Genomic DNA, 51,386 nt, shown 5'->3' on the forward strand with positions numbered 1-51,386 from the left:
TAACTCTTTACCATGCTGTTCAAAAAACACTCACGAAAGATCAACACGCCCTAGGCGTTTATAAATTTACTGAGGCTTCAGTTCGATAAGTTAGGTAGAGCCAGTAGCTAAACGCGACAATGAACGCGAAAGAGGCAGGGAAAGCCAGTGCCAAAATTTCAAAGCGCTGGAACAGGCAAGCACCACTTAAACCACCAAACAGAAAGCCAACAACGATGAACATAAGAAGTTTGGCTTTACGGCGGTCAAAAGGCATCCCCTTTAAGCGTGCGCCAATCATGATCCCAAGGTCTGTGATGATCCCGCTCATGTGTGTGGTGCGAATGATCGCCCCGCTATAGGTGGTGATCATTGCGTTCTGCAACCCACACGCGGCTGAAGCGAAATACTGGCCTGAAGTGTAGCCTTGTAACAGTGCCCAAAGCGCCAAGAACAGCAATCCACCCTCAATACATAGCGCAACACCGTAACGGCGTCCTAACTTCAATGCTTGATTTTCGATAAAGAATCCGCTGAACGCGGCACCTAGCATAAAGCTCATAATGATTAGCAGGAGGTGCATAGAAGTTGAAGTCGGCGTGAGCAGGCTGCTGCCAAGTAAAGACATGGTGCCTGAAATATGGGAGATAGCTTGATGTTGGAAGCCGAGTAAACCAATAGCATTAACGCTGCCAGCAAGGCCCGCTAACAGTAAGGCGCCGTATTCAACCCAGCGAGGTAGTTTAGAAATCATGTGGTTCACCCTGGGTTAAAAAGAGGAGCAGATTATAACGCTAGCGAAAAGATACGCTAGCGTTGTAGAACGTTGATATTTGATCTTAGGCAACAGTCTTGCAGTTTGTTCCAATACTGTTGCTTTATAGAGAAAATGGTCAGTAACAGGCTAGTTGTAGTGACTCATCTGGTGGTCAAATTTGACCCATCCGTGTTTGCGTTCTTCGTAGACTGAAAAGCTTGGTAGCGGAAAGTCTTGCTCTTTAAATAGTCCGAGCGGGACGACATAAAAATCGGCGGCGGCAACCGACTGCAATAGCATGGTAGTGCCACATTTAGGGCAAAACTGGTAGGTGACTTCATTGCCCGTGTCACTGATACGTGAAAAGGAGGTGACCTCTCCGTTGAGTGTCACTTGTTCTATGGGAAATCGAGCCTGAACCCCGAACACACTTCCGGTGCGCTTCTGACATTCATAACAATGGCATACGGAGGTGCGTTGAGGCTCGCCTCTGCAGACTAAATTGACGGCTCCACAGCGGCATTCGCAACTTCTGATATTCTTCTCTTTAATATGATTGATATCCATCCATGCTCCACTTCTGGTTAACCCTGTATTGATAATTATACTAAAGCCCTTTATGGTCTGCACAACTGGATGAAAACAAAAGAATATAATTGCTCATGAAAAAGAAAATCTTACCTATACCTCTGATTTTACTGATTCCTATTATCATGCTGGTTGTGGTGATACTGGCGGGTATTTATCGCTTTAGCTTAAGTGACGAAGAGATCTTGGCGAAGTTTCCTTCTTCTCAAGTCAGTTATGACCCTGTTGCTGAAACCGTTTTTGATTTGAAGACGACTAACCCATGGACAATCAAAGTTCCTGAAACCAACGCGTACGCCTTTATTAATGAAGTCGATGGACCAAGATCAATCGCGTTTGGGCGGTATGACTCCGGTGTTGAGCGTGGTGTGGTCACCGTAGACACCAACAACCTTTCAAGTGTCACGTTAGGCAAGGCGAGTTTCTTTGTTGCACCTATGTGGGTATCTAACCAAGGCAGTGGCGTTTTCTATTATCTTGGCCTGTTTAAACATGACCAGCATCGAAGCCGCGTCGTGTTAGTTGACCAATTCTTTCTTGGTGACCGGGTGAGAATCCAAACTTTAGAGATTACTCAGCTGCTCGATTCACAAAGCAAACTCTCTGGGGAAGGTTTTATCGGCTTTACTCGACATTCTGCGGAACAATCTTTTCCAGAATTGCAATCTGAAAAGGTGTTAATGAGTTTTTCTTTCAATACGCAATCAATTGATGAGCAATGACGTTTTTGTTAGAGCAAGGAACTGTTGTTTATGTGAGCTAAATTACATATTATCTTAAGTAGATGAATGAAATTTAGACACACTTAGCTTTGTGTCTGCTTACTTTACAAATGGAGCTTGCGAATGATTAATAAACGTTTTTTTAAGACGAAAGATGAAGTTGAAGTGACTTTCGAGCTAGAAGCTCAAGAAGCTAATTCTGTATCAATCGTTGCTGACTTTCTGGATTGGAAAGCGACGCCAATGAAAAAACTGGCGAAAGGGAAGGTTTACAAGTTTAAAACTCGTCTTCCGAAAGATGGCGAGTTTCAATTTCGCTACTTAGTTGATGATCAACAATGGGTGAACGATGCGAATGCTGATCGTTATATCCCGAATGAATTTGGTGAAGATAATTGCTTGGTATCGACAGTTAACGTTTAATTGAAATAGCACGACTTAATTGAAATAGTATGAATTAATTAAAAAGCAGGAGCTAGATGTTTCTGCTTTTTAATGTCTAAATCGTTCGTTCATTAAATTTTTGAGTTGTGCCTATTTCATTAACGGTAACTCAATGACTTAGCCGAGATTGCGCAGATTCACATCATATTATGACAATGCAATGATGATTTATACGCCTGAAAAGCATATCCTGTGCTTTTATATCGTAGAAAGACCTGTTTACCGTGTATTCAAAAATATTTTCCTCTCCGTTTGCTGAGCTTTCACCTGTAAAAAAAGCAGCAATTTTAGGACTGCCACTTATTGCAGCGATTAGTGTTGCTTTGCAATATTCACAATCAAATCTGACGAAAACGATCGATCTTGATTTGCCAGACTCAACCGTTATTGAGTCAATTCTGTCACCTCCTTCTGCTACCGTTATTGAGCCACCGACGTTTGAATATCAAATTCAATCAGGCGATAACTTAAGTAGCATCTTCACTCAGCTTGGGTTTTCTTATAACTCGATGATGAGCGTGATGGAAACCGATTTGAACTTCCTTGCGTTAGACACGCTTCGTCCGGGTAATACATTACGTTTTTGGCGTGACGAAGCGACGGGCAACCTTTCAAAAATGGAACTTCAATTTAGTGTCGCGGACAAAGTGGTTTATCGACTGCTTGATGACGGCACCTACGAATTCGAAGACATTTCTATTCCGGGTGAATGGAAGCAAAAGCCTTTAGTGGGCGATATCCATGGCAGTTTCTCGATGTCAGCGAACAAAGTTGGCCTGAACAGTATTGAGATTGACCATATTGTGACTCTTCTTAAAGATAAGCTGAATTTCAGCCGAGACTTACGTGCGGGTGATCAGTTTGAAGTGCTTCAAAAAGCGCAATTCGTTGATGGTGTTGCAACCGGGAAACGTGAAATCGAAGCGATCAAGATCATGAACCGTAACCGTGTTGTTTCAGCGTACTTACACACTGACGGACAATATTACGATGCCAATGGCGATAGCTTACAACGCGCTTTCCAACGTTACCCTGTGAGCCGTGGTTGGCGTCAAAGTTCTCAGTTTAATCCTAAGCGCTTACACCCTGTGACTGGGCGAGTCTCTCCGCATAACGGCACAGATTTCGCGACGCCAATTGGCACACCCGTTCAAGCAACAGGTGATGGTAAAGTGATCATGACTCGTAAGCACCCATATGCTGGTAACTATGTGGTGATTCAGCATGGCAGCACATACAAAACACGCTACCTACACTTGAGTAAGATCCTCGTTCGTAAAGGACAAACGGTATCTCGTGGTCAGCGTATTGGCTTATCAGGTAAAACGGGCCGAGTGACGGGGGCGCACTTACATTACGAATTGATCGAACGTGGTCGTCCTGTCAATGCAATGAAAGCGAATATTCCTATGGCCGATTCCGTACCTAAAAAGGAAAAAGCGACATTCGTAGCCGCTAGAGATGAAGCCGACAAGCTATTAAAGAAAGCTTTGGAAAAACAATCGAATAATAGCTAGCAGCTGACTATATGTCGTCAAGGTAACCGTTAGCTAGATGGTTGCGAGTAATGATGTAGCCTTTAAAGCCGTGAGTGCAGAACTAAATACTTTAATGTTTAGTGATACGCTCGCGGCTTTTTGATTTTAGGTTGAGGTAGTGAACGGCGTTTAGGATAGAGGTTCTGAGTGAGTGACGTAGCTAACGATAGCTTCTGGTCGCATAGGTGGAGAGTAGAGGTATCCTTGAATTTTGTCACACCCCATTGCGTGCAGCTTTTCTAATTGCTCAAGCTTCTCAACGCCTTCCGCAACCAATGACACATTGAGTCTGTGTGCCAGTTGAACAATCAACCACACAACACTTTCGGATGTTGAGTTTGTCAGCAAGTTTCGAATAAAGGTGGCATCAATCTTAATACAATCGATAGGGTAGCTATGAATGTAATTTAAGCTTGAGTAACCAGTACCGAAATCATCTAGAGCGATCGTGAACCCTTGTCCCCTTAGAAAGTCGAGTGCTGACTTTGTTTCTTGAGTTGGAGATAACAGCACGGTTTCGGTTAGCTCAATGACAAACTCGTTTGCTTTAAAGTGATGCTGTTCAATCGTTCGAGTGAGATAGGAAATATAACGCTTAGAATCGGTAAGCTCGTGAGCGGAGCAGTTTATTCCAAGCTTAACTTTGTAGCCTAAGCCTCGCTCCAATGTTGTTTTAGCGCGGCATACCAATTCGATGATCCGTTCACCCAGTTCCACAATCAACCCCGATTCTTCCGCTACCTGAATGAACTCCACTGGCGAGATGTCGCCATGTCTTGTGGTTTTCCAACGAGTTAACACCTCGAAGTAATCCCATCGTGTATCAATGTGATCAACGATTGGTTGTACAACCACGTACATTCCATTGTCATTAGGTGCCTGACTGTCTGATATGGTGCTATCAAGCTCACTTCGTAAGGCGGCGATTAACTCGGCTTTCCTTTGGTAACGAACCCTTAGGTGAGTGTCGTAACATTGAATATGAGTATCTTGACTATGCTGGCACTCTTTTAGCGCCAAACTGGTGTTGAAGATGATTTGCTCTACGTCTTTATTGTCTCCATCTGACCGGGCAATGCCGATGCTGACGTCGAAATCGATTTTGATATCAATACTAGTGTAACCTTGCTTTATCTTATCCAGTATTTGTTTGCAAACCGCTATTGGGTCTGAATGATAGGTAATGAATGCGAACTCATTGCCAGCCGTCCGGAACGTCAGGTTGTTGTCGGGCAAGGTTCGGCGCAAGGTCTCTGCAACGAACTGAAGCACCTTATCGCCAATATAATTACCGTGCATATCATTAATGGCTTTGAAGCTATTGATGTCGAGCAGAGCGAGCGTGAAGGGAGTGACACTCTGCTGAGTGATCGATTCCAAGGTGTCTGATAAGCAGCTACGGTTTAATAGCCCAGTTAGGCTATCGTGTGATACTTCGTAACTGAGTTGATTAACCAGTTGCTCAGAACGGTCGTTGAACCACATTTCACGCAAGGTGTGAATGATGATATCTGCGAACAACTGGTGGTGTTTTATCACGTCTTGTTGCTGATCTGTACTCATAGGCGAACTAAAGGTTGAGAAAAGCACACCCATGACTTCGCCACTTTGACTGCGTGCTGGGATAGCGATTGAGTTTTGTGAGGTGATTTCTTGCCTAAATGCTGATGTTGGGAGTGACTGAACGATATACTGAGCAAATGAGCAATCGGGGTGTTTTTGATTAACGGCTTGTTGGTATATGTGACCATGGCGTGCGTTTATTTTGTCATGCAGTACATGGTCAGAATGGGCAATGACCAAAGGAACCATTTGATCGGGAAAGTGCTTTTTCTCAATGATGCTTGTGTATTGAGTACCGAAGGTTTGATGCAAAGTAAGCACGGCAGACTCTAAAAGGTCGATACCTTCCAATTTGAGTAAGCGCCCAATGCGCTCTGTGTCTATCATGCTATTGCGTGTATGTTGAGTCATAGTCACCATCCGTAGCCAACCAGAATCGTGTGTAAGCTGTATGTGTATGATCTTGTGTATACGATCTTGTAGCTGCACTGTCTTAAATATTAACAATGCAACTTGTATTAATAATCTTGATATGCGTCTAGTTTATTATTGGTCGTGTTGTGTGATTTTTCAAATTTAGTGCGATATATTTCACAAAACTTGACTATTTCTTTCTTTGTCTAGCCTATCTTTTAGGTGGTCTAAAAATAGCTTGGTTCGTGTATGCGAGTAGTCAAGCTTAGGGTAGTACGCGTAAACCATCACTTCGTCGGCTGTTATATTTGGTAATACTGGAACCAGTGTCCCTTGTTTAAGATCCTCTTTGATCATTGCTTTGATGGTTAACAGTACGCCCATTCCTCGCTTCGCGGCATGAAACAAAGCCTCAGGGTTGGTGGTCGCAAAGTTACCGTTCAGAGTGATGCGTTGTCCTTTAGTTAGCGTGACTTCACGAATAGGACGCTCTCCCCATATTAAGGAGTTGTGCTGTTCTAAGTCTTGCTCGTTGATGGGATAACCATGTTTAGCCAAGTAACTGGGAGCGGCATAAAAGCTGGCTTTGTGTTCAAATAGTGGTGTTTTCTTGAAGCTTAACGAGTTGAGTTGTTCCAGTTCACGACTGATCACCAGGTCCAAGCCAAGCTCAGGTAATTGACCTGGCGTGGTGGTGATAAGCTGTACTTTAATGTCTGGATACTTTTCTAAGAAGTCGTCCATGTATTGCACGAGAAACTTAGAACCAACAGCAATGGTTGCGCCAATCTTTAGCAGGCCCGCAGGCGTTTGGTTAACCGATCGGGTTTCATCAATAATCGATTGCCAATTATCGAGCTGATCCTTGGCTCGCAGATAAAAGAGAGCCCCCGCTTCGGTTTGGCTGATTGAGCGCGTGGTACGCTTTAATAGTTGAGTGCCAATACGTTCTTCTAACCAGTTCACTCTTTTGCTGATCGCTGAGCTGGTGGTATTGAGTTTACGCGCTGCGCCATTGAAGCTGCCTTCTTCCACCACTTTTACATAACTTTTTACGTTAAGAATCCAATCCATACTATTTCCTGTTGGGACTTAATTAAATTCCAATTTAGCTAATTATCAATTATTGGTTTTGAATGTAAACTCATCTGATGAACAAATAACAAACGAATAGGGAATTTTTTGAGCCAATCGACCTTTAAAAAAACACCGCTACTCTTAGCCATGATGATCATAGCTACAGGACAGGTAGGGGTGAGTATCTATTTACCATCATTGCCGCTAATTGCTTCAGACTTAAGTGTGACTCAGGTCGATGTACAGCTGCTCGTTACGCTGTTTCTTGTGGGTTTTGGCTTGTCTCAGCTATTTTACGGGCCGATGTCCGATGCCGTGGGGAGAAGACCTATCTTCTTGTTAGGTCAGGGTGTTTATTTGATTGGTACTGTTGTTTGTGTTGTTTTTTCCGACAACATGACGGCGTTAGAGGTTGGTCGCTTGTTGCAAGGTCTAGGGGCGGGTAGTGCCTCGGTTCTTGGGCGAAGTGTGCTGCGCGACAGCTATGATGGCCTTCAACTGACCAAAGCACTGTCTTATATTTCGGTCACCGCTTCGATCATGCCGATTATTGCGCCCGTGTTTGGTGGTTGGATCTCATTCCACCTCGGTTGGCAGGCGGTGTTCCTGTTTGTTCTTGTGTATTTACTGGCGATATTCACTCTCGGCTATTTTGTTCTTCATGAAACTTTGCCATACGGGAAGAGCCGCTTTGAAGTCAGTCAAGTGGTCAAGAACTATGGCCGTTTGTTGACGAATCGCCAAGTGTTGACCAGTGCCAGTTATAATTGGATGAGTTACATGGCGAGTTTGGTGTCGCTATCGCTGTTTCCATTCTTAATGCAAGAGCAATTGGGGCTGACAGCCGCTGAATACGGATCGTTGATGATAGTCCCTTCGGCTGGCTTACTGATTGGTAGCGTGGCTTTGAACTTGCTCAATCGTAGGTTTAGTACACCACAATTGATGAGTCTTGCGATTTTGATCATTTTAGCTTCAGGGACTTGGTTACTTACTCATGAGTTATCCATCTTTAACTTAGTGTGGGCATTTACGTGGTTAGCTATCGCTCAAGGTATCTCCTTCCCTCTATCGATCAGTATGCTATTAGAACCTCATAAGAAGAAAGCGGGCGCGGTGTCGGCACTGTCAGGTTCAATTCAGATGTGTTTGGCGGGTTTACTTGGTGGATATCTAGTCGAGAGTTGGGTGACGACTCACCTACAGCTCGGCGTGTTTTATCTGATTATTGGTGCTTGCATGGCTACAGTACTTTGGTCTTCAACGAGAATGAATAAGAAAGCCACAGCTACCGAAGTTGAATACAGTTAAGCAGCTGAAGTACAGACCAGTTAAACAGCTAGCTCGCTATAGTTCAGCATACAGTCGTTAATACGTTGTATTTGTATGGATGGTTTTCTACAATACCTGCGTCCATTTAATAGGTAATAAACATGCAGCAAAATGAATTTGAAGTACTGGTAAAAGCTATCTGCGCACTAGATGGCCTGCCTCAAGCACTTGAGTTATTGAAATCCAATGAGGATACAGAAGTCGCTGAGGCTGCTGGATCACTAACAGGTCAATTTGCGCTAGCTGAAGTTGAAGGCGAAAAGCGTATTTACCACGTGACGCTTCAAGAAAATGAACAAGGCGAAGAGCAAGAGTACATCGAACATGTGATGAATGAAGGCGATGACTTAATCAAATTTGCAGCTTGGTTCTTTGAAACTATGTTCGAATTAAAGCAAAAAGACACATACCAAATTGCAGGTAAAACTTACAGACAGCCAAAGCGTAGCTAGTTTTATTAACTGTTTGTTTTCTAAGCTATTCCTTCATGTTAGCTGATTTCTAAGCAATTAGGTTTCTAAAAAAACTATTTTTAAAGCAGCTCTCTTGAGCTGCTTTTTTTATGGATGTTTAAATGAAAATTTTAATTGTAACTTAATGGTGAGATTACATTAAAAGTGTGATTTAGATCTTGTTTTTGAGCGCTTTAAGTGTAGAATCCGCGCATAAGAAAATCGATTATGTGCGGAGATAAGCATGAATTACGAATTAGGCCACGCATACCTTGGTCAAATGGTAGCAAAAAACATGATGCACGAAGCATTGTATGACAAGCCAAAGCCAAGAAAAGCATCATTCATTAAGCGAATGATGAAGAAAATGGCGAAATAAGCATTTTCAAAAACGGATTTTAAAAAGGCCTTAAACTTACTGGTGTCCAACTATTGGGGTTAGTTCAGTTTAAGGCCTTTTGCGTTTTAGCGATTAATGAAGGTCATCGCTCGTTTTGTTGTGGATGGACACAAAAAAACACTGATAAAGCTTCTGACTAATGACTGTTACTGAATTCAGCCTGTTGATTGGTTGGATAGGTCGACAACATTATTCGGGATGGTATCTAAACCGTTCTCTTTCATCCACGCTTCTAAGTTGTCAGCTCCACCAATGTATTTACCATCAAGCCAAATCTGAGGAACTGTTACTGGTGTTTTCTCACCAATGTGCGCTTTTACCTCTGGAATCATACGATACAAAGCTGCGCTGTCTTTTACGACATCGTGGTATTGGTATTCAACACCCGCTTCATCAAGCATTTTCTTGGCCTTAACGCAGAATGGGCAGGTCGCTTTTCCGTAAACAATGTTGCCTTTTAGGCTGTCTCGTTTAGTCCACTCTTTAATCACAGATTGAACCAAAACACCGCGATTAAGCGCTTCACCTTGGCTGACTACCTTGCCTTCAACAACAAGAATAGGAGCATGCCAAGAACCCAGTTTTAGCGGCTCCCACCAGTGAGATAACCAATCTTTCACTTCCAGTTCAACATCGACATCTGATAACTCATTCTCAAAAGTATCCTTAAGAATGTCTTTGGTAAGGGTGCATTCTCCACATGGGATGTTAACTTTAAATGGACCCCAGCTGCCTGCCCAACGGTATAGTGTAATCTTGACTGGTTTCTTCATGCTTACGGCCTCGTTTGAATTCTCTTATCCATATAGAACGGACAGTCGAACTATTTATTTCATCGATCCTAAACTTTCTTTATTTTCGCCGGTTTTTTCGTTTCCCAATGGGTAATAAATGCAACTGACGCAATAATAATAGCAGCCCCTAGCCATAAACGACCCGGTGGAACCCAACTAAATACAATCCAACCCGCTAGAACATTTAACGGTAATTTCGCGTGGTCAAAAGGTTGCACAAACGAAGCATCAGCAACAGAATAGGCTTTTACAATTGCCCATTGAGCGAGTGCCGTCATAACACCGATAACAATCAAGATAGCCCAAATTGTACCGCCGCTTGGAGTCTGCCAATCTGGCGCGGCAAGCAGGATGTTAAATGGTGTGATTAATAGCAGCAAGTACACCACCATGGTTGAAGGACTGTCTTGCGAAGAGAGTTTTTTCACCATGAGTGAGTAGCATGCCCAGAAGAAAGCCGCGCCAACCGGTAACAGTGTTGCCCAGTTAAAGTCTTCTGCCCACGGCTCTAGAATCACCATAGCACCAGCGAAGCCGGCTAAGGTCGCGCCCCAGCGAGCTGCCCCAACTTTCTCTTTGAGGAAAAGTCCTGAGCCTATGGTTGCAAACAATGGCGACGTCATGAGAAGGGCAATGCCTTGCCAAATAGGTACTGGGTAAGCCAATGCCCATATCCAAAGTTGAATACCAATAACAGACAAGAAGACACGGAATACGTGCAACTTTAGGTTGTCGGTTTTTAGCGCGCGGCGAATGCCCAGCGTTTTCAGATAAGGAAGAATAGCGAACAACGCGATGGCGTATTGAATGACGGCAACGGTGGTAGAAGTAAGTCCGAAATGAATGCTAGCGACTTGAGTTAGGCTATTAATAACGGCAAAGGCTAGGCCTGCGGTTAGCATCCAGCTAGCGCCTTGGATCGGATGGTGTTGTGACATGATGCTTCTAATTATTTGATGTGGTTCACCTATGATACGGATTTAGCACCACTTAACCAGAAAAAGCATTGATGAAGTTGGTCAGAATATTTGAATATGAAAAAAGGTTGAGCAACCGCCCAACCTTTCTAGTCTCTATCTAAAGTCGATTTAGATTAGAAATCGTAGCGGACACCTAGGCGAAGTGTGTCTTCACCAGCTGTCACGATACCTTTTGCATTTTTAACTTCGTCTAAACCGTTAACGTAGTAAGAAAGGTATGTGCGGAAATTGCTGTTTAGTTTGTAGTAACCAGCTAATTCAATACCGTCGACAGCGTCTACTTTTGCTCCGCTGTTGATTTCATCTTCTTGGTAAGTATATACGACTGCAGCAGATACTTGCTTGGTGAATTTGTATTGCGCTGCAAATTCCATAGCAGTGAATGACTTAGCATCGGTACCTGTCGCTTTATCATCTAGGTCGCCTGTTGAATAAGTTGCAGCTAAGTACAGGTTGTCTAGAGAATACGCTAGGCCGGCAAGGATTTGGTCTGCGCTACCTTTATTTTCCCCTAGGTCTTCACCTGAGTAGGCTAGGCCAAGATCTAAGCCCATTGGCAGTGAGTAAACACCAGAAATGCCGTAGCCGTCAGAGTCTTTTTTGCTGTTGGTTTGGTAAGTGGCTTCTAGTTGCAGGGCATCAAAGCCGCCACGGTATGCAAATACACCATCTTCTTTATCAGAAGCTGCACCGAATGCTTGCTGCACACCAGAAAACTCAGTGATATCTGTAAAGTCAGATACGATAACTGAAGCCATATCTTGGCGACCGACAGAAACGGCTTGGCCGTCAAAATCAACACCTGCGTACATGTAACGGTTTTCAAACTTATCAGAACCTGTGTCTTGCTCTGCTTCGTAGAAACCGAATGCCGTTGCAGTATCTGTAAGTTCTGTTTTACCACCAAGGTTTAAACGGAAACGAGTTTTATCTTTCATTGAACCTTCAACTTCAGCACCACCAGAACCAATGAAATCACCACGGAATTCTGCACGACCGCCAATTTTAAGTTCTGTACCATCAGAGCTGTAAACCGTTGCTGCTAACGATGAACCTGAAACTAGTGCCGCTACCACTGCAGAAGCTAGAACTGCCTTTTTCATAATCACTTACCTTGTATTTTAAAATCCGTGAGCAATGCGCTCTCCGTTTCGATATGAAACTAATCTAGAGCAGCTAAATTAAGCTTTCATTTCTGTAAAATTACATTTTCGTGAATAGGGAACTTTTTAAGTGTTGATTTTATTGCACTTTTATTTCAGGAAATTGAGTGGTTTGTGAATGGATATACCACTCGTATTTCCTTATTCGGTTACTTTTTCAAGTTTCTATTTGGGCGAGGTGATAATGATATGGGTGAACCTTATGGTGAGGTTAGAGCTTCTTCATCTTATTAACTGTTTGTACTGATTAAGATATCCTCTATGATGCCAAAACTTAGAAAAGAATAAATTTTGCTCAACAAGATGGAGACGTTGGATGAAAACAGAGTACTTAGGCGATGTTTTACAAGGTAGGCAGGTTATTGGCGCCTTAAATGTTGAAGACTTACCGATTGGAGAGCATCAGTTTTGGTTTCAAGTAACCAGTGATGGGTTAGGGCAACCTAAAAACATGCCGGTTTCTGTTTTCAAAGGCAGTCAAGACGGCCCGAAGTTGCTGATCACTGCCGGGATTCATGGTGATGAGCTAAACGGTGTGTTGGCTGCACAGCAAATTATCCGAGATTTAGTAGGCAACACATTAAAAGGCACGGTGACAGTTGTACCAACTGTGAATTTGTCTGGCTTGCTTAACCACAGCCGCGATTTTATCTCTTCGGATCCGGGGTCTTGCCCTGCCAACCTTAATCGACTCTTTCCGGGGGATGCACACGGCTTAGCCGCGGAGCGATTCGTCGCATCTCTGTGGGATCGCTTACTCAAACACAACGCGACATTTGCTGTTGATCTGCATACCCAAACTCGTGGTGCCGTGTATCCACTTTATGTGTTTGCTGATTACCGAGTAGAGCAATGTTTGGAGATGGCGAGGTTAATGCAGCCCGATTGTGTTCTTAATGATCCCGGCGATCCGGGTATTCTTGAAACGGTCTGGAATCGAAGTGGAATTCCGAGCATTACAGTGGAAGTCGGGATGGGGAAATTTACTCAACCTGACATGATTCAACGAGCCGTAGATGGTGTTTTTAATATTCTTTCTTACTACGAGATGCTTGATGCTGAAGGTTTACGAGACAAAAAGCCACTGCCAAGTATAGATTGGATAGAGGGCAATAATGTGGTGTCTATCCGCGCTGATATTGGTGGATTTGTGTTGCCTCAGGTCGAGCTTTTACAAAGCGTAGAGCAAGATGATCTTTTGGCGATTCAATACGACGCTTTTGGTAACGAATGTCGTCGTTATCATGCGCCGTCTGCTGGACGTGTACTTAGCTATAACGTGGATGCATTAAGGGAGCCAGGGGCTCTTGTCTGTCGATTATTGAGTTGAGCTGCTTTTAGGTGAGAAGCTCGCAGTTGGTAAGTTCTGAGTTGAAAAGCTCTTAATTGGTAAGTACTGAGTTGAAAAACTCTTTGGCGGGTGTCTCTTTGTTCATCTGGTGCATCGTCATTTGAAACGTGTAAAAAAAAGACCGAGCAGGGCTCGGTCTGATAGCTTTTCTCTGGAGTAACAGCTTTTAGCGTAACTAGTATCGCTTTAAGATCTCGATGATCTCTTGCTCTGTTTCCGCTGCGATAATGGCATCAATGTCATCATCATTTTGGAACAACTCTGATAGCGCCATAATAGTATGGATATGGCTATCTGAGTCCATCGCTGCCAGAGTGATTGAAAGGTAAACGTCACCGTTGTCTTCCGACTCTAAATCAACACCCTTTTTGAATACTGTCACCTGCAGTGATGCTTCGTTCACACCATCTTCAGGACGAGCATGAGGCATCGCAATCTTTGGTGCTAGAACATAGTACGCGCCGATGTCTTTGTGCTTTTGCTTGATAGCTTCAACATAGCTTGCTTCAATTTTCTTGCTTGCTAACAGTGTTGAACAGGTTAAATCAATCGCAGCATCAACCGTTAGGTTCTCTTCAGAGTTGATGATAACGCCTTGGTTACCGATTAAATCGAATAGGCTCATGAAACAATCCATCCTAGAATCAGACCAACAACACCGAAGTCGAAGTCAGCAAATGTTGTTGCTTCAAGCCCAAGACCACCCAGTACTGGAAGTAGTAGCATTGGTAGGGAAGAGATACACAGACCTTGCGTGAATGAACCTAGAATTGCACCACGTAGACCGCCAGTCGCGTTACCGTAAACACCTGCCGCACCACCTACGAAGAAGTGTGGAACCACACCCGCTACAATGATTGTCCAACCAAGTGCACCTTGAACTGCCATTGCTAGTAGGCCAGCCGCGAAAGAACAAAGGAAACCGATTAGTACCGCGTTTGGTGCTACTGGGAATACCATAGGGCAGTCTAGAGCAGGTTTTGCTCCTGGTACTAGTTTGTCAGAGATACCTTTAAATGCAGGAACGATTTCAGCAATTAGCATCTTCACACCTTGCAATACGATGTAAACACCACCAGCAAAGATTAGAGATTGCATGAAGGTAAATACAACCCAGTTTTGACCGCTTGATACTGTTTCTACAAACTCGCCGCCCGCAATAATAGACGCAAGCATGAAGAAGATAGCCATTGTTGTTGCTACGGCTACTGGCGTATCACGCAGGAACATTAAGCTTTTAGGAACTTGGATGTCTTCTGTTGATTTTGATGTGTCACCGAATTTGCTACCAATGAAGCCAGACACGATGTAAGACAGTGTCGAGAAGTGACCAATAGCCAGTTGATCAGTACCCATCACTTTTTCAGTGTACTTTTGGCCTAGCGCTGGCATCACAACCATTAATGTACCCACAATGATAGAGCCGATTGCGACTAGAACTGTGCCTTCAATGTTTGCTGTAGACAGAATTACCGCTACTAGCATAGACATGAACATTGTGTGGTGACCCGTTAAGAAAATATATTTTAAAGGAGTAATACGAGCCAATAAAATATTCACAACGAATGCGAAGAACATAATTAGAGCCATTTCATAACCGAATGCTTCTTGTGCTAATGCAACAATTGCTTCGTTATTTGGAATAACACCACTTACGCCGAATGCTTCAGTAAATACAAATGAGAAGTTATTTAGTGCGCCAACAAGAGCGCCAGCACCAAAACCTAAAATTAGGAAACCCATTACGGTTTTAATTGTGCCTTTTAGAATGGTGGAAATATCAGCTTTCTGTGCAACAAGGCCAATGAAAGCAATTAAGCCTACCATGATTGCTGGCTCTTTTAATAAGCCGAGCATGAATTCGAAAAAGTTCTGCATAATTTTGACCTTACATGAAAGTTTTTAGTTGTTCTTCGATTGATGCTTTGTCAAAAATATTTTTAAGGCTGATTATGTTCTCTTTTCCGCCTTCTTTCAGTTGGTTTGCAACGTCTGTCGCTGCTACCCAAATATCCGCGTTGCTTGATGCAGCTGATGACAGATCTTCGTGATCAACTTCCGCTTCGAAACCGATTTTTTTAGCCACTTCTTTCACTGCCATTTCCATCATTAGTGAAGTACCAAGGCCGTTACCGCAAACTACAAGAATCTTTTTCATAATATTTGTCTCAATTGGATTTTAGGGGTTGAGAAACTGCGTTCTCTTATTGTGTGGGAGCATAGTAATGGAAATATTGAGATTTCAATAAGATCTCCATCACAAAGCTAAAATGAGATTGTGACGTAGGTCTCTCTTGTGTGTGGTAAAAATCCAGAGTGAGACTTTGATCAAATTTAACTTTTCACACGAATATGCAACGTATCTATTGAGAAAGGTTGGGGGGAATGTATTTGTCTATTGGAATGTATATATATAGAGGGTCTGTTGAAGAAAATAGAGAATTAATCGTATCGACCGTAGTCGGTAAGCATTTTCTTAAGCATGCTATTAACGTCTTTGGTCTTTTTATTTCTTTTAGTTAGTTGGCTAAGAGAAGTCGGTTTTGGCGAGGTAACATTTTCACCATCTATTTCTTCGGTTTTATCTTTCATTTTCTGTACGGCAGGCAATAACATTCTAATTTCTTCATTATTGATATTGGTCAGAACCACAATATTTTCAGATTCAACTTGGGTAATCGTTAATATTCCATGCTTAACGGATTCAACCTTTTCACCAATCATAATTGATTCAGGTGCGACAGAGCGATCGGTTAACTGACCTGTACGTAATTTCGCCGCACTGATAGCGCGGATATTTCCGGTGTTTTCAAACGCGACAATAACGGTATAGGTATTATAATACTCAACTACTGTCACATAGCCGTGTCTATTTGTTTTGAATCTAGCTCCATTGTTCATGTCGTGCGGAGCTTCCATTTTCTTCACGTGTTTCCTCTCTTAGTCTCAATGGCTGTTATATCTAATCAGCTCTTCTCGTTTTATAGATAATGAATGGGTGAGATAATACAAAGTATATACGCATCTAAACTTAAGATGAATCTTGAAGTCATAGTAAATGAGGGAGAACACAGAAAAGTGGTAATAATCACACAGAATTAACCGAGAGGTTACGCTCATACGCTTAAGGACTTAACATTCCAAATTCAACCTTATACAGATTGTTTACAGTTTTTGAAGAACGAAAATGACGATAAACACTGCGTTTTGTTTAATCCTTGACCGCGCGATCGTTTGCGTTGAAAAATGTGATGAAAGTCTCACTTAACTGTTTATACTTCTTTTCCGGTTTTAAGCCGGTGCTTAGCCAATACAAGCCGTCACATGGATATGTGAATGACCCCACGGACCGGACCAGCTACGTTCCACTGCTTGTATAAGGTGATTTTTACATGAACAACTCGTTGTTACATTCGCTAACCCTGTTAGCTCCTTCATCGCGTAGCGTTTTGCTTGCGGTTCTTTGTCCTATTCCTTTGATGTCATTCGTTTGGCTCATGTTCACTCTTTAAGGATTACTAGGACACATTATGAATATTCTATTTGGTTTTGTCGGTGTTCTTGCACTGATTGCTTGTGCGTACCTGCTATCTGAAAGTCGTTCTTCGATTAACTGGAAAACAGTCTCTCGTGCACTATTACTTCAAATCGGCTTCGCGGCTTTGGTGTTATATTTCCCATGGGGACAATTGGCGCTAACGAGCCTAAGTAATGGCGTTTCTAGCCTGCTTGGTTTTGCAGACGCTGGTATCGCATTCCTTTTCGGCGACCTTGCAACTGAAGGTTTCATTTTCGCGATACGCGTACTTCCAATAATTATCTTCTTCAGTGCTCTGATTTCGGCACTTTACTACCTCGGTATCATGCAAAAAGTGATTCAAATCTTGGGCGGAGCGGTGCAAAAACTGCTGGGCACCAGTAAAGCTGAATCCTTGGTAGCGACAGGTAATATCTTTCTTTCTCAGGGTGAGTCTCCTCTTCTTATTCGTCCGTTTTTAAAGTCTATGACTCGTTCGGAACTGTTTGCTGTAATGGCAGGTGGTATGGCGTCGGTAGCGGGTAGTGTGCTTGGTGGTTATGCTGGTTTAGGTGTTGAACTTAAATACCTTATCGCAGCAAGTTTCATGGCAGCTCCGGGTAGTCTGTTAATGGCGAAGATCATCGTTCCTGAGCGCAGCACACCAAGTGACTACGACCATATCGAACTCGATAAAGCTGACCAAAGCAACGTGATCGATGCACTGGCAAGCGGCGCGATGAACGGTATGAAAGTCGCGGTGGCTGTCGGTACTATGTTGATTGCATTCGTGAGTGTAATTGCGATGGTGAACACTGGCCTAGAAAGCTTAGGTGAGACGTTCGGTTTTGCGGGTATTACGCTGCAAGCTATCTTCGGTTACTTGTTCTCGCCTTTAGCATGGCTGATTGGTATCCCGAGTGATGAAGTCTTAATGGCGGGTTCTTACATTGGTCAGAAGATCGTAATGAACGAGTTTGTTGCTTTCATCGATTTCGTTGAGAACAAAGCGCTGTTATCTGAACATAGCCAAGTCATCGTGACGTTTGCTCTATGTGGCTTTGCTAACATTGGCTCTATCGCTATTCAGCTAGGTTCGATCGGTGTTATGGCACCAGAGCGTCGTGCTGAAGTGGCAAACTTAGGCTTGAAAGCAGTCGCTGCTGGTACGCTTGCAAACCTAATGAGTGCGTGTTTAGCGGGTATCTTCATCCTGCTTTAAGCGAGATTCAGTTAAAGCGCCTAAATTCAGTTGAAGCGGGCACCTTTCTTGCGGATTTAACGTGAGAAGGGTGCCCGCTTTTTTGTACCTGCTCGTTAAGTTGATTCAGATTTTGAACCACCACTTTTATTGCTATGCGGTGTATAAGGCTCACTCGGAAGAGTAATAGAGCAAGCCTGTTTTATCCGATATACTTGAATATCATTAGGTTGCGATTAATAGCATTCGGCTTCAATTAAGAAAATCCGGTTTCTATTAAGAACACTCGGCTCCGAATAAGAATATTCCGTTCCGACTAAGAATACGGCAACCAAGCTCAAATTTATCAAGGGTCTCTCTATGAACATGCGCGTTCTCATCGGTCTTATTGCTACCTTCATTGGCTTGTTTGCGATGGTTTATCTTATTGCTGGTGGTACTCAGTTTCCTATCTATCAGTGGCCGCAAGAAGCGTATCTCGGTTTGGTGTTTAGCGTAGTATGGGGCACTGGCGTCGCTGCATCGGTGGCTTATGTCTTCTCAGCTTTGGTGTTTGTGACTGTCGCCGTGGTTTGCTATGCGATCGGTTATAAAATCGGTGGGCTCTTTTCTTCAAATTCCGACGTCTAAGTTTATTGAGGCGTACTTATGTTCATTGAAGTGAGATTTGTTTGAATGCACTGGCTCGATCGTTGGAAAGTGTATCGCTATCATCGCAAACAGGCTAACCGAGCGAATGGCAATAAGGCTAAAGCTTTAGGGTGGACCAGCGAAGAGAGCCAATTATGTCGCTTTGAAGTGATTGCTCGTTCGGCTGACTTTGAAAAGAAGAGTATTTTAGATTTGGGTTGTGGCTATGGCGAGCTGTTTGAGTTGCTCGCCAGCATCTATCGCATTCAATCTTACACCGGCGTTGACCAACACGCAGGCTTTTTAAAGAAGGCGAAACAGAGCTATACAGAAGATCGTTGTCGGTTTTTGTCGGGTGATATGAGCCAAATGAGCCTTGAGGTACACGATGTAGTTATAGCCAGTGGCTCATTGAATTACATCTCTCGCGACTCGGATTATCTGACTAACATGATTACTCGTATGTTTGGACTAGCGAATCAGACGGTGATTTTTAATCTGCTCAATTCAAGCCAATATCCTTCACGCAATACCTTGATGAGTTATCACCCTCAAGGCGTATATCGATTCTGTAAAACACTCTGTGATGATGTCTCCTTGATAGAAGGTTACGCTGAAGGGGATTTCACGATAGTGATGAACAAAGCCGTATCCTGAGCCTGAATCAAGTGTTGGTGTGGTAAGAGTTAAAAATGCCGCAGACCTTGAGAGGTTTGCGGCTTTTTGGGTTCTAAAATCAACTTAAGTATTACTGCTAGTGCTTCAGCGGTTGATTTTCAACTAGTCCGTAAGGGATGTTAGTAAACACTTTAGGGTTACCTTCATAAGTTGGTGCTTCGTTCACTTGCTGCCAATCGAGTAGCATGATCGCGAGTACGTTGCGGTGCTCTCCATATTTGAGATCAAAATCACCGGTGACCGAAGGGATCATGCCTTTTGTCTTATCGATAGATGCCTGGATTGCGTGCCTAGTTTTCTCTACAACCGGGTCACTCTCTAGACCGGCTAATAAGAAAGTCAACCCAACCTCAGCAATCACATCCTCTTTAGCTCGTAACAGGATCGTATCGATGTTTTCTCTGAAGTAATCGTAGATCCATTGGTGTTCTTGCTCGCTTACTTGGTGCTGGTAATACTCAGAATCTCCAAAAATCACATGTGTCATACCATAGATTTTATTGCCGTATTGCTGGCTTGAAAGCTTCTTGTCTTTATCGTCTGGGTAGGCTTTTTTGAAGGTATCGACAAATTCATCAACGACATCTTGTTCACCCAATTGGCGTAGCCAGTAAACTTGATTAGCGAGTTGGGCTGCCCACGCTTTCACCATATCTTCATTGGTCACGTATCGTGAAAAGTCATAACGACGAATGATTTCACGCAGTTTGGCATCGTTCTTGTGTTCTAAACCGTACTCATTGGCGCGCGCCATAGAGCCGAGAAGGTCAACACCAAGATATAGATATTCTGGCATGTGCTTGGTGATGTTGTAGCGTCGAACACTACGTTCATCGCTGTCGCCAACATAGGAAGCAACACGCTTTTCTGAGTACAGTACGATTTGTTCCATGGTGTGAACATCATTCGACAAGCGGCTGAGCTTACTTGCTACACGTGCCATGTCACTCCATACCGCGGCAGAATATTTGTCGTCTAATGTTTGTCGATACATACGCAAACCATAGTGACCCTCTTTGAATGCAGGCAGAGTGTAAAGTTGGCTTTCGTAGGTTGTGCGAATCAGATCGGCGGATTGTTTAAAAGATTGCTCTTGAGAGTCGAGAACACCAGCTTGTAATTGAATACTTGGTACGCTTGTTGCTTGTATGTTAACAGGCTCTTGTATAGTAACAGTCTGTTGTGTGTCAAAAGCCGTTAGCGTATCTGAAGTAGCTTGTGCGTGAACCGCAACCGCAACTGAGATTGATAACAATGTGCACAGAGTTAGCGTTTTTAGCTTCATGTTCGTAAAGTACCAAGCTGATTAATTGTGAACATAAAATAACACTCATGAATCTTTCAATGTAAGGTTTTGGTCAATACATTGTAATCTTTAATAAGATTGATTCGATATTTGGTTCAGTAATCAATGTGTCTAATGGACTTTAAGTGATGAATGACTCAATAATGAAATGAGCACTAGGCTAAGTGTATGTATTTAAATAGCTTAACGGCATACTTAAAGAGTTAGTCTGATATGAGCAAATTTAAGAACAAAAAGGTTTAGGGGGTCTGAATGCCAAGTGGTTCTAGCAAGCAATGGCCTGCCAAATTATTATCTTTACTGTTTTTTTTAGTGGTAATGAGTGCTATCGAGTTTTTTCACTCTAAAGAGTTATCCTACCTGAAAGATGAATCCTACTCTGAGGCAAAAAAGCAGCTATCGATCATTCGTTCTCGAATCGAAGCCGCGATCGTGTCAGATATGTATATCCTCAATAATTTTTCGACCTTAGTGACCATAAACCCTGATGGTGAGGTGAAAAATTGGGACAAGATTGCTGAAAGTATTATTAAAGATGGTTTCCATATTCGTCTTATTGGGCTAGCCAAAGACGACATTCTAAACTTTGTTTACCCTATGGAAGGCAATGAGCAGATTCTCGGTATTAATTATCGTGATTATCCAGACCAATGGGAGTCTGTTGAGATAGCCCGTAATCTTGGCAACACCTTTATTGCTGGTCCTTTTGAGCTGTTTCAAGGTGGCCAAGCTATCATTACGCGAACTCCGATCTTTCGAGACCCGCCTTTTAACGAAGACTATTGGGGTGTATCCAGTGCCGTTATTAGTTTAGATGAGCTGTTTGAAGATGTCGGAATTGAGATACTCGAAAACAAGTATAAACTCGCGATTCGCGGTGCAAACAGTTCGGGTAAAGATGGCGCGGTCTTTTATGGCTCTCAGGACGTATTTGATAATGCTTTTGTGACTGAACAGGTGAGCTTTCCATACGGTGGTTGGTACCTTGCTCTCTCTGGTAATGAGCATGTGTTGATGGATGTGCAGTGGTATCGAATTCAAGCAGTAAGGTTGGTGGGTTACACCATAATGTTAGTGCTGGCGTTTGCCTTCTTTACTATTTATCGCCTGTACCGAATTGCAGATAGTCGCTCTATGCATGATGAACTCACCATGCTACCTAATCGTCGATACTTTATGTACAGCCTAAAGCAGGCGTTCAAAGTCACCCAAAAGCAGAGAGCAAGAACCTTTGCTGTGGTAAATATCGATCTTGATGGCTTTAAAGCGATCAATGATACTTTTGGGCATGCGGCTGGCGATCAGGTGCTTATTGAGTGTGCTAATCGCATTAAGAGCGAGTTACGTGGTTCAGATATCGTTGCGAGAATCGGTGGTGATGAGTTCTTAGTTTTGTTACCACGTATTATTGATGATCAACATGTATCGTCGATTGTAGCTAAACTTCGAAGAGCGATATGTAGCACACCTGTTGTTTATGATACGCACTCGATTTATCTTCGAATTAGCGTTGGTTGGGTAATTCATAGCAATAACTACAGTGATGTCGATGCACTACTCAAAGCAGCTGATGAAAAAATGTACGAACAGAAACGACAAATTTTATAGGTTGGATTGGATCTGTTATTAGAATTTAGTTGCTGAATGTGGGGAAAAGCCTCAGAATACCGCGCTTTGCTCTTTATCAATCCTATTGATGAGCGAAAGCTGTAGCAACGACTTCTTTCTGCGCGTTGCTCATACTAAATGTTATTCAACTGAGAAAATAATCTATGAGTTTTACCTCCCTTGGCCTTTCTGAACCGATCCTTAAAGCTATTGAAGCACAAGGTTACGATAAGCCATCACCAATCCAAGAGAAAGCCGTACCAGCTGTCCTAACGGGCAAAGATGTAATGGCCGCTGCTCAAACAGGTACAGGTAAAACTGCTGGCTTCACGCTACCTATTCTTGAAATGTTATCAAAAGGCCCTCGCGTACGTCAGAACCAAGTTCGTGCACTAGTGCTAACACCGACCCGTGAACTTGCTGCGCAAGTGAATGGCAGCGTAGTTAAATACGGTATTAACTTACCGCTTACTTCTACGGTCGTGTTTGGTGGCGTGAAAATTAACCCTCAGATGCAAAAACTTCGTAAAGGCAGTGATGTGTTGGTGGCAACACCGGGTCGTCTACTTGACCTATACAACCAAAATGCAGTGCGTTTTGATCAGCTAGAGATTCTAGTATTAGATGAAGCTGATCGCATGTTAGACATGGGTTTCATCCGCGACATCCGTAAGATCTTGGCTTTCCTACCGAAGAAGCGTCAGAACTTACTGTTCTCTGCAACGTTCTCTGATGATATTCGTAGCTTGGCTAAAGGCTTAGTAAATAACCCAGTTGAAATCTCGGTAAGCCCTGCAAACTCAACAGCACCCACTGTTGAACAAAGTATTTATCCAGTAGATAAAAAGAAAAAAGCGCCAATGCTAGCTAAGCTGATCAAAGATAATGATTGGCGACAAGTGTTGGTGTTCAGCAAAACAAAACACGGTGCAAACAAGCTTGCTCGTTTCCTTGAAGAACAAGACATCACTTCTGCTCCTATCCATGGTAACAAGAGCCAAGGCGCGCGTACTAAAGCCTTAGAGAACTTTAAAACCGGTAAGGTACGAGTACTCGTAGCGACCGATATCGCTGCTCGTGGTATTGATATCCCACAACTTCCTCAAGTGGTTAACTTCGACCTTCCAAACGTATCAGAAGATTACGTTCACCGTATTGGTCGTACTGGCCGTGCTGGTGAAGTGGGTAAAGCAATTTCATTGGTTTGTGCTGATGAAGTGGGTGAGCTATTCGGTATTGAACGCCTTATTCAACAAGTACTGGAGCGTCGTGAACTTGAAGGTTTTGCACCCGTAAACAAGTTACCAGAATCTCGCTTGGATTCGCGTCCGATTAAGCCTAAGAAACCGAAAAAGACACGCGAACACTCGGATGGCCAACGTTCTGGTGAGAATGCTCGCGGCCATAAGCCAGCAGGTAAGAACAAGCGTCATGTAGCAGGTAATGGATCTGCTCCAAAGCGTAAGCCTAACTCAGGCAACAAAGCTTCAGACAGCAACTCTGCAGCTGCTGGTGATGATAAGTCTTTAAGAAATAATGGCAGCAACTATAAGCGCGGTAATAAGCCTTCTACGAATAGTTCTGGCAAGCCAGGTGGTGCAGGTAAACCTAAAAAGTCAGGTTTCGGTGGAAGTAATGGTTCGAGCAAACCGTCTAACAAGTCAGCAGGTAATAAGCCTACAGGTAACAAACCTTCGCCATCTAGAAGCCGTTCTAAGCCTGCATCTCAGAAATAGTAGCTCTTTGGTAGACAGAACGTTGAGCAGATAGCTTTGCAAAGATTATGTAACGAGATCGCTTCGTAAGAGGGTTCTCGTTCATTGACGATTTCCTGCTATCGAACTCGAACAAGCGCGAATATTGAATTTCAATGTTCGCGTTTTTTTATGGGTGTAATTAGGGCGTGTTGACCTTTCGCGGTTAAATTTTGTTCGAGCTAAAAGTGTTTTAATCGCGGCGAGGGGGAAGTCGCCTAGTCATTCTAAGCAAATCTCCCTCAACAAAGAGTAAAACGCTTTTAGCTGAACCCTTTGGGCAGCGTTTGCTGGTCATTTCTACTACGTTATCGGCTTCTCATGTAGGCTAGCTACACATCGAAACCTCTGCCTTGTATAAATACCCAGCAACTCGCTGCAAAAATCAGCTCGAAAGATCAACACGCCCTAAGCAAACAAGAAGAGGTTTCTTCAGAGTTGAAGCTATCGAATTTATTGAAAAGTAGGTATTTATAGGAAGAGAAATTAATCTTTAATGATCTATTAATAACAACATAATCACTAGCGATTTGTTGGGTTTTGCAATTTGCAATTTCAGTTTGCAAAACAAACAGGCATTTATGGCGAATACGTGTTCAGATGCGTAGTAAATACGTATATTTAAAGTTGGCACGCATAGTGCATTAGTAATAGTGACCCTTCTTAAGCCGAGGGTCACCTAGCCAACTGACGTTGTTAGTGAACCCATATTGTTCACACAAAATATATGACCAATCACCCTTTTGTGATTGGTTTTTTTTTGCCTGAATTTTGAGTTCTACTTGTTGGTATTACTTTTTATTAATTGTTATTACTACACTTATTATTAAGTGCAGTTAGCTAAAGCAAAACAAGCAGAGCACGACAATTTACTAATCATGCTCATACCATTCTTGCGCTAACACTCACCACACTTTGAGTAACAGCTTGGTTGGCGCGGGCATTCTCCACCTCGGGAGCAGATAAGCCTAGCCTCTGTCTCAATCCCACGTTCAATCCAATTTATATTTAGAATCTTGGCTATTGTCGTGAGATCTTTCTTGATGTTACGCGGGATTACCACAGAGCCACCATTGTTAACGCATGATGCTTTAAGTTGCTCTGCAATGTCTCTTGAATTACCGCCTTGTGCATCAATTGCAGGGTTAAGGTCTATGCCAGCACACAATACGCGATTGTTACCTGCAGGATCCGTCATATTGATGGATTCACAACAGTAGATTCTTGGTTCATCACCCACATTTAAAATAGATATTTGAGCCGAACTCCCTGCGCGAGGTTCTGACAATCGACGAAACATAGCCCAATGTTGACATGGGTCGGCAACAGTTCTCATATTTCCCCAAGGCAGTGGAATCCCGTTCCCGCGGTACACCGCCTTGAGTTTCCCTGGCCCATAAGCATCAAAGTAGTGCCAGTGAGGGTAGGGCGATACTACCGTCATTCGACGCATAGCAACAGAGGGGGAAACCCCCGCTCTTTTGTGAACGTCGATTTCGTAACCAGTGCGGTCAAGCAACTGTCTAAATGGAACTTTCGGGCAAAGAAGTGCGCCAGCAAAGAAGCTAGATTCAAAGTCTCGCCATGCTTGAAGAATATCTTGAGAATTAAGTTGCGAAGAGCCTGAAACCTGGTTGTCGTCCCATGTGTTGTTGTTGCCGACCGACAACACACTCTTTAAGCCTTCTTTGCTATGCAGAATACAATGGCCAATATAGACCGATAAATCGTATTTCAGACGAGTGGGGTACTCTTTCAGGATTTCATTTAAGAAGATTGTGCTAGGAGGTTCAAAGAACGAAGTGACTAGCTGTTTGGCATTAATTCCGAGTTCATCAACAACGTCTTTCGGTGTGCGTGTTACCCAACGGATGTTAATTCCTAGGCTTCTAGCGATGTCTATAAGGTCTTCTACGCTGAGGTTAAGACGTTTCAAGCCAACTTCTTCCGCTGCGCGCTCAAGGTCAGGGAAGTGGTTTTGATTGCTTTCTTGGTGTGCTCGAATCAAGAGGTGTGCAAACTGGCGGCCTGAGATCCCCGTTTGCGATAGCATCTCTGGAATTGCAATTTGCAGGATGTCGTTGGAGAAAAGAAAGCTAGGCTCGAGTGCCATGCCACTTATCCCACCACGATTCCCTTTATCAGGAGCAATGGCTTGTTGTTCAGATTCGTCGTCAAGGAACCAGGTTGGGTTCTTCTGAAAGACCTGCGCGATTACTTCTAGCATATCGATGCTTGGGACGCGCTTTCCACGTTCAATCATTGAAAGGTAAGAAACGGAAGGTGCGTATTCTGGGTTGATTCTAATACAACGCGCAGACAGATCTTCCATCGTTAAATGGTTACGTTTTCTTAGGTTACGTATTTTCGTACCTAGGAAATGAGACTGACGAACTAAACTTTTTGACAAGGCCATATTTGTAAAATTCACATTGTAAAATTTTTGTTGTGAAATTGTAGGCAAAAAAGCGCTAGTCTACAAACGAAGCAATTCACAAAATGACAAATAAGTTAAACGTTAGTTTGGAATAATTGCTCTAGGACACATTTTTGCTATAAAAATCGGTGAATGTTCACCGGGTTGGTCAAGAGGGAAAGACTATGAATATGCTGACATTCGATAAAACAGAAATCCAAAAACAAACAAAACCATTTATCGCTGAAGCTGTCTTTGCCGTGGAGACTATCAGTGCCAAACAGCAAACTGAGAAGCAACTCAAAGCGAAGCAACTGCTAGACAGATTGTTTCCATTAGAGAACGGCTCACATCAAGATGTAACGAGCTATGTAGTTGATTACCTTCATATCATGGCTTATTTCAAAGATGGCCAACACAGTGGTCTAAAGCATCCTAAGCAGTTTGTAGCTTACATGGGTGAGAAGTGTGACCCAGACTCAATCTTGTTCCGAGATAGCAGTGGAAGCCATTTAGAAGTGATGTTTGGTTGTCATAAAGGGACGGGGTGTATTGAATTGGTCGATATCGATGATATTCAGTTAGAGTCGTGCACCACGTTTGGTCAGTCGCCAATGGAAACGGTACAAACGAATACGGAGCGTCAAGGCATCACTACAGCAATACGTCACTGGATCAGCCTAGTTCAAGGTGATGAGAAGGGTAAACCAAAAGCATGCAGCGAAGACAAAGAGTTCCGAGCTAAGAGCGGTGAGGATTACTGTCTTAACTATTGCTACGCCCTTTAATGTCACAGCTACATCTTTGGTATTTATGAAAGATGTAGAGCTAGACGTATTTAGCAATTAAACACTGACGACTATGCATAAACGACAAAGCCCCAACGATTAACCTACTGGTTATTGATTGGGGCTTTTTGCTTTCGATGTCAATTACGAGTCTATTTTTGTGCCTAGAGCCTAGAGCCTAGAGCCTAGAGCTTAGAGCTTAGAGCTTAGAGCTTAGAGCTTAGAGCTTAGAGCTTAGAGCTTAGTAAGTACGCCGTTAAACTGTAAATTTGTTTAGATGATTGTAGACTACAGCGGCATCACTCTATTTCGACCAAGTGACTTCGCTTCGTAAAGTAGCTTATCAGCGCGTTCGATCAGTGATTGTGCCGATTCACCGGGTTCAAGCTCAGCAACACCAAACGATGCGGTGATGCTACCTACCTGTTGCCCGCTACGACGATCTTTAATCGATAGCTTTTCTAGAGAGCGGCGGTTGGTGTCTGCAAGCTGACGTGCAATGCGTAATGATTTGTTTGGCACGATTATCGCGAACTCTTCACCACCAAATCGGTAAGCAGAAATACCTTCACGGCACATTTGTTTTAATTTGCGCGCAATGCCTTTAAGAACCATGTCGCCAAATAGGTGGCCATAAGTGTCGTTGAAGTTTTTAAAATGATCGATATCGAGAAGAATTAAACACAGAGGTTGTTTCGCTTCACATAAGGTTTCTATATCACGGTCGAAAGAGCGACGGTTATAGAGTGTCGTTGTGCTGTCAAAGAGTGCATCTTTCTGCACTTCTACCAGCTGAGATTTTAGCTTAGTGATTTCTGATGTTGCAGAATTTAACTGAGAATTTAAAAATTGAGTAGAGTGACGAATATGACGAGATTCCGAAACTAACTGACGAACTAAAGACATGACTTCATCGATCGATAAATTTTCATTGTCAACGCGGGCCAAATCCTCGAAGCTTTTATCAATCATCTCAGAAAAAGCAGAGGTATCGGTCAGTGTGTCATTCATCGAATTCGAAACTTCCGAGACCAACAATTCTAAATTAGCGCGGAGGTCATTGATATTGGTTTCAGACTTGCTAGCAACATAATTATTGTAAAGCTGCTCACCAACGGCTGGAGGACAAATGCCATAGTATTCCAAGATACCATCCATGTCTTTAGTCAGCTGTGGGATAGCATTGTCAATATAGGTGTACCAAAGTGCATAATTTGCAGGTGTCGTAGACACCCGGTTCTTCATCATAAGAGGCACCGCTTTTTTTAGATTTGCGGTGGATTTTTGAAATTCGTCTTTTTTCATGATTTTTACTGCAGATACCAAACTAACTAAGCCACTGCGACCAAGATTAGCGGATTTTACCGATCTTTGCTTTAAAAATTATATAATTAATGGATGAGGATTGGGTAAACAACTCATTTTCATTATGGAAATCGATTGCATATTTATATCGAATAATAAATAGGGTGTTATTTGACCAAAGAGGAGAGATCCGGTTTAGGGGTTGATACGGCTGTTGGTGAGGGTTGGCTGCAATACCAATCGCGGTCAATAATGGGTTAGCTAAGCTAGTTCAAACACTCTACCGAAAAATGGGTAGTACGGGTGAGTGTGGAAGCGATAGTAACTCAGTGGAAGTTTTATTTCAGGCATAAAAAAGCGCCGATAAAAATCAGCGCTTTAAAATTCTTTTTAGCTAAAAGCTAATTATTGAGCAACAACGTTTGCTGCTTGTAGGCCTTTTTGACCATTTTCAACTTCGAAAGAAACCTTTTGGCCTTCTTTCAGAGTTTTGAAACCTTCAGAAGCGATAGCACGGAAGTGTACGAATACGTCAGCGCCGCCGTTGTCTTGAGAAATGAAACCGAAACCTTTCTCTTCGTTAAACCATTTTACAGTGCCAGTATTTGTGTTAGACATAATTTGTCCCTTATTCATAAATTTTCTAAATTGTTGATTGCATTACTGCAATGCGCTGATAATTGAATTATTTAATATTGCTAAGAAATAAGGAAAAACTACTTACAAAAACGGGTAACGATTTTACATGTCATTTTTTACTATTCATCTAACTTAAATAACTCCGGCTAACAGAGCGAGTGCATGTTAACACAGTCTTTCGGGTTGTACACTCATTGATTGATAAATCAGCGAGTTTTTTTGTCATGTTGCGCTCGTTAACAAAAGCTACCTACAACAGCTGATAGGTTTATAAAGTTACACGCCATGACAAAGTAAAAAGGAAGCCTAAGCCTCCTTTTCTTCGTTAGTATAGACGATATTATCGTTTGAAGTTGATATCTTCAGTCTTATCTAAATTAATTTTAGTCTTAGCTGGTTGAGTCTCTGCGATTATTTTTCCGTGGCGAATAGAGTACTGCACTGGAACTTGGCGACGTACTGCATCAAAACCGTTATCTGCAGGAAGAATTAGTAAGCTTCCTGGCTTACCTTCTTCAATGCCGTAGTTGTCTTGGATATGCAGTGTGCGTGCTGAGTTCTTGCTGATCAAATCAAGTGAGGTGTTGATTTGGTCGTAGCCCATCACTTGCGTTACGTGCAGTCCCGAGTGAACCACCTGTCCACATACTTGCAGAGAAGAAAGTGAGTCCAAGCATTACCATGGTGAGTGAAGCAACTCCTTTCCTAGCCGATGTTGGAACCGGCCCAAGACTGTAGTTATTATCCGCAGCCATTTTTTACCTCCGCAATTGTTCAAAATTAAAATTAACGGTCGCCGTATTGCAGGCAAACGTGCGCATTATCGTGATATAAATAACATAGTCAATGCTAGTTTTGTTAATAAGCCATCTATTAAGGCAGTTATGTTAAAAATAGACATTTAAAACAGAAGGTTACTTTTCATATTTATTATTAAAAATAATTAGAAAACGTTTTCTATGGCGTAGGTGATGAGCCAGAATTGAACTTCACTATGAATGCTAGCGATTATGACTATGAATGGGTGTCTGTATATTGGATGGACGATGTTTCTTAAATTGCAGGCAAAAAAATGGCCAATCGCAATACTCGCAATTGGCCTATATATATCGTGAACAAGAAAGGTTCACTAACAACGTCAGTTGGCTAGGTGACCCTCGGCTTAAGAAGGGTCAATATGTACATTGCAGTTAGTGTGCCAACTTTTAAAGCAACGTAAAATGGGTGTTTTATAGCAATTTGGTGCGTATTTAAACGGTTTGCTTGCATTTTGGAAGTTGGCAGTTGCGTTTTGCAATTGCATTTTGCGATTTGTATTGCTTGTCATTAAGGAATAAACGATAAAAGTGAATACTGAATACTGAATACTGCTTAGTTTTTTGATTTTTGCTGCTCTGTCTGCAACTAACGGTAAAATAGATAAAAAGCCCGTGCGATCTCAGATCTCACGGGCTTTGTATCGTTTTATCTAAAACAAGTATTAGATCGAGTAGAAGAAATATAACTGGGACTTCATTCTAATGATGATCCCGCGTATTACGTCTAGGAACGCCATAAAGCTGATAGGCTTCTCACCGCTTACCCAAGCTAACCCTACAGAGCCGACTGGAATATCGTAACCTTCCGCCTCGTCAATTTTTAAGCGGACAAAGTGGTGCTTGTTCTGAAGGTTTCTACCTGTGGTGACACGAACTTGTTCATCAATACCTAACAGGCTAGCTTGTGCTTCACCCGTCGCTTCAACAATGCCTTCTACGGTTGCGGAGAATATCTTGCCTGGGTATACCGCCGTTGCAAACTCAGCAGGCTGGCCCACTTTTACGTTACGAATAGCTTGGTGATTCACTCGCATTAACACGTATTTTTCTTCAGTGTACATTTGGATACGAGGCATCATTGATACTCGCTGTCCTTCACGAAGAATGAAGTTAGTTACAAAGCCGTCAGTCGGTGCTGTTACTTTGGTACTGTTCAAATCCCATTGAGCTTGAGCCAATGTTGCTTTTGCTGAATCTACCTCAGTTTGTTTCTTACTGACGTTGGTTTCTGCTTTGTGGATGTTTAACTTCGCGTTCTCGGCGTCGACTTCTTTTTTACTCAGTTGAGATTCCAAAGTGGTGACGTTATGCGTTGCTAAGTCTACCTTGGCCGTTTGCTGGTCTATGTCGGCCTCAGTAATCGTATGTTCAACAACATTGTTTTGTCGCTGGTAACGAGAGAGAGTCTTCGATTGAAGGACTAAGTCTGTTTTTGCTGATTCAATTTGTGCGACAGAGGCTTTGATATCTTCAAGCGCTGACTGATAGCTTACTTTAGCGATGCTCACTTCTTGGTGAGCGGTATCCAAAGCAACGTTCGCCGATTCAAGTTGCACGTTAGCCTTATCTCTTGCAATAACATATTTGGTGTCATCAATTTCGTAAATGAGCTGACCTTCAATCACGTCTTGGTTCGGTCTAATGTGAACCTTGGTTGTTTTGCCTGACACATTGGTTGAATCTGGACGTAGCTGAATGTGTGGTGATTGAACGACTGAACCTCCAGAGAGATCCATCGGAGTGTAGTTAATGAGTCCAACCCAAACAAACAATAACCATGATGTACCACCTAGATAAGAAAATGCTTTGGTGCCCTTATTCCATGGCATACCAATAAGCCTAAGTAGATAGATGAACAGTGCCCACAGAGCTAAGCCTTCTAACATGTTTGGCTCTCCCCATCTTGATCATTTTTAACTTGTTGTTCTGTTGGTTCCGCAGGTGCTTTCCATGTGTCTCTCAGGTTTATTATGGCTTTTTCCATATCAACAAACGCTAAAATGACGGCAAGTACCCATACCCAGTGCCATATGAAGCCAATCCAAGTTAAAGCTGTGATTAAACCGAGCTGGTGATGCTCTTTACTGTGGGCTTTATTGATTGGTAATTCATGAACACGCCAAAAGCCGTAACATGCAGCTGCGATTGTTGCGACCAACACAACGCCAGCTACGACGTGTAATGCGGTGTCTGCGCCTGTTCCAACAAATGGGACACTTAGTAAACTCATTGATCAACCCTAAGTAAAATTTGAACGCCGAGTGTGATGGAAGTTGGATTTACAGGTTGTAAATTTACTAATTACTTCGATAATGGCAATTATATGATTTGATCTATGATCTCCTTTCTAAGGGTTAGCGACGAATGAACAATTGTAACTTCTTAAGAGCGTTAGGGGTTTTGGGTATTTATCAACACGCTGTCACAAACCCTGTGGTTAATACGGAGCGTTTAGGTATTCCGAAGTCTGTATTTACTAACTCAATGAATCTTATTCCGGTCAATGAAGTCGATAAATGGTATGGGTTTCTTGAACAGCAAACTAATGATCCAGATATTATTCTGAAACTGTCTGACCGAGTGGATATTGAAAAATTAGGCCCGTTAACCAACTGGTTTTTTTCTGGACATGATCTTGCTTCTACGATCCGTCGAGTGAACATTGGCCTGCACTGTTTACAGTCTGGTGCGTTCTTATACGGTGCACAGGTAGGGACAATGATTAAATGGTGCTACGACAATCCTGCTTACTCAGAAACGGGTAAAGTGCATGACTCAATAAGAGTCGCGGTTTTCATTATGAAGATTTTACGTCGATATTTGGGTGATGACTTTAAACCCGTCGCGGTTTCAATAGCCGGTCGTCGAGAGAATGTTGACCTCTACCATGAATATTTCGGCTGTACGATTCAATGGGGACAGCCTCGCACAGAGGTTTGGATCCCGAGTGAATCGAGGTTATCCATCAATCAATCACTATCGAACAGTAAAGCAAATCTGGCGATGAACTTTCATGACTTGGATAACTATCTAAACATGCCAGATGCTGGTGATGAACATAAGGTCACCTATGAGATGATCAACTACAGTCGCCACTTTGGTTTACCAACCCTTCACAAGGTTTCCAGTTTATTAGGGCTCTCTGAGCAGCAGTTTCAACGCCGTTTGCATAAATCGGGCATCAATTTTTCTACCATTATGGGGTATGCGTTAAGCAACGTGGCGGTAGAGCTACTGATGTATTCAGTGCCAGTGGAAGAGGTCTCGAAGAGGTTAGGTTATACCAACGTCGCGAGCTTTAATCGGATGTTTAAGAAACATCGAGGTTTGACGCCTAAGCAGTATATTGAGCGTTTTGATAGTCAATACTGATCATCATTAGTCTTCATCTAGCTTTTTAAAATGAGTGGATAGGTAAACGATTATCCAAGTGCTAAGGACAAAAGGCGCGGTAAGTGGTAGCAGTGACAGTTCATGAAAACCAAGTGTGATGAGACAGCTCAACAGCATGCCTAATAGGATTAACGGCCAAGGAATTCGCGGATAGAGCACAAGTGCTAGAGTGGCAAGAGTGGCGTTGTACCCGTAAAGACCTTGCTCAATTAGCGCGCCAGAAGCGCCAATCATGTGGCTAAAAACAGTGCTGATTAACACTGTGAGTACTACCCATAGCGCATGCTTGATATTGTTGAGTGCGATGGCAACCAAGATGACTAGACCCGATAGTGCATTATCGATAAAGCTGACTTGGCTGATCCCTTTCAATAACGGGAGCACCGCTGTTGGTAAGCTGAACCACGAGCCTACCTCAAGACTGATGATGGGTATCAATGCGGAGTTGGATGGCGAAAATGCCGATAGATCCAAGGCTGATTGGATAGCATAAATCAGCCAACTGGTGAGGATAAAGGCACTAGTGTAACCGCGATATTTCTTAAAACTGAATACGATGCGGGCAATAGGTACTGTGAGTAATGCGCCTAACATTGTCACTACAACCAAAAATGGGGTGACACCAAAAAAGTTACCGATAAATAAACCAACTAAAGCGCCATTTAGCGCATACATGCCATTCTCACTATCATGAGACGGTTTATTGGTCAGTAAGGCAAATCCGTAGCTGCAACTGGCGCCAAACAAGGTAAGAAAAGCCAGCGCAAGTGACTCAATAGAAATGGCAAACAATAGCAGAAGCGACGTCATAACAGACGGTGTGAAATAGACTTGCCCAATGCCATTGAGCAAGCCTTCAAATGGTAGAATATCCTTATTCGTTCTCATCGTCTGACTACATTCTTTTGCTATGTTGAATCTTTTGTAGCTCAGATTGTATGCAATTTTATTAAGTTGACCATCTTTGCGTATCAATTCTGATACCAGCGCTCACCATAGGCTTGTTGGTAATCTGGTGTTTCAATGATGCCTTCTTGCTCTGGAACGGTTTCTAATGGCCCAACGACCGTTCGATAAGGTAATACGCCAGCCCATACCGGGATATCCATATCAGCTTTATCATCATTCACTCCATGTTTACCTATCTTCACGGAGGCTTCTGTTAAAGGGATCGCCAATAGCTCGGTGGCGGTGAGCTCTTTCTCATTACTGAGCCTGACTTCGTCGGTTCTTCCCGGCGCGATTTGCTCAATGAAGATGTTCAATAAGCGATCTTTTTCTTGGTTGTCATCGATGACTGAAAATGACCCCAACACCACTGCAGAACGATAATGCGCACTGTGGTGAAATGCCGAACGAGCTAACACCCAACCATCGAACAAAGTGAACGTTAAACAGGTTGGCTCTCCTTTTTTTAAGCCTTTCAACAAGCGGCTGTTTTTAGCACCATGGATGTAGACCATATCATCCACTCGCCACGCGAGCATTGGAATAACCATTGGTCCATGTTCGCCTTGCAATGCAATGTGTGCGATTAAGCTCTCATCTATGATTTGATGAAGTTTCTCTTGTTCAAATACGGCTTTGTGAGCCCCTTTTTTAATCGTGGTTCTTTTCGTGCTAGATAACATAATCGCTCCTTAATCATTGCCTTTTGATTAATGTAGCGATTAACTGGTCTATTAAATAGAGCCACTTTTAAACACTATTTGGATCCAGTTATGCAGCCTATTGATGTCGGTGACCTACAGTTAGACGAGCAACATGACACGCGTCAAACCGCCTTGTTTCATGCGATCAGAGAAAAGATTGTTCAAGATTTATGGAGTAAGGGCAGTAAGTTACCCTCAACGCGTAAGTTGGCCGTAGAACTGTCGGTAAGTCGAAATACGGTGATTTATGCGTACGAACAACTGGTCACCGAAGGCTATATCGAGAGTAAGCAAGGCTCAGGGTTTTATGTCTCGGTTGAACAACCAGAGCACTTTCTAAGTTTGTCTCAGCCAAACAGTGTTCAGGATCCGAAGGTTAAACAAACAGTCAGTAAACCGGCTGCAAACATAGCGACACCTAACGACATTAACCGCAGCTTTGCCCCCGGAGTTCCTGACTTAGATGCGTTCCCTTTTGCGAAATGGCAGAGGCTGCTGCAACGTCACTCTACACGTCAGAACATAGCGGGAAATCAAGAGGTTCAGGGAAGCTTGGCCTTGAGGGAAGCATTGAGCGGGTATCTTGCGAGTAGTCGCTCGGTTCACTGCAGTACCGATAGAATCATCATCACCGCAGGTGCGCAGCAAGCCATCTCAATTGGTTTGATGGCGACGTTAGCTATGGGGGACAAAATCCTTGTGGAAGAGCCCGGCTATCGACAAGTGCATAAAATCATCGATCTGTTGAGGCTAGAGCTAGACGGTGTGAGTGTGCGTGAAAAGGTTGGGTTAGATATTGAAAAAGTGCTGTCCAGTAACGCCAAGGCTCTGTATGTCACGCCGAGTAACCAATACCCAATGGGCACGACCTTGAATACCGAGCAACGACTTAAACTGATCGATTGGGCCAATCAACATCAGTCATGGATCATTGAGGATGATTACGACAGTGAGTTTCAGTTTGCTCATCGCCCTTATACCAGCATGCAAGGGTTAGCGGGAAAGTTAGGGTTCGATGATCGCATCATCTATGTCGGATCCCTGAGTAAGGTGATGTTCAATGGCTTGCGACTAGGTTATTTGGTGGTGCCAGAAAGTCTGGTGGCGAAGTGTCTTGAGATTAAAGATGCGCTCACTGGAGACACGGCCTCACATACACAAGAAGCGCTGGCGGACTTTGTACGTGAAGGCGATTTATTGCGCCATATTAGAAAGATGCGTCGTTCATACAAACTCAAGCATGAAGCGATGATAGAAGCGATTAAAAGTGAGTTTCATGGCGATCTTGAAGTGATCAGTCAGGCTGCTGGGCTACATGTGACAGTGAAGTGGTATCAAGGGATATCTGAACATGAGTGGAGCCGTAGAGCAGAGTTTGAAAATATCATCATTCGTCCTTTTGACTTTTATGAATATGGATCAAGTGATGCTCGTGATTGGAGTGGTGCAGTGCTGGGGTTTGGTAATATCCGACTGGCTGACATAAAGCCGAAGATCAAACAGATCGCTCGGCTTTTTTATCAGTAATATTGGTAGGGCTTGTTTACAATTTTCTGATTCATCACTAATCGAGTTACAACTTGTCGATAGAGACGGTGGGTTTACCCAACCATTTGCGCCAAGGGAGTGACAATGTCACAAAAACAGTCACTGCATAGAGCATCGACCAACTTAGGCAGATAAACACCAAGGTACAGATGACCAGTGAAATCATGGCTGTGTATCTCGATGCGCCAGTCAGTAATCGGCAGGCCGCTAACATCGCAAGCAGATAAACTAGAACAAAAATACCATTGGCGAGTTTAAGAAAGAATTCGAGATCCAAATTAGACAGCTCGCCGATTACACACGAAATAAGCGCAATAAAGCCGATTGCTAAGGTTGGATAAAGTGGTACGCCACGGCTGTTGAGCTGCGCCATTTTATTGGTCGGAGTGTGTTGGCGAGCTTGAGCCCAAATCATGCGAGACAAGCTTTGGGTGTAAAGGTTTAGGCTAGCAAAACAAGCAAAGAAGCCAAGTACACTGATGACGGTTTTAAAGCCATTGCCAAACAGTTGCTCTGTCACCCTCGGGATAGAGGCAGCATCAAATTCTGGTGAACCAAAAGCGCCTAGCTTGATAATAACCACTGAACAAGCCCAGTACACCAAGCCTGCGACGAAACACCCAGCAATGATGGCGATGGGGAAGTCACGCTGTGGATTCTTAAATTCCTCTCCCATGTGAGCAAAGGCTTCGATTCCTACAAAGCACCAAAACATAACCGCCAGTGCAGCACCAATAGACCACATTGAATCGGATGTCATAGTCGGAACTGCGATGTCAGCAGCAGTAATGTCGGCTTTCCAGACAAAAGCGCTGACCAAAGCAAAAATCGATAAGGCAATCACGGTTTGCAGGCGGCCTGAAGATTTACTGCCCATCAAATTGACGGCAATAAGCAGAGCGACGGTAAAGGACTGAGCACCTAATGGTGTGTCGAGTGGTGCGGGTAACAATTGCTGAGCAAAGCCACCTGCTAGTGCAATCGCCGCCGGAATGCCGACAGGAATAACACTCACAAACAACCAAGCTACACTGGTTTCTAATCGCTCGCTGAATGCTTGGCGCACAAAATAGGCCGTGCCTCCTGCATTGGGATAGCGTTTCCCTAATGCTGCGAAGGTTAGTGCAATCGGGCAAATAGCGATAAACAGGATTAACCATGCTAGTAGCGATAACTGCCCTGCAATGCCTGCCGCGATAGCTGGGATCATAAACAATCCTGTGCCAAGCAAGGTCGTAGAAAGTTGTCCAATTCCTGAAATAAGCGTGATTTCTTGTTTGAGTTGCGTCATTCGCTGTCCTTGCTATTGGCTTTGATATCGGTTTTATGGTGCAGTCTTGTGAGGCTGAGATTGAAAGCATACATTGTCGACATCAATAATACAGCTAGCGAAACGTCTTAAGACACCGTCAATTTAACGGTATTAATTTGATTAAGCGTGAAAGTGTCGGCGGTCATAATGGCTGTTATAAGTAGGAAAGTTGTGTCAAATTAGGCGTTATAAATAGAACAATAAATGGAAAGAATCAGAAGCATGGATAAATTTGATCGCCAAATTTTAGATATTCTAAAAACTAACGCTCGATGCTCAGTGAGCGATATCGCCAGAGATGTCAGCCTGTCTCGCTCTGCAGTGAACGCCAGAATCAAGAAGCTGGAAAACGATAAGATCATCACAGGATATTGTGCACAGGTGACCGAGCCTGATTTACCGAAGAACGTTGGCGCTTATATCTCTTTGAAGTTTGACATGTCGAGCAGTAACCATAATTGTGAGTCTTACGCTAAAAATATCTACGCTATTGATGGTGTGCAGTGGTGTCACTCTATCAGCGGTGAGACCGACATGATGCTTTATGTTGAAGTTGAAAGCATGGAGCGTTTGAACCAAATTCGCGACCAGCTGCAAGGCTATCCTGAACTTCGACATCTTATGACTCATACTGTCTTAACGGAGTTTTTTAACAAACAGAATGCGACGGTGCATTCATGTTAGGCAATATCAACTTAAACCTACTGCGCTCTCTGCATGTGCTTCTTGAAGAGTGCCATGTCAGTCGAACAGCTCAGCGTTTGCACATCACGCAGTCGGCGGTGAGCCGTCAACTGGCTCAGCTTAGAGATCTATGTGGTGATCCTTTGCTGGTTCGTGATGGTAACAAACTGGTTCCGACTAACCGTGCTTTGTTGCTCAAAGGTAAACTCGATGACTTGCTTGGAGAGTTCGACCACCTTTTAGACGATAAACCCTTTGAACCGCAAGACTGGCAGGGTGAACTGGTATTGTCTTCGAGTGACTATGTGGCTCAGTATATTCTTCCTGTTATTGTTGCAGAGGTGTCCGCCGAAGCCCCCAACATTAATTTGGCCTTCCGTTTGTGGCAGCCAAATTACCTTGAAGCTTTGAACGAGTCGGGTATTCATCTGGCTTCCAGTATGTTTCCCACAAAGCCAGAACATGTCTCAAGCATTAAGCTTGGTGAAGATAAATCGGTGTGTTTAATGCGCAAGTCGCACCCATTAGCCCACCAATCGGCTTTGAGTGCAGAAGATATCGTCAGCTACTCTCACATCAAAGTGACAGGTGGCGGAGATAAAGACAGCTACGCGGACATAGCATTGAAGAAAAAAGGGCTTAAACGAAGAGTGGCTCTGCAGGTTCCGTTCTTTTCATCGGCGGGAAACGTGTTAATGCAAGACGACTACTTGATGATTGTGCCGGAGCATATTGCTTATAACTTGGGTCGACATCTCGATGTCGCTTACTTTTCGCTGCCGTTTGAGACAGAAATGCATACCTATTGGCTGATGTGGCATCCTAAGTATGATAACGACTCTGCCCATAAATGGGCTCGAGAGAAAGCGTTTAAAGCCATTCAAAAGTCGAGTTACAATATAAGTATGATTTCTAATCATACCAGTGATGATAATCTTTGATTTCAAATAATACCTACTGCGGCTTATTGTAAGCGCTAAGTATTGAGTATTAATTGTAGAGTGTTCAGCTAGAGCGCTTTGTTTTACTAGGAATGGAATGATGACAGTAACAATTTGGTTTTCTTTGTTAGCGATTTGCTTGTTGGGTGCAATGTCTCCGGGCCCAAGCTTGGCGATGATCGCTAAGCACAGTTTGGCTGGTGGCCGTATGAACGGACTTATCGCAGCTTGGTCACACGCTGCGGGCATAGGTATTTACGCGTTCGCAACCATTGTCGGTTTAGCGGTGTTACTTGAGCAATCACCAATGTTGTTCAAAGGGATCAGTTTAGCGGGTGCTGCGTATCTGCTCTATCTCGGTGTAAACGCGTTGCGCTCAAAAGGTGGAGTTGCTGCGAAATTGGAAGCGGGTGAACAGATGAGCTACATGCAGTCTGCTCGCGAGGCTTTCTTGATCTCTATCTTGAGCCCTAAGATCGCTCTGTTCTTTATCGCTCTATTTAGCCAATTTGTGGCGTTAGGTAACGAACTGAGCAATCAAGTGATTATTGTCTCAACGCCACTGATTGTTGATGGCCTTTGGTATACCTTTATTACTCTAGTGCTCTCTAGCCCATTGATCGTAGAGCGCATTCGAGCAAAAGCGCAGTTGATCGATCGATTGTCTGGCGTGGTTTTAATCCTGCTTGCTGTGCGTGTGGTGTGGACGATATAGCGATAGTCCATATACTGGAAAGAAACGATATCCATTAAAAAGGCTCACTAGACGTTATCTAGTGAGCTTTTTTGACTTCTATGGATTGGCTTCGACAGACTTGAGCTTGTTAGCCTTCCGAATTCAGAACCGCATCGAGTTTTTCCATGGAATCTGAAAAGTACGGGTTGTAGGTCAAACGCGCATGGTTTTTACCTTCTTCACGATATCCCCACGCTGAGTACCACACTTCATTTGTCGCGTTGCACTGTGCTTCAAAACCTTCCTCCTGACCATTGGAGCAGATCTTCTCGCTACCATTGATCCCGTAGTAAGGATTGCTTGGCGAGAACAGTAAGCCCATGTGAGAGCCGTTCGAGATACGTTGCTCTGGGATCTTCATGCTGTATTGAACAGCGCGAGGATCGTCAAGTGTGGTTTCTCCTTGCCAAACCAACACGTTATTTGGGTTTGGCATGGACTCCGTAAATGCCTGCTGAACGAAGTGGGTATCAATGACACTGTCGCCTTCACTCATCATAATAAACACGGGCTTATCAAAGTGTTTGTCTTGCAGGCCCTCACGAACCACTTCTGAGGTTTGGTAGTAAACCGAAGCACCATTCATTGGCAGTGAGTTATAGCGAAGTACATTGTCTTCAGGATCTTGATCCGCCCAAGTGACAAAATAGCTTGCTAGCTCCGCATATTGAACTGCAGAAGAGCTCGGTTGAAACGCAGGAGAGAACAACAGTAACCCAGAGATCTTAGGATCGTTCATCGCCTCTGAAGTCACAAGGTTCGCACCTGTTGAATAACCGCCAAGCCACACAGAATCATACTCTTGCTCCAATAGCTTCGTATGATGAGCTACAACACCTTGCCAATCTTCTAAGCTTGGTTGCATTAAGTCACCGACACGACTGCCGTGGCCCGGTAGCAATACCGTTCTCACTAGGTAGCCTTGCTCTGCTAAGTGCGTTGCGATGTCTTTAAATGAGTACGGAGAATCACCTAAACCATGTACCAATAAAACTGCCTTACCGTTAGGTGCCGCAGGTTTGTATTCGGTGGGTGAATTGAGTCGAATCTCTAGCTGCTTGTCTTTGGTCATGAATACACGGTTTTTCAATAACCAATCTTGAGTTTCATTGACGTAGGCATCAAAGCTGTCTTGCTGATATTCAGGCAAGTTTGGAGATGTTTCGTAAGCAGGTATCGATGTCTCGTTGGAACAACCAACGAGACTTAAAGTCGTTAAGGCGAGTAGCGTTAGAATGGTATTTCTATGCATTTTTTGATGTTGTCTCTGTTGTTCTTTTACTATGTCTGAAACTGAAGTTTAGATTACTTTCTGCTTGAAAGGTCTTCGTATTCACCTTCAATAACACCGGCATCACTGGTAGATGATTGACGTGTGTTCATGTGAGCTCCGAAACCCTGTTTTTTCATTTGATTCTGAATGCGCTTGCCAGTGATTAAAGCTGCAATAGCTAAAGGAATAGCAAGAATCAAGCTCGTGAATAACGCCAATAGGCCAGTAAACAACGCAACAATCGTAACTAATATATTTTTCATATTCATTCCTCTTTTCTCTATGTTGTTACTATATCGCTTCCATTCTGAACGAAACATGAACACCGTTAATAAATATCAGAGAGTCACTATGACACAGGTGTGTGTGGATTGAGAGTTTATATGTAGTCATAATCACGCACTAAAATTATGGAATAACAGTAAGTTCCATAAAATCAATAATTTAAAAGTTGGCACGCTTGATGCTCTATAGGGGTTGGAATAAGTCACTGTAAGCAAAGTACTTACAGCTAATAAAAAATTACTGGAGCCCCTTATATGTTCTGTATTCAATGTGAACAAACAATTCAAACCCCAACCGTAAAAGGCTGTTCTTTCGCACAAGGCATGTGTGGAAAAACCTCGGAAGTATCCGACCTTCAAGACGTGTTGGTGCATTCTCTTCAAGGCGTTTCTTTTTGGGCAAGCTTAGGTCGCGCTTGCGATGTTATTGATACAGAAGTTGATGAGTGGGCGCCAAAAGCGTTCTTCGCAACACTGACTAACGTTAACTTCGACCCTGCTCGTATTATCGAATTCGCACAACAGTCTCATGAATTCAAGCAGCGTTTAGAGCAAAAAGTTCGTGCAGCAGCAACATTGATTGGTTTTGAAATTCCAGAGCTTTCTGCAGCAGCACAGTTCGATCTTCCAACAGATTCTTCAGAGCTATTGGCACTTGCGCCTCAAGCTGCTGTAAACCGTGGTCACGATTCTCAACACGAAGATGTGATTGGTCTTCGTCTTCTTTGCCTATACGGCTTAAAAGGTGCGGCAGCCTACATGGAGCACGCTCGTGTTCTTGGTCAAACTGATGACGCTATTTTTGCTGAATACCATGAAATCATGGCGTTCCTAGGTACAGATCCATCCGATCTAAAACAGTTACTTGATACATCAATGCAGATTGGCTTGATGAACTACAAAGTAATGGAAATGCAAGACAAAGGCGAGACAGATACCTTTGGTCACCCTCAACCAACAACCGTGAATGTGAAGACTAAAAAAGGTCACTGTATTCTTGTTTCTGGTCACGACTTACATGATCTAGAAAAGATTCTTCAACAAACTGAAGGCAAGGGCATCAACGTTTACACTAACGGTGAGATGCTACCAGCACACGGTTACCCAGAGCTAAACAAGTACCCACACCTTGCGGGTAACTACGGCAGCGCTTGGCAGAACCAGCAAAAAGAATTCGCTAACTTCCCTGGCGCAATTGTAATGACGTCTAACTGCCTGCTTAACCCTGATGTAGGTTCTTACGCAGACCGTCTATTTACACGCAGCATCGTGGGCTGGCCGGGTGTTGATCACCTTGAAGGCGACGATTTCAGCGCAGTAATTGATTGTGCACTAGCGCAAGAAGGTTTCAAACACGACGAGATCGAGCAAATGATCACTGTCGGTTTTGGTCGTAACGCACTGATGGAAGCGGCACCTGCGGTTGTTGAGCAAGTAAAAGAAGGCAACATTAAACACTTCTTCCTAGTCGGTGGTTGTGACGGTGACAAATCTGAACGTAGCTACTACACAGACTTCACAGCTCAAGCGCCAGAAGATTCAGTAATCCTGACATTGGCATGTGGTAAATTCCGTTTCAACAAAAACCAATTCGGCGACATTAACGGTATCCCACGTCTGTTAGATGTTGGCCAATGTAACGATGCTTACTCTGCGATTCAGCTTGCTATCGCACTGTCTCAAGAGTTTGATTGTGGTATCAACGAACTTCCGTTAACGCTGGTTCTATCTTGGTTCGAGCAAAAAGCGATCGTTATCTTGCTTACTCTGTTCGCTCTAGGTGTGAAAGGTATCTACACAGGCCCTACAGCACCTGCGTTCCTAACTGAAAACCTACTTAAGATTATGCAAGACGAGTTCGATATGCGTTCTATTTCAACGCCAGAACAAGATCTTAAAACAATCTTAGCGGCTTAATTTAAGCCAACCTGAAGCCTCGTTGTTGTGACGTTTTTAATAAAACAAACAGCTCCGGGGCTTTTTAGATTTAAATCTTTAGTCATTTAATCATCAGTAAGGTGCGTGAACTATGTATGCATGGTCGGATAGCGATTCAATCAATTTAGTGTGTTTAAAGAAATGGCACGAGACGCCAGATACGGTCAGCTTTGAGCTTGGCAGTATTCCACAAGACTTACATTTCAATTTTAAGCCTGGGCAATTCATTACTCTGGGTTTAGATATGCCGACGAAAACCGATTATCGTGCCTATTCTGTGGCTTCTTGTCCTGAAGATAATCACCTGAAGCTCACGGTGAAACGTGTGGAAGGTGGCTTGGTTTCGAACTTTATTGTTGATGAGCTTGATGAAGGTGATGAGGTTTCAGTATTGAAGCCTGCTGGCGCGTTTAACTGTATTGATTGCATGCCAACAGCAACGAAAAAAGTGACGCTAGTGAGTGCAGGTTGCGGTATTACACCAGTGATGGCGATGGCAAAATATTGGCTGGCTCAAGGCAGTGATATTGAGATCGACTTCGTCCACATGGCACGCAATAAGCGTGAGACCATTTACTTTCAAGAACTGCATCAATTAGATGAGGCGCACAACAACTTCAATCTTAAATTGCTGCTAAAAGACAGTGAAGGAACAGTCGCTCCTCAAGGTCGATTAGATAAGAATTGGTTAGTAAAACTAAGCCCAGATATTTTAGACCGAACTGTTTATCTGTGCGGCCCAGTTGGCTTTATGCAAAACATAGAAAGCTACCTGAAAGAACTAGAATTCAACATGGAAAATTTCTATCAAGAAAGTTTCACGCCAGCGAACCCAAACACGGATTCATTGGTCAATAGCAACACAGCTTCAGAAGAGTCACAAGCGGAAGCGTCTGCAGATTCAAATGGTGCCGTTAAGGTGTTTGTTCCTGCATTTGGCGCAGAAGTAGAAGCGGAAGCGGGTACACCATTGGCTGATTCATTAGAGAAAGCTGGTGTTCCGATTATTATTGCCTGTCGCAGTGGGATTTGTGGTTCTTGCAAGTGCAAAGTAACCAAAGGTTCAGTGGAATCAAGCAGCCAAGAGACTTTGACGCCAGAACAGATTGAGCAAGGTTATGTCCTTGCGTGTTCGAGTACGATTCAGTCAGACGTTGAGGTTGAGCTGTAACAGATGTGAAGTCGAGCTTTGTTAGAGCGAAGAAGACAAAGTTGGCGTAATAGAGACCAAAATTAAAGTAACAGATGTAAAAAGGCCACTTAGATCAGATAGAGAGAGCAGATCTAAGTGGCAACCTTCCTGTTTATACGGGGGAGTAAAACAAGAAGGGTTGCGAAGCCCATAATAGACTTCGCAGATATAATTATTATGTTGTGGAGCCGTTTGCGCTGAGTTAGTTACAAGATCGAAGTCGTTTAAACTTCAGGGTATGTCTTGTAACGAACACCCATCATCTGTTCCATACAGTGAACAACTTGGCAGCTGTAGCCAAACTCGTTGTCGTACCAAATGTAAAGAACAGCGCGGTTGTCTTGCGCGATAGTTGCAACACCGTCAACCACACCTGGGTGGCGAGAACCAACCAAATCGGTAGATACAATCTCGGTTGAGTCGGTGTAATCAATCTGTGCAGATAAAGTTGAAGATAGCGCCATTTCACGCAGGTATTCGTTCAACTCTTCTTTGTTTGTGCCTTTCTCAAGGTTTAGGTTTGCTACTGCCATTGAAACGTTTGGCGTAGGTACGCGAATCGCATTACCTGTTAGCTTACCTTCCATTTCTGGCATCGCTTTTGATACCGCTTTAGCAGCACCAGTCGATGTCAGTACCATATTCAATGAAGCAGCACGACCACGACGATCACCTGAGTGGAAGTTATCGATTAGGTTTTGGTCATTGGTAAATGAGTGAACCGTTTCGATGTGACCTGATAGGACACCAAACTTGTCGTGAACCGCTTTTAATACTGGCGTAATCGCGTTGGTTGTACAGCTTGCAGCAGAGATGAGCGTGTCTTCTGGTTGAATGTCATTTTGGTTTACACCAAATACAACGTTCTTGATTTCACCTTTGCCTGGCGCAGTCAGTAGAACCTTCTTTGCGCCATTACACGCAACGTGTTGGCTTAGGCCTTCAGCGTCACGCCACACACCGGTGTTATCAACCACAAGTGCATTCTCGATACCGTAAGATGTGTAATCCACTTCTGCTGGCTTGTTTGCGTAGATAACTTGGATGAAGTTACCGTTAACGATGATCGCTTTACGTTCTTGGTCTACAACAATGCTGCCGTTGAATTGGCCATGAACAGAGTCACGACGTAGCAAGCTTGCACGTTTTTCTAAGTCACCATCTTTGCCGCCACGAACAACAATTGCACGTAAACGCAGTGGGTAACCTGGGCCACTTTTCTCGATCAATAGACGAGTAAGCAATCGGCCAATACGACCAAAACCGTACAATACAACATCGCGAGGTTCTGTCATCGCCTCGCCTTCAAGCGATTCTAAAAGTGCAGTTTGTAGGAAATCATCCAACCCGTGTGTGTCTTCGCGATCTTGCCAGAATGTATGAGCAAGGCGACCAACATCGATACGACATGGAGACAAGTCCATAGAGAGAAGGTGTTGAATGATGGGTTGAGTCTGTTCTGCGGTAAGCGGAGAACCTGTGTAACGTTTTGCGATGCGGTGAGCTTTGATGATGTCGATAGTTGTTGCGTTAACCAGTGTTTTACCGAAGAGGATAACTTCAACGCCTTTTTGGCGGTACAACTGACCTAAAGTAGGAGCGATTGATTCAGCAATAGTTTGACTAGTTTGCCAGTCTAGGAGGTGCTTTTCGGGACTCATCTTTACTCGGGACCTTTCACGTTAATGTCTGCAATCATAGCGAATGTAGGGTAGCCATGAGTGCATGGGGGAGTTGAGCTATCTAAGCTTTGGTGGTCTTTAACGCCACTTAAATTTGCTTGATATGCCTTGTGTGTAATTTGTAATTTTTATGTGGCAGGATTGTAAGGTACGACGAGTTATTCTGCTAGGAAAAATAAACATAGATTAATTATCTGAAAATTGGCTTTTAATTGGTCATAAATTAAGGTTTTAGTGTCAAGAAAGGCTATTGACTTTAACAGTCTGTAGCACTTAATTTTCGCCAAAAAATACTCAGATCAAAACATGATGTGTAATAAAGGGAATTGCGATCATTGAAGATGTGATCATTAGCACTAGTTACACTTAAAAAGTAAACGACAGATAAGGTATTCAGCGAGTTTTCTTGTTCGACCTTTGAATAAGCTGAGTTTGAGTACAGAAAGTTCGTGACGCAAACGATTAGATCTCACAAATTTGACTTAACTTTGGTGTTTATTGGTTTCTAGAGCAGTGACTTGCGGTCATCTAGAGGCATAACCTTATCCTTTCACTTGTTTAAAACAGACCTTCCTCTTTAAATCCTGTATGTGGATAACGACTGACGTGAATTCCCTATGATTAGCTCATAATGTCATTTGTTCATATTCAATTTGATCAATAACTCTTGTTAATGTCCTATTCTTATATTGGGCTAGGTAAAAATACTATCGGGAAAGGAGTCGTTATAAAAATGATAAATATGTCAATTAGATGGCGTCTTATTTTTCTTTCAACAGTTTCTGTATTCATCATGTTTGGGTTTACAGTCAATGAAGTGCTCAAGAACGATAAGAAGATGAATCACCTTGAAGCAACGCGAATTAAGGTGGAAGCACTTCAATCTTTTAATGCTGTTTCAAGTGGTGCTTATCAATGGTTAGTGCTGTCTAAAGACTCCCCAGAGAAAGGTCCATTGTTTTTAAAGCTGCAAGCGGAAGTGGATAGGCTTGCTCATTACGAAATACAACTTCAACAGTTCGACAACAGTTGGACTGTCGAGCCGCAGTTGATTGAGTTAAAGAGTGTGTTAAAGAAGCTCGCGCGGGTAACCACTAGTACTGACAGCGACGCATCACAGATTACTGTCAGCAACGCACAGCAAACAGAACGAGCCTTTGACCTGTTAAAAGGCGTGTTAATGGAGCTGTCTGAATATCGTGCCAATATAGTGGACGAAAAGATCAGCCAAACAGATGCGATGTTTATCAATCTTACTCACTACGTGTTCTGGACTCAGCGAGAAGCGTGGCTGAGTTACCGCTTGTATCGTTCTCCAGAGCTGATCGATCAATATTTATTGAGCTATGTTGGTGCTTTAGACAGGCAACAACAGCTGTTAGGTACGTTTTTACGATCAGACAGCCACTCGCTGGAAATTAGCAAACTGTTAAACATGTTCTCCCAAGATGAATTTCAAGACCGTTTTACTGCTCGGCTTCTCAAAGGTGACTTCTCGGCACCTGAAATATATGAACATGTGGAAAGTTTAGAGCGAAAGAAACTGGCGATCTCAAAGGCGGTTGGTGCTTATACCAAGCAACTTCAATTGGATTTAACAAAGAGTATTGACCGACAAAAAAAGCAAACCTTGGTAATGACGTTGTTGATACTTGCTGTCGCAGGTGTCTTATTATGGTTAAGCTCAACCACTTCTCTGCGTTTAAATAGAAATCTATCACTTATCTTAAAAGGGGTTTCGGAATGCGCTGATGGTAAGCATAAAGCCATACAAACCAACGGTAATGATGAGCTCGCTGAATTTGTAGATACTTTAAATAGAGTTATGGAGCGCAATCAACAACACAACCAAGAGTTGATAGAAGCAAAAGAAGATGCGATTTCTGCGAATAAAGCTAAGAGTGCTTTTTTAGCGAACATGTCCCATGAAATACGTACGCCGCTTAATGGAATTATCGGTATGGCGGAAATTTTATCTCAGAGTCAACTGAGCGCTAACCAACAAGAGGTACTTGAGGATATCGAGTCGTCTTCACATTCGTTGTTGGTGTTACTCAATGACATTCTCGATCTTTCTAAGATAGAGTCGGGTAACTTAATGTTGTCGCCGCATAATGCCGATTTGCGAGAAGCGGTTTACGACTCTGTGAGCGTAATTTTGTCGAAAGCGATCAGTAAAGACATTGAACTCGATATCAACATTGATGCTCAAACCCCAACACAGCTGTTTTTCGATGAGTATCGTGTTCGACAAGTGCTAACCAATTTGCTGTCTAATGCTATTAAATTTACCTCAAAAGGCACGATTACAACGGATATTGCTTATACACCGATGTCTTTGGGGCGAGGTAAGCTTGAATGCAGTGTGTCTGATACCGGGATTGGGATTGAGCCAGAGAAGCTAGAGTCCATTTTTGAACCTTTCACTCAAGAAGATGGCAGTATTACTCGCCAATTCGGCGGTACAGGGCTAGGGCTTGCGATTTGTCGGCAGCTTGTTGACTTGATGGGCGGCTATATTACCGCACGCTCAGTGAAAGGAGGAGGCTCTACATTCACCTTTTGTTTGTACGTAGACACGGTCGAGGCTCACGCTCAAACGTTCGATAACCTAAGCCGTGCGACTATTATCTCGAATTCTTTCAATTACCTCGATCAATTGGTCAAAGAGTGCGAGCGCTTAAATGTTCGACCTAATGTTGTGTCATCCATTTCGGATCTTGGTGAGAGCCTGAAAGAAAGTGACTTAGTACTTTATTGTCACACGCTGCATCACTCTATGAGGAAAGATCTTGAGGCGTTAAAGGCGTTGTATCCGCTGACTCGCGTTATTGTGTGCCAGCATCACCTATTTAAAACCAATCTAATCACAGAAACGGTTCACTCGACCCATACATTACCATTTTTGGGTAGACGCTTCTTAAACAGCCTACGATCGCTTGATGCCGGTGAAGTACAATCACCGACGGTGGAAGTAAAAGATGAAGAAGTTCGTTCTCTGAATCGACGTATTCTGATTGTTGAAGACAACCTGATGAATCAGAAGATAGCGAGCTTCTTCCTTGAGCAAGCGGGCTATGAATATTTGATTGCCAGCAATGGCCAAGAGGCGGTCGATGTCATCACCCAGGGCGCTCAGTTTGATGCCATTCTAATGGACTGCATGATGCCAGTTATGGATGGTATAACGGCGACTCGTGTGATTCGAGAGTGGGAGACAGATCAACAAACCCCACCACTACCCATTATTGCTTTAACCGCTAGTGTCTTAGAAGAGGACATCAAAAATTGCTTTGAAGCAGGCATGAACGCCTACTTGCCGAAACCTTATAAATCCCACCAACTGTATGATCTTTTCAGTAGCCTTGATATTGTCTAATGGTCCCAGTATCAAGGCTAGCGCTGTGTGATTTAGCGTACTTCTTGCCCAAGGCTGTATTGTGCAACACAGCGGCCTACGTAGCTGATTTTTAGTAACCCGGCCACCAATATGGTGCTGATGTGTGCGAAAATTTGAATGGGTAGTGAGAAGTAATCGGCCATCGGATAAGCAACAATAATACTGAGTAGCATTAGCAAGGCGGTGATCGCTAAACTGAAATTTGAAACAGAAAGTAGAGTTTGAAAGCGTTGAGTCATCGTCTTCATATTGAATTCCTAATTGCTATTAATAATTATGATACTTGTTATCAATAGCAATTAGCGTTCCAGTTGTATTTTTATTATTAAATCAATGGTTTAATTTTCGGTGTTCTATTTGTGAGTCACAATGACTCCATTGCTTAGTATGTCTTTGTGACCTATTCGTGTGCTTACCACTGTCTGAATCCACAAGTATCGATGTGGAATCGAACACCAGAATATAAACCCAGTCCAACGTTATTCTTTTGCCCAAATTCCGCATGAATCTTTTTAAGCTTCACGTGTAGGTTTTCGCGAGTAATATCATTAGCAGGCACTAAGTCTAAAGCGCAGAACTCTAAGTGTTTACTTCGCAGTGCGCCACCCGCTTGCTGATTGTAGATATCGGTTCTTTCTCCAGACACAGGAATTACAACGCCAATCTCAGGCTCAATATATTGTTGAATGTACTTAAGGGTATTAATCATTTTTGGTACATGCTTTTTATTGGGTAGGGTAAACAGAGTGGTGTTGCTCATTGCCCAGTCGGTGCCTTGCAACAAGACTAAGTGCAGAGGCATGCTTTGGGTGATGCCGTTATCTTTGAGTTGCTGTCCGATCGCCTTGACTTGATCTTGGGCGTGGTTAAGGAGCATCCAACCTCGAAATGCTGATCTCGTGGGAACTTTGTAGCCATGAACATCGACCACGAGGTCGTCATAAGTGATTTCGGTTTCTTCGGTATAAAGTTTCTCAAATTTTTCAGGGTAAGGTTGCGTTGTTGATAGTGCCAAGGTAATCAGAATACTTCCGTACATAAAGTCTCTCCATCGCTTAGGTTCGCCTAGTTATTAACGTTCACCTAGGGCGTGTTGATCTTTGCTGTACATTTCGCGTTCAACAATACATCGGTAGC

At 43.2% G+C, this 51,386-nt stretch carries 46 protein-coding genes and 2 pseudogenes; 21 read left to right on the forward strand and 27 right to left on the reverse strand.

What is annotated here, in order from left to right; all coding sequences use genetic code 11:
* Window positions 1–58: 58 nt before the first annotated feature.
* On the reverse strand, window positions 59–733 hold the full coding sequence (locus AB6C75_RS10280; RefSeq protein WP_009845723.1) for a YoaK family protein: 675 nt from the start codon (window positions 731–733) through the stop codon (window positions 59–61).
* A gap of 150 nt (window positions 734–883) precedes the next feature.
* Window positions 884–1,366, reverse strand: coding sequence for a GFA family protein (locus AB6C75_RS10285; RefSeq protein WP_170962705.1), 483 nt, complete (start codon window positions 1,364–1,366; stop codon window positions 884–886).
* Between the two features lie 32 nt (window positions 1,367–1,398).
* On the opposite strand from AB6C75_RS10285, the gene AB6C75_RS10290 reads away from it, so the two are divergent.
* The 3 genes from AB6C75_RS10290 to AB6C75_RS10300 all read left to right on the forward strand — a co-directional run bounded on the left by AB6C75_RS10290 (window position 1,399) and on the right by AB6C75_RS10300 (window position 4,007).
* Entirely contained in the window at window positions 1,399–2,046 is a 648-nt protein-coding gene (locus AB6C75_RS10290) for a hypothetical protein (RefSeq protein ID WP_372107710.1), read from the forward strand.
* Window positions 2,047–2,169: 123 nt separating this feature from the next.
* Window positions 2,170–2,469, forward strand: coding sequence for an isoamylase early set domain-containing protein (locus AB6C75_RS10295; RefSeq protein ID WP_012600273.1), 300 nt, complete (start codon window positions 2,170–2,172; stop codon window positions 2,467–2,469).
* A 245-nt stretch (window positions 2,470–2,714) separates the two neighbouring features.
* Entirely contained in the window at window positions 2,715–4,007 is a 1,293-nt protein-coding gene (locus tag AB6C75_RS10300) for a peptidoglycan DD-metalloendopeptidase family protein (RefSeq protein ID WP_372107711.1), read from the forward strand.
* Window positions 4,008–4,157: 150 nt separating this feature from the next.
* Here the strand turns inward: AB6C75_RS10300 and AB6C75_RS10305 are convergent, their stop codons facing one another.
* Together AB6C75_RS10305 and AB6C75_RS10310 are read right to left on the reverse strand one after the other, a co-directional pair.
* Window positions 4,158–6,002, reverse strand: coding sequence for a putative bifunctional diguanylate cyclase/phosphodiesterase (locus AB6C75_RS10305; protein WP_372107712.1), 1,845 nt, complete (start codon window positions 6,000–6,002; stop codon window positions 4,158–4,160).
* A gap of 180 nt (window positions 6,003–6,182) precedes the next feature.
* Window positions 6,183–7,079 (reverse strand): LysR family transcriptional regulator, encoded by an 897-nt coding sequence (locus AB6C75_RS10310; RefSeq protein WP_017100810.1) that lies wholly within the window; start codon window positions 7,077–7,079, stop codon window positions 6,183–6,185.
* 108 nt (window positions 7,080–7,187) lie between these two features.
* Between AB6C75_RS10310 and AB6C75_RS10315 the strand changes: the two genes are divergently transcribed.
* The 3 genes from AB6C75_RS10315 (at window position 7,188) to AB6C75_RS10325 (ending at window position 9,245) form a co-directional block, all read left to right on the forward strand.
* Entirely contained in the window at window positions 7,188–8,393 is a 1,206-nt protein-coding gene (locus tag AB6C75_RS10315; RefSeq protein ID WP_012600277.1) for a multidrug effflux MFS transporter, read from the forward strand.
* Between the two features lie 122 nt (window positions 8,394–8,515).
* On the forward strand, window positions 8,516–8,866 hold the full coding sequence (locus AB6C75_RS10320; protein ID WP_004731829.1) for a hypothetical protein: 351 nt from the start codon (window positions 8,516–8,518) through the stop codon (window positions 8,864–8,866).
* Between the two features lie 244 nt (window positions 8,867–9,110).
* Window positions 9,111–9,245, forward strand: a complete 135-nt coding sequence (locus tag AB6C75_RS10325) for a hypothetical protein (protein WP_372107713.1) — start codon at window positions 9,111–9,113, stop codon at window positions 9,243–9,245.
* 176 nt (window positions 9,246–9,421) lie between these two features.
* On the opposite strand, the gene AB6C75_RS10330 is transcribed toward AB6C75_RS10325, so the two are convergent.
* From AB6C75_RS10330 to AB6C75_RS10340, 3 genes are all read right to left on the reverse strand, one after another.
* Window positions 9,422–10,039, reverse strand: coding sequence for a glutaredoxin domain-containing protein (locus AB6C75_RS10330; RefSeq protein WP_012600280.1), 618 nt, complete (start codon window positions 10,037–10,039; stop codon window positions 9,422–9,424).
* Window positions 10,040–10,107: 68 nt separating this feature from the next.
* Window positions 10,108–10,998, reverse strand: coding sequence for a DMT family transporter (locus AB6C75_RS10335; RefSeq protein ID WP_017097059.1), 891 nt, complete (start codon window positions 10,996–10,998; stop codon window positions 10,108–10,110).
* A 155-nt stretch (window positions 10,999–11,153) separates the two neighbouring features.
* Entirely contained in the window at window positions 11,154–12,143 is a 990-nt protein-coding gene (locus AB6C75_RS10340) for a porin (protein ID WP_029225491.1), read from the reverse strand.
* A gap of 376 nt (window positions 12,144–12,519) precedes the next feature.
* On the opposite strand from AB6C75_RS10340, the gene AB6C75_RS10345 reads away from it, so the two are divergent.
* Complete coding sequence (locus AB6C75_RS10345; protein WP_135383670.1) at window positions 12,520–13,533, forward strand: succinylglutamate desuccinylase/aspartoacylase family protein; 1,014 nt, start codon at window positions 12,520–12,522, stop codon at window positions 13,531–13,533.
* Between the two features lie 196 nt (window positions 13,534–13,729).
* Here AB6C75_RS10345 and AB6C75_RS10350 read toward each other — a convergent pair whose 3' ends face one another.
* The 4 genes from AB6C75_RS10350 to AB6C75_RS10365 all read right to left on the reverse strand — a co-directional run bounded on the left by AB6C75_RS10350 (window position 13,730) and on the right by AB6C75_RS10365 (window position 16,473).
* Window positions 13,730–14,179 carry a PTS sugar transporter subunit IIA gene (locus AB6C75_RS10350; RefSeq protein ID WP_009845709.1) on the reverse strand — a complete coding sequence of 150 codons (450 nt, stop codon included), beginning with the start codon at window positions 14,177–14,179 and terminating at the stop codon, window positions 13,730–13,732.
* A complete protein-coding gene (locus AB6C75_RS10355) occupies window positions 14,176–15,432 on the reverse strand; it encodes a PTS ascorbate transporter subunit IIC (RefSeq protein WP_372107714.1) in 1,257 nt (418 codons plus the stop codon). The genes AB6C75_RS10350 and AB6C75_RS10355 overlap by 4 nt, the downstream gene beginning before the upstream one ends.
* 10 nt (window positions 15,433–15,442) lie before the next feature.
* Entirely contained in the window at window positions 15,443–15,712 is a 270-nt protein-coding gene (locus AB6C75_RS10360) for a PTS sugar transporter subunit IIB (protein WP_009845707.1), read from the reverse strand.
* 284 nt (window positions 15,713–15,996) lie between these two features.
* The gene (locus tag AB6C75_RS10365) at window positions 15,997–16,473 is read right to left on the reverse strand and encodes a hypothetical protein (RefSeq protein WP_009845706.1); all 477 of its coding nucleotides are present in this window, start codon (window positions 16,471–16,473) and stop codon (window positions 15,997–15,999) included.
* 611 nt (window positions 16,474–17,084) lie between these two features.
* On the opposite strand from AB6C75_RS10365, the gene AB6C75_RS10370 reads away from it, so the two are divergent.
* From AB6C75_RS10370 to AB6C75_RS10380, 3 genes are all read left to right on the forward strand, one after another.
* Entirely contained in the window at window positions 17,085–18,293 is a 1,209-nt protein-coding gene (locus tag AB6C75_RS10370; protein ID WP_009845705.1) for a NupC/NupG family nucleoside CNT transporter, read from the forward strand.
* 339 nt (window positions 18,294–18,632) lie between these two features.
* Complete coding sequence (locus AB6C75_RS10375; RefSeq protein ID WP_065678146.1) at window positions 18,633–18,902, forward strand: hypothetical protein; 270 nt, start codon at window positions 18,633–18,635, stop codon at window positions 18,900–18,902.
* Window positions 18,903–18,947: 45 nt separating this feature from the next.
* Window positions 18,948–19,559, forward strand: a complete 612-nt coding sequence (locus AB6C75_RS10380) for a class I SAM-dependent methyltransferase (RefSeq protein ID WP_372107715.1) — start codon at window positions 18,948–18,950, stop codon at window positions 19,557–19,559.
* Between the two features lie 97 nt (window positions 19,560–19,656).
* On the opposite strand, the gene AB6C75_RS10385 is transcribed toward AB6C75_RS10380, so the two are convergent.
* Window positions 19,657–20,865: a DUF3541 domain-containing protein gene (locus tag AB6C75_RS10385; RefSeq protein WP_372107716.1), complete on the reverse strand. Its 1,209-nt coding sequence runs from the start codon at window positions 20,863–20,865 to the stop codon at window positions 19,657–19,659.
* A gap of 273 nt (window positions 20,866–21,138) precedes the next feature.
* Here AB6C75_RS10385 and AB6C75_RS10390 point away from each other — a divergent pair, with 273 nt between their 5' ends.
* Together AB6C75_RS10390 and AB6C75_RS10395 are read left to right on the forward strand one after the other, a co-directional pair.
* Window positions 21,139–22,494 carry a diguanylate cyclase gene (locus AB6C75_RS10390; RefSeq protein ID WP_372107717.1) on the forward strand — a complete coding sequence of 452 codons (1,356 nt, stop codon included), beginning with the start codon at window positions 21,139–21,141 and terminating at the stop codon, window positions 22,492–22,494.
* Between the two features lie 164 nt (window positions 22,495–22,658).
* The gene (locus AB6C75_RS10395) at window positions 22,659–24,230 is read left to right on the forward strand and encodes a DEAD/DEAH box helicase (protein ID WP_012600290.1); all 1,572 of its coding nucleotides are present in this window, start codon (window positions 22,659–22,661) and stop codon (window positions 24,228–24,230) included.
* A 916-nt stretch (window positions 24,231–25,146) separates the two neighbouring features.
* Here AB6C75_RS10395 and AB6C75_RS10400 read toward each other — a convergent pair.
* Window positions 25,147–26,679, reverse strand: a complete 1,533-nt coding sequence (locus tag AB6C75_RS10400; RefSeq protein WP_372107718.1) for a DUF3612 domain-containing protein — start codon at window positions 26,677–26,679, stop codon at window positions 25,147–25,149.
* 170 nt (window positions 26,680–26,849) lie between these two features.
* Here AB6C75_RS10400 and AB6C75_RS10405 point away from each other — a divergent pair, with 170 nt between their 5' ends.
* Window positions 26,850–27,452, forward strand: coding sequence for a hypothetical protein (locus tag AB6C75_RS10405; protein ID WP_372107719.1), 603 nt, complete (start codon window positions 26,850–26,852; stop codon window positions 27,450–27,452).
* Between the two features lie 288 nt (window positions 27,453–27,740).
* Here AB6C75_RS10405 and AB6C75_RS10410 read toward each other — a convergent pair whose 3' ends face one another.
* The 6 genes and pseudogenes from AB6C75_RS10410 to AB6C75_RS10435 form a co-directional block, all read right to left on the reverse strand.
* Window positions 27,741–28,757: a GGDEF domain-containing protein gene (locus AB6C75_RS10410; protein WP_372107720.1), complete on the reverse strand. Its 1,017-nt coding sequence runs from the start codon at window positions 28,755–28,757 to the stop codon at window positions 27,741–27,743.
* Window positions 28,758–29,162: 405 nt separating this feature from the next.
* Window positions 29,163–29,375, reverse strand: a complete 213-nt coding sequence (locus AB6C75_RS10415; protein WP_004730009.1) for a cold-shock protein — start codon at window positions 29,373–29,375, stop codon at window positions 29,163–29,165.
* A 361-nt stretch (window positions 29,376–29,736) separates the two neighbouring features.
* Window positions 29,737–30,036: pseudogene (locus AB6C75_RS10420) on the reverse strand (amidohydrolase family protein); the annotation flags it as partial.
* Window positions 29,999–30,151, reverse strand: a pseudogene (gene codB, locus AB6C75_RS10425) (cytosine permease); the annotation flags it as partial. The pseudogenes AB6C75_RS10420 and codB, both read right to left, overlap by 38 nt.
* 725 nt (window positions 30,152–30,876) lie before the next feature.
* A complete protein-coding gene (locus AB6C75_RS10430) occupies window positions 30,877–32,100 on the reverse strand; it encodes an HlyD family secretion protein (RefSeq protein WP_372107721.1) in 1,224 nt (407 codons plus the stop codon).
* Window positions 32,094–32,444, reverse strand: a complete 351-nt coding sequence (locus AB6C75_RS10435) for a hypothetical protein (protein WP_012600300.1) — start codon at window positions 32,442–32,444, stop codon at window positions 32,094–32,096. The genes AB6C75_RS10430 and AB6C75_RS10435 overlap by 7 nt, the downstream gene beginning before the upstream one ends.
* A gap of 134 nt (window positions 32,445–32,578) precedes the next feature.
* Here AB6C75_RS10435 and AB6C75_RS10440 point away from each other — a divergent pair, with 134 nt between their 5' ends.
* Window positions 32,579–33,586: a helix-turn-helix domain-containing protein gene (locus tag AB6C75_RS10440; RefSeq protein ID WP_372107722.1), complete on the forward strand. Its 1,008-nt coding sequence runs from the start codon at window positions 32,579–32,581 to the stop codon at window positions 33,584–33,586.
* Between the two features lie 6 nt (window positions 33,587–33,592).
* Here the strand turns inward: AB6C75_RS10440 and AB6C75_RS10445 are convergent, their stop codons facing one another.
* Entirely contained in the window at window positions 33,593–34,495 is a 903-nt protein-coding gene (locus AB6C75_RS10445) for an urea transporter (RefSeq protein WP_372107723.1), read from the reverse strand.
* Between the two features lie 83 nt (window positions 34,496–34,578).
* A complete protein-coding gene (locus tag AB6C75_RS10450; RefSeq protein ID WP_012600303.1) occupies window positions 34,579–35,238 on the reverse strand; it encodes a pyridoxamine 5'-phosphate oxidase family protein in 660 nt (219 codons plus the stop codon).
* Between the two features lie 90 nt (window positions 35,239–35,328).
* On the opposite strand from AB6C75_RS10450, the gene AB6C75_RS10455 reads away from it, so the two are divergent.
* Window positions 35,329–36,786: a PLP-dependent aminotransferase family protein gene (locus tag AB6C75_RS10455; RefSeq protein ID WP_009845689.1), complete on the forward strand. Its 1,458-nt coding sequence runs from the start codon at window positions 35,329–35,331 to the stop codon at window positions 36,784–36,786.
* A gap of 46 nt (window positions 36,787–36,832) precedes the next feature.
* Here the strand turns inward: AB6C75_RS10455 and yjeH are convergent, their stop codons facing one another.
* Window positions 36,833–38,098, reverse strand: a complete 1,266-nt coding sequence (gene yjeH, locus AB6C75_RS10460) for an L-methionine/branched-chain amino acid transporter (protein WP_372107724.1) — start codon at window positions 38,096–38,098, stop codon at window positions 36,833–36,835.
* A gap of 243 nt (window positions 38,099–38,341) precedes the next feature.
* On the opposite strand from yjeH, the gene AB6C75_RS10465 reads away from it, so the two are divergent.
* The 3 genes from AB6C75_RS10465 to AB6C75_RS10475 all read left to right on the forward strand — a co-directional run bounded on the left by AB6C75_RS10465 (window position 38,342) and on the right by AB6C75_RS10475 (window position 40,459).
* The gene (locus AB6C75_RS10465; RefSeq protein WP_372107725.1) at window positions 38,342–38,803 is read left to right on the forward strand and encodes an Lrp/AsnC family transcriptional regulator; all 462 of its coding nucleotides are present in this window, start codon (window positions 38,342–38,344) and stop codon (window positions 38,801–38,803) included.
* Window positions 38,797–39,744 (forward strand): LysR family transcriptional regulator, encoded by a 948-nt coding sequence (locus tag AB6C75_RS10470; protein ID WP_372107726.1) that lies wholly within the window; start codon window positions 38,797–38,799, stop codon window positions 39,742–39,744. The genes AB6C75_RS10465 and AB6C75_RS10470 overlap by 7 nt, the downstream gene beginning before the upstream one ends.
* 100 nt (window positions 39,745–39,844) lie before the next feature.
* Complete coding sequence (locus tag AB6C75_RS10475; protein ID WP_061017544.1) at window positions 39,845–40,459, forward strand: LysE family translocator; 615 nt, start codon at window positions 39,845–39,847, stop codon at window positions 40,457–40,459.
* A gap of 109 nt (window positions 40,460–40,568) precedes the next feature.
* Here the strand turns inward: AB6C75_RS10475 and AB6C75_RS10480 are convergent, their stop codons facing one another.
* Window positions 40,569–41,732 (reverse strand): alpha/beta hydrolase, encoded by a 1,164-nt coding sequence (locus AB6C75_RS10480; protein ID WP_372047547.1) that lies wholly within the window; start codon window positions 41,730–41,732, stop codon window positions 40,569–40,571.
* Between the two features lie 53 nt (window positions 41,733–41,785).
* Window positions 41,786–42,016, reverse strand: a complete 231-nt coding sequence (locus tag AB6C75_RS10485) for a hypothetical protein (RefSeq protein ID WP_029222888.1) — start codon at window positions 42,014–42,016, stop codon at window positions 41,786–41,788.
* 276 nt (window positions 42,017–42,292) lie between these two features.
* Between AB6C75_RS10485 and hcp the strand changes: the two genes are divergently transcribed.
* Window positions 42,293–43,954 carry a hydroxylamine reductase gene (gene hcp / locus AB6C75_RS10490; RefSeq protein WP_372107727.1) on the forward strand — a complete coding sequence of 554 codons (1,662 nt, stop codon included), beginning with the start codon at window positions 42,293–42,295 and terminating at the stop codon, window positions 43,952–43,954.
* A 112-nt stretch (window positions 43,955–44,066) separates the two neighbouring features.
* Window positions 44,067–45,146, forward strand: coding sequence for a 2Fe-2S iron-sulfur cluster-binding protein (locus AB6C75_RS10495; RefSeq protein WP_372107728.1), 1,080 nt, complete (start codon window positions 44,067–44,069; stop codon window positions 45,144–45,146).
* Between the two features lie 245 nt (window positions 45,147–45,391).
* Here AB6C75_RS10495 and AB6C75_RS10500 read toward each other — a convergent pair whose 3' ends face one another.
* Window positions 45,392–46,828, reverse strand: coding sequence for a glyceraldehyde-3-phosphate dehydrogenase (locus AB6C75_RS10500; RefSeq protein ID WP_372107729.1), 1,437 nt, complete (start codon window positions 46,826–46,828; stop codon window positions 45,392–45,394).
* Between the two features lie 814 nt (window positions 46,829–47,642).
* Between AB6C75_RS10500 and AB6C75_RS10505 the strand changes: the two genes are divergently transcribed.
* A complete protein-coding gene (locus AB6C75_RS10505; protein ID WP_372047555.1) occupies window positions 47,643–50,228 on the forward strand; it encodes an ATP-binding protein in 2,586 nt (861 codons plus the stop codon).
* Window positions 50,229–50,260: 32 nt separating this feature from the next.
* On the opposite strand, the gene AB6C75_RS10510 is transcribed toward AB6C75_RS10505, so the two are convergent.
* On the reverse strand, window positions 50,261–50,497 hold the full coding sequence (locus AB6C75_RS10510; protein ID WP_009845678.1) for a hypothetical protein: 237 nt from the start codon (window positions 50,495–50,497) through the stop codon (window positions 50,261–50,263).
* 164 nt (window positions 50,498–50,661) lie between these two features.
* The gene (locus tag AB6C75_RS10515; protein ID WP_102249378.1) at window positions 50,662–51,288 is read right to left on the reverse strand and encodes a D-Ala-D-Ala carboxypeptidase family metallohydrolase; all 627 of its coding nucleotides are present in this window, start codon (window positions 51,286–51,288) and stop codon (window positions 50,662–50,664) included.
* Between the last annotated feature and the right edge of the window lie 98 nt (window positions 51,289–51,386).

Source organism: Vibrio sp. 10N.237.312.B06 (assembly GCF_041464685.1).
Taxonomy (GTDB): Bacteria; Pseudomonadota; Gammaproteobacteria; order Enterobacterales; family Vibrionaceae; genus Vibrio; species Vibrio tasmaniensis_A.

Bases quoted from the DNA above. Each gene is read 5' to 3' on its own strand.
- AB6C75_RS10280 (WP_009845723.1), bottom strand. From the start codon at position 733: ATGATTTCTAAACTACCTCGCTGGGTTGAATACGGCGCCTTACTGTTA.
- AB6C75_RS10290 (WP_372107710.1), top strand. From the start codon at position 1,399: ATGAAAAAGAAAATCTTACCTATACCTCTGATTTTACTGATTCCTATT.
- AB6C75_RS10295 (WP_012600273.1), top strand. From the start codon at position 2,170: ATGATTAATAAACGTTTTTTTAAGACGAAAGATGAAGTTGAAGTGACT.
- AB6C75_RS10305 (WP_372107712.1), bottom strand. From the start codon at position 6,002: ATGACTCAACATACACGCAATAGCATGATAGACACAGAGCGCATTGGG.
- AB6C75_RS10310 (WP_017100810.1), bottom strand. From the start codon at position 7,079: ATGGATTGGATTCTTAACGTAAAAAGTTATGTAAAAGTGGTGGAAGAA.
- AB6C75_RS10320 (WP_004731829.1), top strand. From the start codon at position 8,516: ATGCAGCAAAATGAATTTGAAGTACTGGTAAAAGCTATCTGCGCACTA.
- AB6C75_RS10325 (WP_372107713.1), top strand. From the start codon at position 9,111: ATGAATTACGAATTAGGCCACGCATACCTTGGTCAAATGGTAGCAAAA.
- AB6C75_RS10330 (WP_012600280.1), bottom strand. From the start codon at position 10,039: ATGAAGAAACCAGTCAAGATTACACTATACCGTTGGGCAGGCAGCTGG.
- AB6C75_RS10335 (WP_017097059.1), bottom strand. From the start codon at position 10,998: ATGTCACAACACCATCCGATCCAAGGCGCTAGCTGGATGCTAACCGCA.
- AB6C75_RS10340 (WP_029225491.1), bottom strand. From the start codon at position 12,143: ATGAAAAAGGCAGTTCTAGCTTCTGCAGTGGTAGCGGCACTAGTTTCA.
- AB6C75_RS10345 (WP_135383670.1), top strand. From the start codon at position 12,520: ATGAAAACAGAGTACTTAGGCGATGTTTTACAAGGTAGGCAGGTTATT.
- AB6C75_RS10350 (WP_009845709.1), bottom strand. From the start codon at position 14,179: ATGAGCCTATTCGATTTAATCGGTAACCAAGGCGTTATCATCAACTCT.
- AB6C75_RS10355 (WP_372107714.1), bottom strand. From the start codon at position 15,432: ATGCAGAACTTTTTCGAATTCATGCTCGGCTTATTAAAAGAGCCAGCA.
- AB6C75_RS10360 (WP_009845707.1), bottom strand. From the start codon at position 15,712: ATGAAAAAGATTCTTGTAGTTTGCGGTAACGGCCTTGGTACTTCACTA.
- AB6C75_RS10365 (WP_009845706.1), bottom strand. From the start codon at position 16,473: ATGGAAGCTCCGCACGACATGAACAATGGAGCTAGATTCAAAACAAAT.
- AB6C75_RS10370 (WP_009845705.1), top strand. From the start codon at position 17,085: ATGAATATTCTATTTGGTTTTGTCGGTGTTCTTGCACTGATTGCTTGT.
- AB6C75_RS10375 (WP_065678146.1), top strand. From the start codon at position 18,633: ATGAACATGCGCGTTCTCATCGGTCTTATTGCTACCTTCATTGGCTTG.
- AB6C75_RS10380 (WP_372107715.1), top strand. From the start codon at position 18,948: ATGCACTGGCTCGATCGTTGGAAAGTGTATCGCTATCATCGCAAACAG.
- AB6C75_RS10385 (WP_372107716.1), bottom strand. From the start codon at position 20,865: ATGAAGCTAAAAACGCTAACTCTGTGCACATTGTTATCAATCTCAGTT.
- AB6C75_RS10390 (WP_372107717.1), top strand. From the start codon at position 21,139: ATGCCAAGTGGTTCTAGCAAGCAATGGCCTGCCAAATTATTATCTTTA.
- AB6C75_RS10395 (WP_012600290.1), top strand. From the start codon at position 22,659: ATGAGTTTTACCTCCCTTGGCCTTTCTGAACCGATCCTTAAAGCTATT.
- AB6C75_RS10405 (WP_372107719.1), top strand. From the start codon at position 26,850: ATGAATATGCTGACATTCGATAAAACAGAAATCCAAAAACAAACAAAA.
- AB6C75_RS10410 (WP_372107720.1), bottom strand. From the start codon at position 28,757: ATGAAAAAAGACGAATTTCAAAAATCCACCGCAAATCTAAAAAAAGCG.
- AB6C75_RS10415 (WP_004730009.1), bottom strand. From the start codon at position 29,375: ATGTCTAACACAAATACTGGCACTGTAAAATGGTTTAACGAAGAGAAA.
- AB6C75_RS10430 (WP_372107721.1), bottom strand. From the start codon at position 32,100: ATGTTAGAAGGCTTAGCTCTGTGGGCACTGTTCATCTATCTACTTAGG.
- AB6C75_RS10435 (WP_012600300.1), bottom strand. From the start codon at position 32,444: ATGAGTTTACTAAGTGTCCCATTTGTTGGAACAGGCGCAGACACCGCA.
- AB6C75_RS10440 (WP_372107722.1), top strand. From the start codon at position 32,579: ATGAACAATTGTAACTTCTTAAGAGCGTTAGGGGTTTTGGGTATTTAT.
- AB6C75_RS10445 (WP_372107723.1), bottom strand. From the start codon at position 34,495: ATGAGAACGAATAAGGATATTCTACCATTTGAAGGCTTGCTCAATGGC.
- AB6C75_RS10450 (WP_012600303.1), bottom strand. From the start codon at position 35,238: ATGTTATCTAGCACGAAAAGAACCACGATTAAAAAAGGGGCTCACAAA.
- AB6C75_RS10455 (WP_009845689.1), top strand. From the start codon at position 35,329: ATGCAGCCTATTGATGTCGGTGACCTACAGTTAGACGAGCAACATGAC.
- yjeH (WP_372107724.1), bottom strand. From the start codon at position 38,098: ATGACGCAACTCAAACAAGAAATCACGCTTATTTCAGGAATTGGACAA.
- AB6C75_RS10465 (WP_372107725.1), top strand. From the start codon at position 38,342: ATGGATAAATTTGATCGCCAAATTTTAGATATTCTAAAAACTAACGCT.
- AB6C75_RS10470 (WP_372107726.1), top strand. From the start codon at position 38,797: ATGTTAGGCAATATCAACTTAAACCTACTGCGCTCTCTGCATGTGCTT.
- AB6C75_RS10475 (WP_061017544.1), top strand. From the start codon at position 39,845: ATGACAGTAACAATTTGGTTTTCTTTGTTAGCGATTTGCTTGTTGGGT.
- AB6C75_RS10480 (WP_372047547.1), bottom strand. From the start codon at position 41,732: ATGCATAGAAATACCATTCTAACGCTACTCGCCTTAACGACTTTAAGT.
- AB6C75_RS10485 (WP_029222888.1), bottom strand. From the start codon at position 42,016: ATGAAAAATATATTAGTTACGATTGTTGCGTTGTTTACTGGCCTATTG.
- hcp (WP_372107727.1), top strand. From the start codon at position 42,293: ATGTTCTGTATTCAATGTGAACAAACAATTCAAACCCCAACCGTAAAA.
- AB6C75_RS10495 (WP_372107728.1), top strand. From the start codon at position 44,067: ATGTATGCATGGTCGGATAGCGATTCAATCAATTTAGTGTGTTTAAAG.
- AB6C75_RS10500 (WP_372107729.1), bottom strand. From the start codon at position 46,828: ATGAGTCCCGAAAAGCACCTCCTAGACTGGCAAACTAGTCAAACTATT.
- AB6C75_RS10505 (WP_372047555.1), top strand. From the start codon at position 47,643: ATGTTTGGGTTTACAGTCAATGAAGTGCTCAAGAACGATAAGAAGATG.
- AB6C75_RS10510 (WP_009845678.1), bottom strand. From the start codon at position 50,497: ATGAAGACGATGACTCAACGCTTTCAAACTCTACTTTCTGTTTCAAAT.
- AB6C75_RS10515 (WP_102249378.1), bottom strand. From the start codon at position 51,288: ATGTACGGAAGTATTCTGATTACCTTGGCACTATCAACAACGCAACCT.